The sequence below is a fragment of the Mesorhizobium sp. 128a genome, assembly GCF_053848025.1.
In genome coordinates, this window is record NZ_JBSPKY010000018.1 from 57672 (window position 1) to 115342 (window position 57671).

Sequence of the window (57671 nt, forward strand, 5' to 3'; positions counted from 1 at the left end):
CGTCATTTTCGAAAACTCCCCCATTTTCTATCGACTCCCGTCGCGGTCCAACAATAAGTTGCCAACCTCTCGTAGAAGGAAAGCCGAAAATGGAACAATGCTGGCGCTGGTATGGACCCGACGACCCGGTGACGCTCGATCATGTCAAGCAGGCGGGCGCCAGCGGCGTGGTCTCGGCACTGCACCACATCTATGACGGCAGGGCGTGGCCTGAAGCCGAAGTGCTGGAGCGCAAGCGCATTATCGAGGAAGCCGGACTGACCTGGTCGGTCGTCGAGAGCATCCCGGTCCACAATTCCTTCAAGATCGGCGCGCCGAAACGCGAGCGCTATGCCGGCTACTATCGCGACTCGATCCGCGTGCTGGCCAAGGCCGGCATCGCCACGGTCTGCTATAACTTCATGCCGGTGGTCGACTGGACCCGCACCGATCTTGCCTACCGCCTGCCGACGACAGGGTATGCCTTGCGTTTCGATGCGATCGATTTCGCTGCCTACGATCTGTTCGTGTTGAAGCGCAAGAACGGTGCGGCAAGCTATACGCCGGCACGTATTGCGCAGGCGGAAGCGCGGCTGAAGGAATTGCCGCCCGAGAAGATCGACCAGATCGAGCGCAATCTCATCGCCGGTCTGCCGGCGACAGAGCGCAAATATGACCGCGACAGTTTTCGCGAGGCGCTGGCGGACTATGAGGGGATCGGGCCGAAGGAACTGCGCGACAACCTCGCCTGGTTCCTGCGCGAGATCATTCCGGTGGCGGAAGAGGAGGGGGTGCGCATGTGCATCCATCCCGATGACCCGCCGTTTTCGCTTTATGGCCTGCCGCGCGTCGTTTCGACCGCCGAGGATGCGCGTTTCATTCTCAATGCCGTCGACAGCCAGGCCAATGGCCTGACGTTCTGCACCGGCTCCTACGGCACGCGCGCCGACAATAACATTGTCGCCATGGTCAAGGAATTCGCCGATCGCATCCATTTCGCCCATCTGCGCAACATCACCATCGAGAAGGACGGCTCGTTCTACGAGGCCGAGCATCTCGAGGGCGGCACCGATATGGCGCATGTCATCCTGGCGTTGATGCAGGAAGAGGCGCGTCGCCACAGAGAGGGCCGCGCCGACTGGCAAATCCCGATGCGGCCCGACCATGGCCATCTGCTCGCTGACGATATCGGCAAGACGAGGATCAACCCCGGCTACTCGCTGATCGGCCGCCTGAAAGGCCTCGCCGAACTGCGCGGCATCATGCGCGCCGTGGAGACGTTCGGGCTGGCTTGAGAAGCGCCAAGCAGCTTGCGTTTCAATGCCGGCGCCGGTTCAGTGTGCCGTCGCTGTAGATCATGCGGCCGGCACGGAATGTCGCCCGCACCCGCGCGACCGGCCGGCGATCGGCGATGACGAGATCGGCGAGAAGTCCAGGCTCGATGGCGCCACGATCGGTAAGGCCTAGTGCCGTCGCCGGGTTGGCGCTGGTCAGCGCCGCCGCCGTCACCAAGCCGCCGTTGCGCAGCTCAGCCAGCCCAAGCACGGCCGGCAGGATCGAGGCCGGGTGATAGTCGCTGGCCAGCATGTCGAGCAGTCCAGCCTCATAAGCCTGCCGCGCCGACAGATTGCCGGAATAGGACTGGCCGCGCAGCGCGTTGGGCGCTCCCATCACGGTATGCATTGCGAGCCTTCGGGCTTCCTGCGCCGCTTCCAGGGTCACCGGGAATTCGCTGAGCGTAGCGCCCAGGCCATGAACCAGTTCCACCTTCTCCAGCGTGTCGTCGTCATGCGAGGCAAGCGCGACGCCCTTGGCCTGCGCACGCGCCGACAGGTCCTGCAAAGCGTTGAGCACATCGCCCTGGCCTTCGCGGCCGGCCATGCGGTGACCGACGACCTCGGACGCCTGGGCAACCGACATGCCGCGCTCCTTGGCGATGCGGGCGATGTAGAGCTCGACATCACGATACTGGCCCTGTCCGGGCGTATGGTCCATCAGCGAGATCAGATGCAGCCTGCCGGCATCCATCAGCTTCTGCAGCATGGGAACCGCCGGGGTGAAGGTGACTTCGAAGCGGGCATGGATGCGGTGGTCGACCAGCAGATGGTCCTTCATCCCGGCAATTGTGTCGATGATCGCCGAGGTATGGTCTTCCGACCGCTGCACGCCGCTGGTGATGCTGGCGCCGATGAACGAGAGCGCGGCATAGGCCGTGGTGATGCCACACGAAGCCAGCTTCTTGTCGAGTTCGGCAATGCCGATCTGCATCGGCACATGCACGCCGAGGCGCGGCTCGACTTCCTTCTCGACCATGTCGCCATGCATGTCGATAAAGCCGGGGAGGAGCAGTCGGCCGCCGCCTGAGATGTCGGCATTTTCGACCGGCTCGTTACGGATCTCGGCAATCCGGCCGTTTTCGATGCGGATGGCGCCGCTCGGGATGATGCGGTCGCGCAGGACAATTTCGAATTCACTTAGCCACATACGATTTCTCTTCGGGGGACAGGCAGTTCAGGACGGGTTTTCGGTCGACAAGACCATGGGACAGCCGTCCCATAACAGCTGCTTGCCCCCGAAAAATGACAATCGGTGACGGGCCTTGTGATTGACGCGAAAAGTCACGGTCATGAAAGTTTACGCCGCTTTTCTTCTCAAGCCGGCTCAGGGCAGCGTACCGTTCGATTGCCAGCTTGACAGAAAGCTGACAATGTATCATATCCAAAAAGCTGACTATGTATCATATTATTCCGGTGCAGCGATCAAGACCGGTCAAGCCGGCCATTCCAGGGAGGCGATTGTGGGAGAGGCTGTCAGCCAGTGGAGCAATTGGTCGGGTTATGTCACGGCCAGGCCGCAGGCTTTTGCCGAACCGCAGACTCTCGATGAGCTATGCGTTGCTATTCGCAAGTCGCCCGGGCCGGTTCGCTTTGTCGGAACCGGACATTCCTTCACGCCGCTGGTCAGGAATGACGGTACCATCCTGTCGCTCGACCGATTCGTGGGGCTAAAGTCGCACGATCCGGCCAAGCTGACCGCGCGGGTCGGCGCCGGTACCAAGATCGGCGCGCTGGCAAAACTTCTGCATGGCGTCGGCCAGGCGCTGCCGAATATGGGTGACATTGACAAGCAGGCTTTCGGTGGGGCGCTCGGCACCGCCACGCATGGTTCGGGCATCACGCTAGGCGCCTATCACACCCAGCTCGAGGCGATGCAGATCGTCGATGGGCGCGGCGCTGTGAAGGAGTTCGACCGCGCCAAAAGCCCTGACATGATCGATGCCATGGGTGCCTCGCTCGGCGCTTTCGGCGCCGTCACCGAAGTGACGATCCGCAACATGGCGAGTTACCGGATGCGGCATCGCCGCTGGACGGCGCCGATTGCCGATGTGCTGTCGCAATTCGAGCGCACGATGACGGCGCACCGCTCGGCCGAGTTCTACTACGTGCCGTTTTCCGGTCAGGCGCTGCTGATCGCCAGCGATATCACCGATGCGCCGGCAACCGTGCGTCCGCCGACGGAGGACGACGATGCCGTTACCACACTCAGGAAGCTGCGCGACTATCTCAGCTGGTTCCCATGGCTGCGCCGCCGTCTCATCGGCTCCGCCTTCGCGAAAGTGCCGGCAGAGGACTATGTCGAGGACTGGCTGAAGGTCTTCACCTCGGAGCGCAACGTCAAGTTCAACGAGATGGAGTACCACCTGCCGTTCGAGGAAGGGGCTGGTGCACTCGGCGAACTCATTAGGCTGCTCGAGACGCGGTTTCCGGACGTCTATTTCCCGATAGAGGTTCGCGTCGTCGCGCCCGACAACATCTGGCTGAGCCCGTTCTACCAGCGCCCGACCTGTTCGATCGCCATCCATCACGGCGTCGAGCGCGATCCGATGGCGTACTTCAACGCCGCCGAGCCGATCTTCAGGAAGCGCGGCGGCCGCCCGCATTGGGGCAAGATGCACAGCCTGACATCAAAGGAATTGAGCGCGCTCTATCCGCGCTGGAACGATGCCATGGCGGTGCGTCGCGAGATGGACCCCGACAACCGCTTCGTGTCCCCCTACATGGCCAGGCTGCTTGGCGTCGCGACATGAGCCTGACCGACACTTATTTCGCCGACCTGTCTGGCGCGCTCAGGGCGGCCGGGATCTTTCAACCTTGCCTGGTGCTCGATCTCGACCGGCTCGATCACAACATTGCTGCGATCAAGGCGAAGTTCGCCACGGGCCTCGATCTGCGCCTCGTCGACAAGTCGCTGCCTTGCCTGCCGCTCATCGAACACATCCGTGCGGCGTTTTCGACCGAGAGGTTGATGACGTTCCATCTGCCGATCAGCGCCGAAATGCTGAAAGCCTTTCCCGATGTCGATCTCCTGCTCGGCAAGCCGATGCCGGTTGCCGGCGCGAGACACTCCCTCACCAAGGGAGTGCTCGCCGGGCTTGGCGAGGCGACCTCGCGCATCGTCTGGCTGATCGATACGGAGGAGCGGCTTGCCGCCTACGGCGCGCTTGCCACGGAGCTCGACCGCGAGCTTCGTATCTGCTTCGAGGTCGATGTCGGCCTGCATCGCGGCGGTATCAGCGACCCCGACGCGTTGGCGCGGGCGGTTGCCGCGCTGGCGAAATATCCACGGCTGAAATGCGAAGGCGTCATGGCCTATGAAGCGCATATCGGCCATATCCCCAAACTGCTCGGCGGACCGGCCAAAGCGCGCGCCAAGGCCGTCAGCCTGTTTCGCCAGTATGTCGGCTGCCTCGCGCCCGACCAGCGCAGGATCCTTAATCTTGGCGGCAGCAGCACCGCGTTGCTCTATGACAGCTGGGTCGGCGCCAATGAATTGTCCATCGGATCGGCTTTCATGCTGCCGACCGATTTCGACGTGCCCAGCCTCAGCCAATTGCAGCCTGCCGCTTTCATCTCGACGCCGATCCTGAAGGTTGTCGATGTCCGGTTGCCGGGCCTCGACGAGCGCTCCTGGCTGCTGCAGAAACTAGGGCTGTTGCCGCGGCGCGGTTGTTTTCTCTACGGCGGCAAATGGATGGCCAAGCCCGTCCATCCCGCCGGGATGAAGACCGACAAGACGTTCGGCTTTTCGACCAATCAGCAATTCATGGCGTTGCCCGACGACGTCAATGTCGGACCCGACGACTACGCCTTCCTGCGTCCGACGCAGAGCGAATTCGTGCTACAGCAGTTCGGTTCGATCCAGGTCTATTCCGGCGGGAAATTCGTCGAGCAATGGGCCGCGCTGCCGTTTTCGTAAATCGAAGTGGAGGAGGACACGATGGTCGCAAGGGCAGCCAAAACCCACCCCGTGCAGCCTGAATGGGCAGCCGAACTCGATCTGGCGCTCACCGATCTCGACAGCAAAAAGGTTGACTGGGCGCAGACCTCGAATGGCGAGCGGATCGGCTTGCTGCGGCAGGTCAAGGATCACATCCGCGAGGTCGCCGAAGCGTGGGTCAAGACGGCGACGCGCAAGAAGGGCATCCCGACCGGCTCGCCGCTGGAAGGCGAGGAATGGCTGGCCGGTCCGGCGGCTCTGATGGATGGCTGCAACCAGTTCATCCACACGCTGAGCCTGATGGAGGGCAAGAAATTCCTCGACAAGTTGCCGGTCCGCACCTTGCCCAACGGACAGGTGGCGGTGACGGTGGTTCCGAATTCGGTCTGGGACAAGGTGCTGTTCACCGGCCTCAAGGCCGAAATCTGGATGCAGCCCGGCGTGACCAAGGCGATCCTCGCCGCTAACACCGCCTCGGCCTATGACGCGCCGCGCACCAGCCGCAAGGGCAAGATCGGCCTCGTGCTCGGCGCCGGCAATGTCGCCTCGATCGCGCCGCTCGACTGCCTGCACAAGCTGCTCGTCGAACACCAGGTAGTTCTGCTCAAGATGAACCCGGTCAACGACTATCTCATCGATTTCCTCAAGCCGGCGTTGCGGCCGCTGATCGAGTTCGGCGCGCTGCGCATCGTGCGCGGCGGTGCCGATGTCGGCGCTTACCTGTGCAACCACGATCTCGTCGACGACATGCACATCACCGGTGCCGCCACCTCGCATGATGTGATCGTCTGGGGTCCCGGCGAGGAGGGCCGCAAGAACAAGGCGGCGGGCACGCCGAGGAACAGCAGGCGCATCACCTCGGAACTCGGCGGCGTGGCGCCTACCATCGTGGTTCCCGGCCCATGGTCGAATGCAGATATCGCCTATCATGCCGAACTGATCGCGACCCAGAAGCTCAACAATTCCGGCTTCAACTGCATCGCCTGCCAGATGCTGGTGCTGCCGGAGAACTGGGACAAATCCGAAGCGCTGCTGGCGGCACTGGAAAAGGTGATGCACAGGGCCCCGTCGCGGCCAGCCTATTATCCCGGTGCCACCGAGCGCCTCACCGCGTTCGAAGCGCATGCCGACAGCGTGCAGAAATTCGAGCGGCCCGGCGGGCCGGCCTGCGTGGTGGTGCCGTTCCGGCCGGGCACTGACGCCTATCTCGAAAACGCCGAGGTGTTTGCGCCGGCGCTCAGCGTCATGCGGCTGCCGGCGGGCAATGCCGAATCCTACCTGCGCGCTGCAGTCGCCTACGCCAATGAAAAGCTGCACGGCACACTCGCCGCCAACATTCTCATCCATCCCAAGACAATCGCCGAGATCGGGCGGCAGCGCTTCGAGGAGATCGTTGCTGAATTGCGCTATGGCGGAATCGGCATCAATTCCTGGAGCGGCGTTCTGTTCGCGCTGCTGCGGCCGACCTGGGGCGCTTTCCCCGGCCACACGCTCGACGACGTGCAGAGTGGCATCGGCGTCGTCCACAACACCTATTTGTTCGACAAGCCGGAACGCAGCGTGCTCGAAGCGCCGTTCCGCATCATGCCGAAGCCGGCCTGGTTCCTGACCCACAAAAGGGCTGATGTCGTCGGCCGTCTGATCACCGAGTTCAATTACCGGCCGAGCCTTCTGAAACTGCCGCGCATCATCTGGAACGCGCTGCGCGGCTAGCGCAAGCGGCGAAGACAACGACAGAAAGCCGAGACAGGAGTTGCGCCATGGCTGACGACGCGGATGCAATCATCGTTGGCGGCGGGCTGGCCGGTCTGGCCGCTGCCGCGGAACTCGGCGATGCCGGCAAGCGCGTGATCATCGTCGAGCAGGAGGGCGGCGGTTTTCTCGGCGGCCAGGCGTTCTGGTCGCTCGGCGGCCTGTTTCTGGTCGACACGCCCGAGCAGCGCCGCTTGCGCATCAAGGACAGCCGCGACCTCGCCTGGCAGGACTGGTTGGGTTCGGCCCAGTTCGACCGGCCTGAGGATCATTGGCCAAGGAAAGTGGCGGAAGCCTATGTCGATTTCGCCGCCGGCGAGATGCGGCCGTGGCTGCACGGCATGGGCATGCGTTGGTGGCCGGTGGTCGGCTGGGCCGAGCGCGGCGGCGCTCTGGCCAATGGCCATGGCAATTCGGTGCCGCGCTTCCACCTGACATGGGGCACTGGGCCGGGGGTGGTCGCGCCGTTCGAAAGGCGTGTGCGCGAGCACGTCGCCAAGGGGCTGATCACATTGAAATTCCGCCATCAGGTCAGCCGGCTGATCAAGGCCAATGGCGCGGTCACCGGCGTTGCTGGCGAAATCCTGGAGGCGTCCAGCGTCGAGCGCGGCAAGCAGTCGAACCGCACCGTCGTTGGTGATTTCGAACTCTCGGCCGGCGCCGTGATCGTCACCTCCGGCGGCATAGGCGGCAATCACGAGCTTGTCCGCAAGGTCTGGCCGGTCGAGCGGCTGGGGCCGGCGCCGAAGCGGATGGTCGCCGGTGTGCCGCACCATGTCGATGGCCGCATGGTGGCGATCACCCAGGACGCCGGCGGCGCGGTGATCAACGCCGACCGGATGTGGCACTATGTCGAGGGGATCAAGAACTGGAATCCGATCTGGCCGAACCACGGCATCCGCATCCTGTCGGCGCCGTCGCCGCTATGGTTCGATGCGCTCGGACAACGCATGGAGGCGCCGTTCTTCCCGAGCTTCGATTCGCTCGGCACGCTGAAGCGCATCCTGTCGACAGGGCATGACCATTCCTGGTTCGTGCTGACCAAGACGATCGCCTCGAAGGAGTTCGTGCTGTCCGGCTCGGAGCAGAACCTCGACTTTACGGCCAAGGATTGGCGGGCAGTGTTGAAGAACCGGCGCGGCGGCAAGGCGCCGCCATCGGTGGCGGCGTTTCTGGACAAGGGCGAGGACTTCGTCGTCCGCGAAAATCTGGCCGACCTGGTGGCGGGCATGAACGCGCTGTCTGGCGACAATCTGCTCGATTACGACTGGCTCAAGGCGCAGATCGTGGCGCGCGACCGCGAAGTCGAGCATGCCTACACAAAGGACGCGCAGGTCACGGCCATCCGCGGCGCCCGCAACTACATCGGCGACAAGATTTTTCGAGTGACTAAACCGCACAAGATACTCGACCCCAGGCACGGGCCGCTGATTGCGGTGCGCCTCAACATCCTGACGCGCAAGACGCTGGGCGGCCTGCACACCAACCTCAATTCACAGGTTCTGGACGGCGATGGCGAGCCCATTGCCGGGCTCTACGCGGCAGGCGAGGTGGCCGGCGGCGGTGGCGGTGGCTATCACGGCTACAATGCGCTGGAAGGGACGTTTCTCGGCAGCTGTATCTTCTCCGGCAGGAATGCAGGTCGGCACGCGGCGGGCAGGTGACGCCGCGAATCGAGCAACGCTGGCGTCGACCCAGGTCAGACCATCATCGGGTGCCATGGTCGGGGTATTTCTCGACGACAGAGGAGATTGTTAATCGTCCTGCGTTATCGAGAGTTTGGGGGTGAATGGATCTGGTAATTCGATCGTGTCACGGGTCGACTATGGTAGCACTTGGCACCCTTCCTCCCGATCTCACCTGCCGGCCAATTCGCCAGGGTGATTGGGACGGTGTAGCCGATTGCCTGTGTCGGGGCTTTCCAGAACGCAGCCGCAATTACTGGATGCGCGCGCTCGACCGTTTGTCGCAGCGGCCCATCGTCGCCGATTTTCCAAAATACGGCTTTGCCTTGGAGCATGCCGGCCGGATCGTTGGCGTCGTGCTGACGCTCTACGCCCGCTTCCCTGGCCGTGAAGGCGATGAAATCCGTTGCAACATTTCAAGCTGGACGGTGGACGAAGGGTACCGTCCCCAGGCCATGAAGCTGATTTGGGCGATCCTCAGGCGGAGGGACGTGACCTTCACGAACATTTCGCCGGCGCCCGCGACATTGAAGGCTAACAAGGCACTCGGCTTTCGGCTTTTTTCGCATGGACAGTTTGCGTTTCTGCCCGCCTTGAGTTCGGTGCACGGGTCGTGTCGGGTGCTTGAGGTTCGTCCCGATCTTGCCGAATTGGCGATGCTGTCCGACGGCGAAAGATACATCGTCCTGGAACACGCCACGCTGGGCTGCATCTCTCTGGTCTGCATTTGCGACGGGGTGGCGTTTCCTCTGGTTTTGATGCCGCGCCGAATACTGCATGGTCTCATCCCCTGCGCCCAGATCGTCTATTGCCGCTCTCTGGCGGATTTGAGCCGATGTGCCGGCGCCTTGGGGCGCTTTGCCTTGCGAAGGGCAATCTTGCTTTGCCTCGTCGACGGCAGGGAGCCCGTCCCTGGCCTGTTCGGCCGCTACTTCGCCAACCGGGGGATAAAATATTTCAAGGGTCCGAATCCGCCGGCGCCAGGCGACCTGACCTTCACCGAGCTTGTGGTGTTCGGGCCTTAATTGCTCTTTGCACCGCCAGCTCGCGCCAGCGCGTGCCCAGCGAGACACCGACGAGCAGCAGGCAGAAGGCGAGAGCGAGGGGTGAGTAGAATGCCTCTTCCTGCAGCACGGCATTGGCCGAGATGGTGACAATGCCGACGAAGCCGAACAGGAAATCCGGGTCGCCGGTTTCGATCAGCTGCCGACGTGCCGCCATGGCGAGCGCCGCCAGGAAGCCGAAGAAGACCAGGCTGCCAATTCCCATCTGGTAGAGCATGACGCCGACTGCGCTTTCGACGGGGACGGAGGCGGCACCTTCCGCTTGCGCGGTCGACCAGCTGAGATTGATGCTGGTGCTCGACAGATTGCCGCCCAGCCCCAGTCCTTGGCCGAGCGGGTTGGCAAGGAAGTCGCGTATGCCTGCCGCCAGGCCGAGCACGTGATAGTCGCCATGGGTGGCGCCATAGGCGATTGCCGCGGTCGTCCAGACCACGGCCAGGGCGATGACGCCGGCAAGCGTCAGGCCGGTGCGGGAAGGGCGGTGGAACAGCCGCACGCACAGCGCGACGAGCAGCATGAATGTCGCGCCCTTGGAGCCGATGACAGCCAGCAGCGGCAAGGCGGCGATGGGCAGCAGCCAACGGCCTCTGAAGAGCAGCCACGCCGATATGATGCTGAGCGCATAGGCATAGCTGATCGAATGAAAGTTCGGACCGCCGATGCGAAAGACAGTTGGCAGGATGTCGTTGAAGAACGGCGTGTTGAAGAAGGTCGTCGTCATCACGTCCTCGAGCCCACGGAAAACGAAGCCAGTCTCCTTGAGCGCCTTCTCCCACACGCCGGTCTCGATCTGCCGGGAGATGTTACGTTCGATGTAGAGGTCGCCATGAAAGAGGCCGAGGAAATTCATCGTGAAGGTCAGTTCGACATAGCCGTAGATGACCGCGCCGGCGCCGAGCCAGAGCATGCTCTTGCGCAGGTCGATGGGATAGAGGCTGGCGGCCAGGACCGCGATGTGGAAACAGGCGAGCGGCGTGATCGTGTTGCGGAAGTAGACGACCGCGTCCTTGGGGCCACCATGCACGGCGCCCAGGGCAAAATAGAAACAGATCGTCCCACACAGCACGATGCTCAGCAGCAGCCAGCCGCGCAATTCGGTCAGCGCGCGCACTCGGTGTTGAAACGACGCCGCCAGAAAAATGCAGAAGGCGGTCATCAGGATGATGAAGTTCGTACCGCGCAGCGCATCGAACGTATCGTTGTCGGGGATGTAAGGCGTGTACCACGCCACCATGAGGTTCTGGTAGAGAAAGGCGCAGATGATCACGACAGGAATGCCGGCAGGCACCGCATTCGAAACGATCAGCGTCACTATGAACGTTACGACAATCCCGAACGGCGTCCACACCGCAAAAGCCGAAACGCCGAGCGCCACGACGATGAACGCCATCGAGATATGCAGCAGGGCCTCGGCGCTCGATGCGCTCGGTTCGCCGAGCCCGACGCGGGGATATGCTCCGGTGACGCTCATAGCTGGCCCGCCTCGCCACCCAGGAGGGCAGCCATCATCGAGGCGTCGAACCCTTCCATGCTCTGCCTGTTGGCGATGAAGCCAAAGCCCTGGTCGAGCTCCCAATAGGTCCAACCGATATGATTGGCTTCGGCGGCCTCGCGCACGGCACGGACCCAGGCCGCGCGGCTTTGCGCATCGACGCAGAAATTGAGCACGCCGAACTCGTTCAGCATCACCGGGCAGTCATGAGCCGCCGACCAGCGTCCCGCCTCGGCAAAGTTCGAAGCAATCGCTTCCTCGGTCCACGGGTTCGAGAGTTCGTCCTCGAGCAGCGAAGCGGCCTCTTCGTCGCCGGCAGTGCGCAATCTTGCGATGAGATCGCGGACCGCAGGGGTCTCTCTTGTCGCGGGAAACGGCAAATTGGCCATGCGGGCGAGCGGCGACGTATCCCAGTTCTCGCATTGATGGGTGAAGGCCGTCGGTGCGTAGAAATGGATGGCGGCGATCTGGTTGTCGTCGGCCAGAGGCGGCGCATCCGCTATCTCCCAAATGCCCTGGAAGCGTGCCGGTCCCCAGACCAGCGTGTGCTGCGGACATGTTGCACGCAGCGTCTCGGCGAGCCTGTCGCGCAGCGCCAGCCAGACGGTGCGCTCCATCGGCGGCTCGTTCAGCAGCTCTGGATAGACCGAGGCCGCCGGCAGATCGGCGATGACAGGACGCAAGGCCGTCCACGCCTGAACGACCTGTTCGCTTGCAGCTGCCGGATCGCGCTCGAAAGCGGCGTGAAGGTCCGCGGACGGGTGCATGTCGACGAGGACGGCAAAGCCCAGCCTGACAAGGTCGGCGACGCCGTCATGGATGCGGCGGAGCCCAGCCCGGTCGCCGACCGAGATAAGATCGCTGTTCACCGGCAAGCGAATGGTTTCGAACCCCGACTGGCGCAGCTTTTCCAGCGTCGCAGTGGCGGGAGCTATACCTGCCTCGCGATCGAGCCATCCCGGAAGATTGAAGCCGCGCGACGGAACGCTATGCGCAGTCGTCGTGGCATGGCTCGGGAAGGGGAGGGCCGCAAGCACAGCCCCGCCAGCCAGCGCGAGCGCTTGCCGCCGTGACATCACCGGCAGCGATGTCACCACCGCCGGCACGGATCAGGTCCTCGCAGCCAAACTGCGGCGCCGATCGGCGGCGCCGGAAGGCTGCATTGGCGTGCGGGCGGCCGGCTGCGCGGTCTGCGGTGCGATTACCAGTGTGGCGCTGCGTCCGATCTGGGCGACGCCCAACCGTTGCGCCAACAGGGCGGCAGCGTCGGCTGCCTGCTCCGATGGGTTCAGCGCCAGCAGCGTCAGGTCAGCATGCGTGAAAAACTCCGGGGACCAGGCCTTTTCGCTGAAGGCCGGGGCGCTGACGAGGATGAAGTCGAAGGCGTTTCCGGCCTCAGTCAGGACGTCGCCCAAGGTCCGGCCATTTTTTTGCCCCTGCGGGCTGCAGATGGCAGTTCGCAGCCCGCTGGCGCTGTCGACAAATATACCGGGGCCGTGGCCCGCCAAAGCGGACGGCTGGCCTTCGATTTCAACGACCAGCACATTCTGATCGACCCGCTGCAGGCTGATCCCGATCAATGCGCCGGCAAGCCTTGCCTCGAGGCTGCTGCGCGTCGAGGACACGGCCAGCACAAAGGGCTTGGGATGGTCGTGCAGGCGCAGGATGATCTGCCGCATCAGCTTCAGCACGTCGCGCGAAAGCGCTTCGTCGCCGTCCTGGAACAGCGAGGCCCTGATCGCCTTGATGCCTGAAAGCGCCGTACCGGCGGCCGGCACGCGGTATTCGCCCAGACTGGCCGGAACCGGCTTCGGAGCCGGCTGGGCCACCGGACGCGATGCGTCCCGCCTCGGCTGGGCCACCGGCACCATTTCTTCCTTGGGCGCCTGCGGTTCGTCTTCGGGCCGGCGGACCGGGCCGAACGCCAGAGCGAGACCGCATCCGGCGAGAAGTCCAAGAACCGTGCCCACCGGCAGAAGCAGGGCAGGCTTTGGCCAGGTCGGCTGCAGCGGGGGCGAGGCCTTGGCGATCGTGCGCGCCTCGGAGGTCTGGACGCCCTCCATCTGCGAGGTTTCCTTGGCGCGCTTCAGATAGTCGTCGAGGACGCCGCGTGCGGCCTGGGCCTTGGAGTCCAGCTGCCGCAGTTGCACTTGGGCAAGGCTCGAGTCGGAAGACTGCTGGCGCAAAGCTTCGAGCTTGGCCTGCAACTTGCCGACGTTTTGCGCTGCAAGATCGTAGCTGGCCTTCAACTGCTGCCTGATGCGGTCGGCCTCGGCGCCCATGAGCCGGTTCATCCGTTCGAGCTCGGAGCGCAGCCGCGCGATCGCCGGATGGCGCGGCCCATACATGGTTTCGAGGTTCGCGAGCTCGGCGGCGCGCTGATTGTAGTCGTCGCGCAATTTGATGGCCGAGTTGGAGGACAGGATTTCCGCCAGCCTGGCCAGACCGGCCGACGAGCTGCCCACGGCAAGCGCCTGATTGTAGCGGTCCCTTGCCTGGTCGGCGTCGCCCTGGGCAGTGATCAGTTGCGTCGTCAGCTGGTCGAGCTGGAATTGCAACGTGCCGCCATCGGTCGGATCGACGATCCGGTGCGTCGTCTTGAAATCCTCAACCGCGCGTTCGGCGTCGCTGACGTCCTTCTGCAGACCCTTGATCCTTTCGTTGAGGAGGGAGTTGACATCGCTGTTGGCGCCTTCGCGTTCTCCTGCAAGGCCGGTCCGGTAGCGCTCGACGATGGCGTTGGCAATGCGCGCGGCCGTCTGCGGTGATTTCGAGGTGAAGCTGACATTGATGACATAGGTGAGCCCTTCGCGCTCCACCGACACCGCCTTTTGAAAACGCTTGAAGGTCGCGTCGCGCGTGGCCTTCTGATTCGATCCGAGTATCGAAAACAGCCGCGATACCAGGCCGCGGCCCGAGAATTCGGGGTCGCTCGCCACCTTTTGACCGTCGAACACGTCTCCCAACAGATCCTGCGATTCAATGACGAAGACCTGGCTGGCAATGGCGGCGCTGTCGGAGCCGATGCCGGGAAGAACGCTGTTGAAATTGGTGGAACGCGAATCGCGCGGGTCGATCAGGATCGAGGCCGTTGCCGTGTAGCTCGGGCTTGTCACGGCGAGATAGAGCACCGTCAGCAGCAGCACGGCACCTGTAATGACAAAAATCATCAGGCGACGGCCCCAAAGAATCGCCCACAACGCTGCGATATCAAACAGCGGTGGAAGCGTGCGATCGTCGATGTTGGCAGAACTCATCATTTTTCCTCTGCAGAGTAACTTCACTCTACACCTCGCACTATTTCCCATTATCGTTAGCCCTTCGTTAAGGTTACCAAAGCGTTTCACCTTTGTATGCGGGGGCGCCAGTAACCATTCGTCGCGTTCGGACTGGCGCTTGCGGGAGTTTTTGTTCTATTCAGGGACAGGTTTCAGGTCGGTTCGGCTGCCGCGGGGACCAGGCCATTGCCGGTCGTCACAGGAGCCGAACTTGGATGACAACATAAGCGACAACAAAGCCGCAATGGCTGGGAGCGGCAATCCGGCAGCCGACATGCGCATGTCCATCCCCGCGCTCGCCAGGAGCGGGGCGGTCGCTGGTGTGATCAAGCTCACCAGTGCCGGCCTGTCGTTCCTGATGTTCGTGGCCGTGGCGATGGTGATGGACGAGCGGCAGTTCGGCCTCTACAGCGCCACCTATGCCGGCGCCAGCCTGGTTTCCTTCTTTGCCTCGGTCGGCCAGCAGAGCACAGTGCTCAGATTCTGGCCGCAATATGTCGGCCTCGGCGACCTCAACTCGGCACATGGCATGATGGCACGCGCCATCGTGGTGGCCCTGATGGGGCTTGTCGCCTCCAGCCTGCTCATCCTGGTGGCGGGTTTTTTGCCGTTCGCCAGCAGCGGCACGCCGGAGTGGCTTTCGCTATGCCTGGCTGCCGCGGTGCTGTCGCTCTCGCTCGGCTGGTCGGAATTCACCTCCGGCGCTTTCCGCGCCAAGAATGCACTCATTTACGGCCTGCTGCCGCGCGACATCATTTGGCGGGCGGCGACCATTGCGGCCATGCTCGGCTGCCGCCTCCTGCATGTCGAGATGGGTGCGGTCGCAGCGACCTTTCTGACCGCCGGGCTGCTCATCGTTTCGGTCGTGCCGCAGACGATGCTTCTGCTGCGCGACACGTCGCGCGCCGAGCGTGGCCCGCTGACGGAAGACCAAAAAAGCGAATTCAAGACGGTGACGCTCGGCCTGTGGGGCGTCACCTCGCTGCCGCCGGCGCTCGGCCAGGTCAGCACCTTGCTGGTGGCCATGATCCTGGGGCCGGTGCCGGCCGGTGCCATCTTCGTCGCCGACCGCACCACGCGGTTCGTGGCCTTGGCGCTCAACGGCATCAACCAGGCGCTGGCGCCGCAGATTTCAAGCGCCTTCTACAGCGGCGACAGGGCGCATGTGCAGCGCATCACCAGCCTTGCGGCGCTTGGCAGCTTTGCCATTGCGCTCTGCGTGCTGGCGGCGTTCTGGCTTTTCGGCGGCTTCATCCTGTCCATTTTCAATTCGGCCTATGACACGCCGACCATGCGTACGACGCTCGTCATCTTCGGCATCGGCGCGACCTTCGCCACCGCTTGCGGTCCGATCGAGATACTGCTGCAACTGACCGGCCTGCAGCATGCGCTGTTCAAGGTGCTGATCGTCGTCAACGTGCTAGGGCTCGCCGCGACGGCTGCGACGACCTACTATTTCGGGCCGGTCGGCGCGGCGGTCACTATCGCCGGAACGGTGATTGCCTGGACTGCCATCGCAGTCTCGATCGCACGGCGTCGAATAGGCATAAACCCTTCCATCTTCGGCCTCGCGATGAGCAAGGCGGCAGCCGTTTCCCGCCCTGTGCTTAGAGACCGTACGTGAAGATCGTGCAGGTCCAGACGCAGGCAGAGGCGGCCGGCGCGCAACGCGTTTCCGACATGGTGGGTGAAGGATTGCGGGCGCGTGGTCATGATGTCCGCACCGTCTTCATGTACCGCAAGACCGACGCCTTCGACCACGACGCCAGCGCCGATTTCATCCTCACCGAGCCGCCAAAAGGCTTGCGGGGACAAATCCGGGCGACCATCGGACTGGTGAGATATCTGCGCAAGGCGCGGCCGGATGCCGTCATAACCTATCAGCACTATGGCAACATCTTCGGCACGATCGGCGCGCGACTGGCCGGGGTCAGGCACATCGTCGCCAACCAGAGCGGCGCACCGCACACCAGTGGCACCATGGGCCTGCTCTCGCAGATCGACAAGCTGATGGGCGTGACCGGCCTTTACCACGCAAACATCGTCAACTCGGCCTGGACCGAGGCGCAATTCGATCGCTATCCGCAGGCTTACCGGCGGCGTCTCCATCGCATCGATCATGGTGTTCCGGCACCGCGTGAGCAATTCGACAAGGCGGCGGCGCGTGTCCGCTTCGGCTTGCCAGGCAATGCATGGCTTGCCGTCTCGTCCGGGCGGCTGACACGGACGAAGAACCAGATCGCGCTAGTCGGGGCACTTGAACGGTTGTCCGACATCCACATAGCGCTTGCCGGCGTCGGACCGGAACTGGAGGCGCTCGTCACCTTTGCCAGGGAACGGGGCGTGGCGGACCGGTTGCATCTGGTCGGTGAAGTTCCGCCGGCACAGATTTTCGAATTCCTGGCGGCAGGCGATGTCTATGCGTTCCCGTCGACGAGCGAGACCTTCGGTCTTGCCTGTGTCGAAGCGGCGATTTCCGGGCTGCCGGTGGTGGCGAGCAATCTTGCCGTGATGCGCGAGGTGCTGACCGCGCAAGACGGCGAACCGGCTGCGATCTTCGTGGAGGCCGACGCCACCGGAATGGCCACGGGGCTTGCCGAGATGATCGCCAAGCCGGAGCTTATGGCCAGGCTTTCGGCGGCCGGGCGGCGGCTCAAGGACAAGTACTCGCCGGCCCAGATGTGTGCCGGCTACGAGGCGCTACTGCTGTCCTGAACGCTTCCGCACCGCCGCGATCCCGTCGATCACTTCCAGCCTGCCGGCGCGGTTGAGCGTGTGGATTTTCGGGTATGGCCAGTCGCCGTCGGCGATGATCGGCCGGGGTGCTGAAAGCCGCACCGTGTGCCGGTCTAGCTGCAACAGCTCGGACAGGCCGAGGCCGCCGCCATAGCCGACCGTTCCATCCTGGACGGGAAGGACGACGCGTCCGTTTGGGCCGCGAACGAAAGCGCCGCCCGGACGCGCCATGCGGTGGTCGATCAGGATCGGATTGCCGGCATGCGGCGTCCAGGGGCCGGTGAGGGCGGGGGCTGAAAATACCACCAGCGTATCGGAGGTGCTGCCGTAGCCGTCGCGATCGGTGGCGAACAGCCAGAGCAGCCCGTCATGCCCGAGCAGGGTTGCGTCGGAAATCTCGCCCTCGACCAGCACGGTCTCAGCGGTCCAGCGGTCCGGAAAGCGGGAAGCGCGATAGAGGGTGAGCTTGCCGCTGGTGCTGGCTTCGGGAAGCATCCAGATCACCCCGTCATGCTCGAACACCTGGGGATAGGAGAGGTGGTGCGGTTCCTCCAGCACCACCCGTGGCGCCTCGGGAACGCCGTTCGCACCAAAGGCAACGACCGAGATGACAGCCTTGCCGGTGGCATGAGGATAGTCCTCGACGAACAGGAACGACCGGCCCTGCCATTCGAAGGGGAACGGATCGGCGTAGAAATGGTCGCCGGGGTCGGGCAGCACCGACCAGCCGCTGCCCAGCCTGCCGGTTTCCGCGACGCCGGGGGCATCGGCAAAGCGGTAGCCGACCCGCCAATGCGCGTGGCGATAGCTGGCGCGCCGGATGATTTCACGGCCAAGCCGCGGCAGCGCCGAGCCGAGATAGTGGGGCAGGAATTGCGTCGCCGGACTGCTACCGGCTTCAGACGACGGTTCATTCTGCATGGGCCGACTCCCGGCAAAAGCCTTCGCGAGCGAGACGATCAGGGTGATGGCGCGTGCAAGCACATCTTCCGTACCGAGCGCCACCGATTCTCGCTTGTCGACCATCGGCCGTGCTTGGCCGACCACTTTTCCATCAAGGACGGCCTCGATCACAGGCAACTTTCCGCGCGCGATCGCTGTTGCCACTGCAAGATCGGACCGAGATCCGTCGAACAGGAGGCCAATGGTTGGAACATCGGATCGCGGCGCATTGCCGGCAAGGTCCAGCCTGAGCGCTACCGGCCGGCCGGCCGGCTGAACCGGGATCTCGTTCAGCGCTGCGGCCAGATTCGGACGGCGGCGCCGAAACAGGCGCTGTTCGAAAGCGAAAGCGGCTTTGGCCGACCCTGACCAGCCCGGCATTCCCGGTTGCTGCAGCACGGCAACATCGTGGCCGTCCGACTGAAGCCGCTCGACGACAATCTTCTGCCACAGGCGCGGTCCAGATTGCGGAACAATGACGTCGATTGCCAGCATGTCGTACCAGTTCGCGCTTGTATCGGGACCCGGCCTGGACATTTGAAAAGCTATGACCGGTACGTACAAATGACTGACCGAAAAAACTTACCTTGCCGTTACTTGGAGGTCTGGCCGTCCGCTTTATGGGAAGATCTTGACCAATCCTGCCGACCAGCCGCCGGATGCTGGATTGACCAGAGATATGCAACCAGCGCCTGAGGTCCTGTATATACCAAGTTTCCAACATTCCATGCGTCGACCTTGACGTGGAAGGCAAGACAGCGTCGATAGACCATGCCCAGCCGGTTCGGACCATAAATGTTTGAAGTCACTGTCGAGGATTCGTTCGATTTTCGTTCGAAGGAATATGCCGAGCTTTTCGCCAGCTCGGCTGCGACTGCTTTTCAGCACCCCATTTGGCTCGCCCTGCTGTACGAGAAGATCGTCGGGCAGGGTGCGGCCACGCCGCTGATCATCGTCGTGCGCATAAGCGGAAGACTGGCGATGGTCCTGCCGCTGGTCAGGCGTCGCTACACGCTCTTGAAAGTCGTGGAATTCGCCGACATGCGTGTTTCCGACTACATATCGCCGGTCGCCGACGAGGAGACGTTTTCGCGAATCGTGGCAGACGGCCCCACAGTGGCCGCCATCCGAAAACATCTGAAGCCCTATGATCTGCTGCGCATCGGCAAGCTGGCCGACCGCTCGCTGGCAATCGAGCGCCTGTTTGGCATCGACCAGCGTGAGAGCATGGGCATGAGCGCCTATTCCAGCAAGCTGGAAGCGACATTCGCGGCGTGGCGCGAACACCAGCTCGACAATTCCTATCGCAAGGAACTCGACAAGAAGTCGCGGCAGCTCGGCCGGATGGGCCAGGCGCGTTTTGAATGTTCCGATAGTATCGACGCCATCCGGACGACATTCGATGCGCTCAAATTGTACCGCGGCAAGCGCTTCGACGGCAGCGACGGCCCAGCCGACCTGTTGCAGTCGCCGTCCTACTTCGAGTTCTATACGGCTGTGGCGGCCGAGGGATGTGGCGGCTTTGCGCGCACCTACACGTTCTGGATGGATGATCGTGCGATCGCCGGCGCCCTCGGTCTCGCACATCGCGGCTCGCTGCTGGTCATTCTCGGCGGCTTCGACGAGGCGGGTTACAGGAAGCAGTCGATCGGCAGCCTCATGTTCGAGCAGATCGCCCGCGACTGCATCGAGCGCGGCGACCATTCGCTCGACTTCACGATTGGGGATGAGCCCTACAAGGTTACCTTCGGTGGCCGGCCATCGCCGATGTGGCAGATTTTCAGGGCCGGCAGCCCGCTCGGCTATGCCGCGCACGTGACCGTCGAGAAACTGCCGGCGGCCAAGGCTCTGGCGCGACGGTTGGTCGGTGCGCATGGCAAGAAGCCCAAGCCCGACCGTACCGTGGTGCCGCAGGCGCCCAGCGATGAGGCGGCTGGATCCTGAACGTCCGAATGCCTGCGATCAGGTCGCGGCTTCGATACCGGGCTTTCTGAAACCGCGCAGCCTAGCCGCGAAGGCGGGGCTGAGATTGGTGATCTTCTGCATCACGCGACGACGGCTGAAATGAAGCTGCCGGTGCGCGCGCCAGCGCAGATCGGTGTCGATGGTCAGGCTGCGGCGGAACTCAGCCATGTGCAGACCATGTTCATCCATCGCCAGCTTTGCGGGATCGTCGTAGAACGTCGCGATCTTGGCCGCCGTCATCCCGGGCGAAGCCATCCACCGCGGCACATGCACCGTGCACAACCGCTCGACATCGGTGAGCAGCCGACTGACGCCGGTACCTGCGGCCGGACAGGATGTCTGATAGGCATCGCCGATCAAAACGACCCCATCGCGCACGCATTTCTGCGCCACGGTGATGTCGGTGAGCCAGCTGTCGACCCGGTTGATGACTTCGAAATCGCCGAAGGCGTTGACCAGCCCCGGCAGCGTGTCGATGAGCGTTTCCCGCGGACGTTCGCGCAGCGCTTTCACCCAGGGATCACGGTGATCGCGAAAGACGAACAGATTGGCGCGCGTGACGTCGGCGGCGGGAAACAGGTTGAGGTAATCGATCCCGTCGGAGACCCCGCCGTAATAGGTGAGGGCCGGGTGCTTGAACGCGCTTGCTCCCACCGGGCGCAGATTGAATCCGAAGGTCAGCGACTGCTTCTGATGGACGAAATGGCGCTCGATGCCGAGGTCGCGTTTCAGAATGTCGCCCATGCCGGTGGCCAGCACGAGCAGCCGCGCCGTCACGTCGTGGTGGTCGAGGATCGACACACGCTGGCGGTCTGTTCCTGTCTCCAGCCCGTTGACGCGGCCGGAAATGAAGCGAACGCTTTCGGGCAGTTCGGCGCGCATGGCGGCAACGAGGTCATCGTAGAAAATTCCGTAGTGGCGCGCATGCGTGCGATCGAGAAAGCGTCCCCTGCGGATGTTGACGATCTCATCGAAGACCACGGCCGCCGTCGAAAGCTTGTCCAGAAGGCCGAGCCGACGCAGTTTTTCAATCTGGTCGCCGGCGACTTTCTCGACACGGAATTCCCTTGGGAAGACCGAATGGCGATCGATCAAGATGACGCTGTAACCGGCCCGTGCGAGCACATTCGCCGCAATGGTGCCGGAAAGTCCGGCGCCGACGATGGCGATCTCGGCATCGGTCCCTTCGGGCAGCGGAATGTGGCGATGCTCGGCCGTCATTTGGAGTACCTCAATATGGCATAGACGGCACGGGGACTGGTCGTGAAGTAGCGCCAGAAAAGCCGGCGTGGCTCCATCATCACACGCCAGAGCCACTCGAAGCCAGCCTTCTGCACCCATAACGGCGCGCGCCGGACCTTGCCGGCGATATGGTCGAAAAGCCCGCCCGACGTCTTGATCAGGCCGACATTGTGGAGCCGCGATGCATAATCGCGGATAAAGATCTGCTCGCGCGGCACGCCGAGGCCCAGCCACAATATGTCGGGCGCAAGCGCGTTGATCTCGTCGAGTTTCCTTTCGAGTGCCTGGCCGGTCAGAAAGCCGTGACAATTCCCGGCGATGCGCAGGCGGGGGAATTTGGCGCTGATGCGGGCGACAGCTTTGTTGTTCTCCGCCTCCGTCGAGCCCAGCAGGTAGAACGTCGCACCTTCCTGTTCGGCGAGCTTGGCCACATCGTGGAACAGGTCCGTGGTGGCGACCCGCTCTGGCAGGTGCAGGCTGCACAGCAGGCGCGAGGCAAAAACCAGCGGCTGGCCATCGGCGAAGATCTGGTCGGCCTGGCGAAATATCCGGGCGACTTCCTTGTCCTGCCCCACCTGGGCGATGACATCGCCATTGGCGGAGGTGAAATAATAGGGGCGGGTGTTGGGCAGGTGACCGCGCGCCGACGTGATCATCAGCCGGGCGGCGTCCTGCCGGTCGATCACGGTGATCGGCAGGCCGCCGAGCACAACCGTCGGCAAGGCGGGAAGCTGCGCGCCGGTTGTCACGCCTGCAGGTCCGATCTCGCCAAGCGAACGGGGATGGGAAGCCTCACCTGTTGCGGATGCCTGGGCGCGCGGCGAATCCGCTTCGCGGATCGCGCTCGTACCCCCTTGAGACTTTTTTGAAACGTCGCGCATCGTGTGGAAATAACCCATTTCGAAGTATTCTAAGTAAACGGAGGGGAAAGTTAAGCGATACGTTAATAGTTAGTTAACGCGTGAATTTTTCATAAAATATGTAGATAAATCAATGCATTGCTTTGCTGCTGCGAAGCGCTGTCCAAATCGCGAAGATCGAACCATTCCAGGCCAAGGTTGCTTTTTGGCCCTGCAGCATGAAAATCCAATGGGATCAACGCGCTCTTTGCGTTTTATCGGCCGACAGAATTCGATGGCGGTGTGGGGGAGTTTGGCGTTGCGACCGCTTGCGCAGCCGCAGGACGACATCGAAATGTCAACGCCGCCTGCGTCAAGAAAAGGCCGATGAGAGCCGCGTTTCCGTCGTGTTCCCTGGACAGCGATTGCTTTAGATTGGAGGTAAGAGGCGTTAACCGATCCGATGCTTGCAAGCAACCGCCGCTAGTAAACTATGTATTTCTGGTTGCATTTACTTGCAGGCATTATCCTCGTGCCATGCGTCGAGAATTCGACGCCGCTGCTTGTCGCAACCTGCTTCGCTCTGTTGGCCTGCCCGCGATACCGGTCGCCGAAGGGCAGGCGCGTCGTGAGGCAGGCGGGCCGAAAATCCTTCCGGCCTATCCCTGGGACGGATGCCCATTGCGGCGGGAATGCCTTATCGTCGAGTGCGGCGCAAGCGCCAAATCCTGTGGACCGGCTTGATTGAAATGCTGCTTGATTCAGGCACCGCGTCGGAGGATACCGAATGGATCAAGCATGGAGTCCAGTTTGCCAGCCGTCGTTTCGCAACCGGTCGCCGCCCTTTTGACGCGGGCAGCGATCTTTCTTGTCGTTACGCTCAAATCCGATCCCGAACACGACGCGACCGCACGCGGCTTGTGTGCCGATCTTTCCGCACTCAAGCGCGCGGTCGGCTTTCGTGACCTCGAGGGCGGGTTGTCCTGTGTCATGGCAATTGGCTCCAACGCATGGGACCGTTTGTTTGCAACCCCAAAGCCCAGAGATCTGCATCCGTTCCGCGAGATCCGAGGTCAGCATCACGCTGTTTCGACGCCCGGCGACATGCTGTTTCATATCCGTGCGGCGCGAATGGACCTCTGCTTCGAACTGGCGACGCAGATCATGGCGCGGCTTGGCGGCGCCGTCGCCACAACGGACGAGGTGCAGGGCTTCAACTATTTCGACAACCGCGATCTGATCGGTTTCGTCGACGGCACCGAGAACCCGGTGGATCAGGGCGCAATCGACGCCACGATCATCGGCGAGGAGGATCCCGGCTTTGCCGGCGGCAGCTACGTGATCGTGCAAAAATACCTGCACGATCTGGCGCGCTGGAACGAGGTGCCGGTGGCGGAGCAGGAAAAGATCATCGGCCGGACCAAGCTTTCCGACATCGAACTGGACGACGCGGTCAAACCGACATCGGCGCACAATGCGCTGACCTCGATCACCGAGGATGGCGAAGAGCTGGAAATCCTGCGCGACAACATGCCGTTCGGCGATGCGGGGAAGGGCGAGTTCGGCACCTACTTCATCGGCTATGCCCGCTCGCCGCGCCGCATCGAGCAGATGCTGGAGAACATGTTCATCGGCCGGCCGCCGGGCAATTACGACCGGCTGCTCGACTTCAGCCGCGCGGTGACCGGCTCGCTGTTTTTCGTGCCGTCGGCGACATTCCTCGACGATGTTGCGGCGGATGCGGCCGTTGCTCCGCTGTCCACCCAGCCCGAGACAACGGATCAACCCCAGCAGAGCCCGCGCGATGGCTCACTCGGTATCGGATCTCTCAAGGATGTGAGGCAGACATGAACACGCTTTATCGGGAACTCGCTCCCATCTCGGACGGTGCTTGGGCGCAGATCGAGGACGAGGCGTCGCGTACCCTCAAGCGCCATCTGGCGGCTCGGCGCGTGGTCGATGTCGTCGGCCCGAAGGGTTTTGAGCTTTCGTCCGTCGGCACCGGCCATCTCAAGCAGATCGCAGGCCCGGGCGAAGGGGTGGAATCGGCGCAGCGCGAGGTGCAGGCGCTGGTCGAATTGCGGGTCCCGTTCGAACTGACACGCCAAGCGATCGACGATGTCGAGCGGGGCGCCACGGATTCGGACTGGTCCGCGGTGAAGGAAGCGGCGCGCAAGATTGCCTTCGCCGAGGATCGCTCGGTGTTCGACGGCTACGCCGCCGCCGGCATCCAGGGCATTCGCGAAGGCACCAGCAATCCGGTGGTGGCATTGCCGGGCAATGTGATGGGCTATCCCGAAGCGGTCGCCCAGGCGGCCAGCCAGTTGCGGCTAGCCGGCGTCAATGGTCCCTACGCACTGGTGCTGGGTGCGGCGGCCTATACGGCTGTCAGCGGCGGTAGCGACGAGGGTTACCCGGTCTTCCACCATATCGAACGCATGGTCGATGGCGGCATCATCTGGGCGCCGGCCATCGAAGGCGGGTTTGTGCTCTCGACGCGCGGTGGCGATTTCGAGCTCGATATCGGCCAGGACCTGTCGATCGGCTACCTCTCGCATTCCAGCACGAGCGTCGAACTTTATCTGCAGGAGACGTTCACCTTCCGGCTGCTGACGTCAGAGGCCTGCGTGACCCTTGCCCCGCCGCGAGAGTGACCGCGAAGTCGCAATGGCCTGGCCGCAAGATCGGCCGGGGTATCACTCGGTGAAGGAACCGTCCTTGTGGCGCCATGCATCGAGAACCTGATCTGCCACGGCAAGCGGCTGTTCGGCGCCCGCTCCGGTGTGCCGATACACGACCGGGCGCCGGCGATGCGGCCCAATGAGGTCGGCCTTGCGATGGTGGAGCGTTTTGCTTCCCGACTCGGCAGATTGCCGGGATAGGGGCTCTGTCCCTACGGCGTCGACCGCCGCGTTGATGGCGCGAGCAATTGCGATCAGAAACGCTCGCGATAGGCGCGCGGGTTGGTGCCCAGGACGCGCAGAAAGCCGCGCCGCATCGTTTCTTCCGAGCCGAAGCCGCAGCGGCGTGCCGTCTGGTTGACGGGCTGGCCGCGCTCCAGCATCCGTCGCGCCGCCTCGATCCGGATCTCCTCGATCGCGCGGGCGGGTGTGCGGCCCGTCGCCTCGTGATAGCGCCGCGAGAAACTGCGCGGGCTCATATTGGCGTGGTCGGCCAGCTGCGTCAGCGACAGGTCGCCGGCAAGATTTTCGAGGATCCAGCCATGCAGCCGGTCGAAGCGCCCGTCGCCCTCCTGCAGCTTGAGTGTCTGGCTGAATTGCGCCTGGCCACCGGGACGTTTGAGGAAGACCACCAACTCGCGCGCCACTGCAAGCGCCGTGTGCCGGCCGAGGTCGGCCTCGACGAGGGATAGGGCGAGATCGATCCCTGCCGTTACGCCGGCCGACGTCCAGACATTGCCGTCACGAATGAAGATCGGATCGGGCTCGAGGCGGACCGCCGGAAAGCGCCGGGCGAACTCCGCGCAGCGTCCCCAATGGGTCACCGCGCGACGGCCCTCGAGCAGGCCCGCCTGCGCCAGCAGCATGGCGCCGCTGCAGACGGATGCGGTTCGCGTGGCATCGCGCGAGCGGCCAGCGATCCATTGGACCAGTTCGGCATCGTCGCAGGCCGCGTTGACGCCCCATCCGCCAGGCACGACCAGCGTGTCGATCTCGCCTCCCTGCGCCGGCAGCGCCGCTGCCTCCAGGACGAGGCCGGCCGATGTGCCGATGCGCGGCGAGGCCGCGACGACCGTGACCTCGTAGGGTGCTGGTTCGCCGGCCTGCCTCTTGAAGTCGTTGGCGCTGGCAAAGACTTGAAGCGGTCCGCTGACGTCGAGGAGCTGGACGTCGGGATAGGCAAGCACTTCGATGCGGCGCATTGGGTTTGGCCTGAAACGAGGGGTGAATGGCAATTACGCCAAAACATGATGGCCTAGATTGCCGGAAGTCAACCCACGGAGATTTTCCATGCCCCTTCGTTTCGGCATCCTCGTATTTCACAACGTCCAGCAGCTCGACCTCACCGGCCCCTATGAAGTCATGGCAACAGCCAAGGGCGCGGAAGTGGAATTGATCTGGAAGGATCGCAATCCGGTGATGTCCTCGACGCGGCTGTTGCTGACGCCGACGGCGACCTTCGACGATTGCCCGCCTCTCGATGTGCTGTGCATTCCAGGGGGAGGCGGCGTCAACCCGCTGCTGGAGGACCAGGCAGTCCTCGATTTCGTCTGGGAGCGCGCGGCGCAAGTGCGCTACATCACCTCGGTCTGCAGCGGCGCCTTGGTGCTCGGCGCGGCCGGGCTGTTGAAGGGCAAGCGAGCGACGACGCACTGGTATGCGCATGATTTCCTTGAAGAGTTCGAGGCGATCCCGGTCGATGCGCGCATCGTGGAGGACGGCAAGCTGATTACCGCCGGCGGCGTCACCTCCGGGATCGATTTCGGCCTGGCGCTGGTTGCACGGCTGCTTGGACAGGAGGAGGCCGAGATCGTGCAGCTCTCGCTCGAATATGCCCCGGCTCCTCCTTTCCAGTCGGGCACGCCTGCTGAGGCTTCGTCTGCCGTGCTGGCGCAGACAAAGGACCGGCTTTCGGCCTCGAGGCGGGTTCGGGAAGAAATGTTCGCCCGCTGGCGCGAGGCCCGCGCGGCCTCCGCACCGGCGCGCATATATGGCTGAGGCGGCAGGGCCGAAGGCGCATATCGCTGCCCTTCGGCCCTGCCGCGTTTCCCCTGTTGACACCTCCTGTCATTCATGCAGAAATTGGTTGGACCATTGAACCACTTGGATTTCTGCTGGCGTGACCGAATTCAGCCTTCCGCCGATCCAGACGACAGCCCGCGACGATGCGGTGCTGAAGGCGTTGGCTGGCTTTGTGATGCGCGAAAAACTGGAGCCCGGTGAGAGGCTGCCGACCGAGCGTATCCTCGCTGAGCGCCTGAAAGTCAGCCGCAACACGGTGCGCGAGGCGCTGACGCGCTGGGAAGGGCTTGGACTGGTCGAGCGCCGGCAGGGCTCCGGCACTTATCTCAAGGCTGCCGTCTCGCTCGACATGCTGCACCTGCCGCTGACGCTCGCGGGCGGCAATGATTTCACCGGCCTGATGCGCACGCTGGAGATCCGCCGGGCGCTCGAAGCGGAAGCCGCCGCCCTTTGCGCCATTCGCGCTGACAAGGACGATCTCGCCGAGATCGAGCGCAAGCTCGACATCATGGAGGAGGAGTTTCTCAACCGGGCCGGAATGTCGTCGGAAGAGGACTGGGAATTCCATCAGGCGATCTACCGCGCCTGCGGCAATCCCCTGTTCGAGCAGATCATCGCCGCCATGCATGAGCTGTTCCACCGCTTCTGGGAACATCCGCTCGGTGTGCGTGATTTCGGTCACGCCAGCTTTCCCTACCACCGCACCATGTTCGACTGCATCGCCGCGCACGACCCGGAAGGCGCCCGGGCCGAGGCGCTGAAGCTGATCGCCACCGTCGAGGACGATTTGAAGCGCGGCGCCGCCAACCTCAAACTTTCGGACCGCACATGAACGAACAGGGCTTCGACCCAGGCATTTCCGGCAGCGACTATCTCGCCGAGGCGGCGACGCTTCTGGCGCATGACGATCCGTTCCCCGGCAATGCCGTGGTGCCGCCGATCTACCAGACCTCGCTGTTCACCTTTGGCAGCTATGCCGAGATGGCCGACACCTTTGCCGGCCGCCGCAAACAGCCGATCTATTCGCGCGGCGACAATCCGACGGTGATGGAATTCGAGGCGCGCGTTGCAGCGCTCGAAGGCGCCGAGGCCGCGCGCGGATTCTCCAGCGGCATGGCGGCGATCAGCTCTACCGTGCTCGCCTTTGTCGGCGCCGGCGATCGTATCGTTGCGGTGCGCAACTGCTATGGCGACGCCTACAGGCTGTTCGAGCGGCTGTTCCCGCGCCTCAACATCAAGGTCGACTATGTCGACGGTTCCGATCCGGACGCGGTCGCTGCGGCACTGCCGGGCGCGAAACTGCTCTATCTGGAAAGCCCGACTTCGATGATGTTCGAGCTCCAGGACCTGGCGCACCTGACGCGGCTGGCGAAAGAGCAGGGCATCGTCACCACCATCGACAATTCCTGGGCGACGCCGGTGTTCCAGAAGCCGATCCTGCACGGCGTCGACCTCGTCTTGCACTCGGCCTCGAAATATCTCGGCGGCCACAGCGACACGGTTGCCGGCGTGGTGGCGGGCTCGGCCGCCCACGTCAAGCACATCAACGACCAGACCTATTCCCAGCTCGGCGCCAAGCTATCGCCCTTCGAGGGCTGGCTCTTGCTGCGCGGCCTGCGCACGCTGCCGCTGAGGCTGCCGCACCACATGAAGAGCGGGCTCACCATCGCCGAGCGGCTGAAGGCACATGACAAGGTCGAGCGGGTCAATCATCCCGCCTATTCCAACCATCCCGGCAAGAAGACGCTTGCCGGCTATGCCGGGCTGTTCTCCTTCGAGGTCACGGAGGATGTCGACATTCCCACCTTCGTCGATGCGCTGAAATTCTTCCGCATCGGCGTCAGCTGGGGCGGTCACGAAAGCCTGGTCGTTCCGGCAAAAGCCTCGCTCGAGCAGACGCCGGGTCTCAATTCGATGGCGCGCTTCGGCGTCAGCCCCCGAACCATCCGCTTCAATGTCGGATTGGAAAGTGTCGAAGACCTCTGGGCCGACATCGCCCAAGCCTTCGAAAAAGCAAAAAAATAACTGGGTTCAAAATGGGAGTTCTGAATATGAAGAGACTGAGCATCATGCTTGCCACAGCTGCCGGCCTGGCGATTTCCGCCAGCGGCGCGCTGGCCGACACCACACTCAAGCTGGTCGAGGTCATCACCAGCCCGCAGCGCACCGAATTCCTGAAGAAGCAGATCGCCGAATTCGAGGCAGCCAATGCGGGCGTCAAGGTCGAGGTGGTCTCGCTGCCCTGGGGCCAGGCGTTCGAGAAATTCCTCACCATGGTGCAGGCCGGCGATACCCCTGATATCGTCGAGATGCCTGAGCGCTGGATGGGCCTCTACGCCACCAACGGCCAGCTCGAGGATCTCGGGCCTTACATGGCCAAATGGGACGACGCCAAGACGCTCGGCGACCGCGCCAAGCAGTTCGGCTCGACCGTCAACAACACCCAGTTCATGATCCCTTACGGCTATTATGTGAACGCGCTGTTCTGGAACAAGAAGCTGTTCAAGGAGGCCGGCCTCGACGGCCCGCCGGCGACGCTCGACGACTTCATCGCCGATTCCAAGAAGATCTCCGCCATTCCGGGCAAGTACGGCTACTGCCTGCGCGGCGGGCCGGGCGCCTTCAACGGCATGCACATGTTCATGAACATCGCCCAGGGCAAGGGTGGCTACTTCAACGAGGACGGCACCTCGACCATCAATGAGGAAGGCTCGGTCAAGGGCCTGCAGATGCTGGCCGACATGTACAAGGACGGGCTGGCGCCGAAGGACGCGGTGAGCTGGGGCTTCAACGAGACCGTCACCGGCTTCTATTCCGGCACCTGCGCCATGCTCAACCAGGACCCTGACGCGCTGATCGGCATTGCCGACAAGATGAGCGCCGACGATTTTGCCGTGGCGCCGCTGCCGGTCGGACCGAGCGGCAAGTCCTATCCGACGCTGGGCTATGCCGGCTGGGCGATGTTCGCCAATTCGCAGCACAAGGACGATGCCTGGAAGCTGATGGCGACGCTGTTGTCGCCCAAGGACAATCTGGAATGGGCCAAGGAAGTCGGCGTCGTGCCGATCCACAATGGCGCCGACCAGGACGCCCATTTCAAGACCGAGCAGTTCAAGGGCTGGTTCACCGAGCTCAGCGACAGCTCGAAATATGAAATGGTGACGCCGCCGACGCATCTGGAAAACCTCGGCAACTTCGTCGACCAGGTGGCGATCAAGAATTTCCAGGAAGTGCTGCTCGGCCAGAAGTCGGCCAAGGACGTCGCCGATCAATGGGCTGCGTTCCTGACCAAGGAACAGCAGGACTGGATGGCCAAGAACAAGAAGTGATCTTCTTCCTTCTCCCCGTTTTACGGGGAGAAGGTGGCCCGGCAGGGCCGGATGAGGGGCAGCGCTAGCACCCCAAGGTTGGCGCTGCCCCTCATCTGCCTGCCCGTCCTCCGCGGCAGCTGCGCCGCTGCTACGGAGGGTGGACCGGCATCTTTCCCCGTGAGCGGGGAGGACGCTTGTCGCCAATCCCGGCGCTCCTCCAGGAGACGAATTAGCACCCGATGACCTACGCCGTGTCCGAAATACGATCCGCAGGCCGGCCGCGAAAGAAGCGGCTGACGCATGCCGCCATCGAGCCCTGGCTTTATCTCAGCCCGGCGATCGTTCTGCTGGTCGTGGTGCTGCTGGTGCCGCTGATCATCGGCATCAGCTATTCCTTCCGCAAATTCTCCGCCTTCAAATCCGAATATGTCGGCCTTGGCCAGTACGAGGCGATGCTGACCGACCAGGTGCTGGGGCAGGCGCTGGTCAACACGCTGTGGTGGACCGTCGCCAGCCTGTTCTTCCAGTTTTTCCTGGGCCTCGGCCTCGCGCTGCTGCTCGACAAGCCGTTCGTCGGCCGCAAGTTCGTGCAGGCGGTTGTCTTCCTGCCCTGGGCGGTGCCGTCTTTCCTGTCTGGCCTGACCTGGGCCTGGCTGTTCAACCCGATCATCGGACCGCTGCCGCATTGGCTGTTTGCGCTCGGGCTGAAGGCCGAACCGACCAATGTGCTGTCCGATCCGGCGACCGCCATGTGGGGGCCGATCGTCGCCAACATCTGGTTCGGCATTCCGTTCTTCGCTATCACGCTGCTGGCGGCGCTGAAGTCGATCCCGTCCGAATTGCACGAGGCCGCTGCCATCGATGGCGCCTCGCCTTGGCAGCGCTTCACCAAGGTGACGCTTCCCTTCCTGGCGCCGACCATTGTCATCACCGTCATGCTGCGCACGATCTGGATCGCCACTTTCGCCGATCTGATCTTCGTCATGACCGAAGGCGGGCCCGCGGGCTCGACCAGCACGGTGCCGGTCTACATCTATGTCAGCGCCTTCAAGTCGCTGGACAAGGGTTACGCGTCGGCGGTCGCGGTGCTGCTTCTGGTCCTGCTCATCGCCTATGCGATCGCGCTGATCGCCATTCGCCGCTTGCTGGTGAGGCACGTCTGATGATCGCCGGGCGCTCCACTTCCTCACGCATTTTCAGCGGCATCGGCCTTTACGGCGCGATTGCGGCGTACATGATCTTCGCGCTGTTCCCGATCTTTTGGACGCTGAAGATCTCGGTGACGCCGGAGCGGTTGCTCTATTCCGAGGGGATCACGCTGTGGCCGTCACAGACGACGTTCCGCAACTTCATCACGGTTCTCGAAGCATCTGATTTCCCGCGCTATTTCCTGAACAGCGTGATCGTCTCGGTGTCGACGGCGGCACTCGTCACCGTGATTGCCACGCTTGCCGGCTACGCGATGTCGCGCTTCACTTTCCGCGGTAAGGCGACGCTGGCGATCATGCTGCTGCTGACCCAGACCTTCCCGCTGGTGATGGTCATTCCGCCGATCTACCGCGTCATGGGTGAGCTTGGCCTGACCAACAGCCTGGTCGGGCTGATCATCATCTACACCGCCTTCAACACGGCGTTTGCCACCTTCCTGATGCAATCCTTCTTCGACGGTATTCCGAAGGATCTGGAGGAGGCGGCAATGATCGACGGCTGTACGCGGGCGCAGGCGATGCGCAAGGTGATCGTGCCGCTGACCTTGCCCGGCATGGGCGCGACGCTCGGCTTCGTCTTCACCGCGGCCTGGAGCGAATTGCTGTTCGCGCTGATGCTGATCTCCAGCGACGACCAGAAGACGTTCGCCGTCGGCCTGCTCACCTATATCGGCAAATTCGCCGTCGACTGGGGGCAGATGATGGCGGCGTCGATCCTGGCGCTGATCCCGGTCTGCATCTTCTTTGCCTTCCTGCAACGCTATCTCGTCACCGGCCTCACCGCCGGCGCGGTCAAAGGATAATCGATGGCTTCCGTCACGCTGCAAAACGTCGAGAAGGACTACGGTTCGCTGCGCATCCTGCACGGCGTCGATCTCGAGATCGCCGATGGCGAGTTCGTCGTGCTGGTCGGCCCGTCCGGCTGCGGCAAGTCGACCCTTTTGCGCATGATTGCCGGGCTGGAAGAAGTCTCCGGCGGCGAGATCCGCATCGGCGATCGGCTGGTCAACGATGTCGCGCCGAAGGACCGCGACATTGCCATGGTATTCCAGTCCTATGCGCTCTATCCGCATATGGATGTGTCGTCGAATATGGGCTTCAGCCTGCTTTTGAAGAAGGCGGAGAAGACGACGATCGACGGCAGGGTAGGGGCCGCCGCCAAGCGCCTTGGCCTCGACAGTTTTCTGGGACGCCTGCCGCGGCAATTGTCCGGTGGCCAGCGCCAGCGCGTCGCCATGGGCCGCGCCATCGTTCGCGATCCCAAGGTGTTTTTGTTCGACGAGCCGCTCAGCAATCTCGACGCCAAACTGCGCGTCCATATGCGCGCCGAGATCAAGGCGCTGCATCAGCAGCTCAAGACCACTTCGGTCTATGTTACGCACGACCAGATCGAAGCCATGACCATGGCCGACCGCATCGTCGTCATGCATGACGGCTACGTCCAACAGGTCGGCCATCCGCTCGAACTCTATGACCGGCCGATCAACACCTTTGTTGCCGGTTTCATCGGTTCGCCCGGCATGAATTTTTTTCCGGCGACGGTCGCGAAGGCTGGCAAGGTGGATGCGGTGCTGGCCGACGGCCAGAAGCTGCGGTTGCCTGATGGATTGCCCCTCACGGATGGTGGCAAGCTCACCGTCGGGCTGCGGCCGGAACACATCCAGCTCGCCGACGACGGAGGGCTCAAGGCAGAGGTCGAAGTGGTCGAGCCGCTCGGCCTGTCGACGCAGTTCTATGTCCGGCTCGCCGACCAGCTGGTTTGTGTCTTCGTCATGGGACGCAGCACTATCCGGCCGGGCGACACGGTAAGACTGTCAGCCGATCCGGCGGCGCTGCATCTGTTCGATCCCGCAAACGGCAACCGCATCGGGTAAGGGGCGCCTGAAGCCGGCAGCCAGAGGCAATCCGTTTTAGCGGTGGTTGCCTAGGCTGGCATACATGCCGGTGGTGCGGAACTGCGTCGGGTTGATGCCGTAGAGCCGGCGGAAGACTTTCGAAAAATAGTTGGCGTCCTCGAAGCCGCACAATATGGCGACCTCCTTGACCGGCAGGAAATCGGCCTTGGTCAAAAGTTTCGCCGCCCGCTGCAGCCGCTGCTGCAGCACGAATTCGGCCGGCGGCACGCCTTCGCTGTCGGCAAAGCAGCGTGAGAAATGTGCCCGGCTGAGGCCGCTGATTTGCACGAGATCAGCCACCGGCAGGGGCTTGTCGAGATTTGCGTTGATGTGATCGATTACCGGCTGCATGGCGCTCTGTTTTTCGGTGAAGGCGTGCGAGCCGAAGACATCGTCGTAAAGCGCCATCGCCGCTTCATAGGCGATTGCTGAAGCCGCCCCTGGCGAAGCGCCGCCCTTGATCAGGCGCAGGCTGCAATCGGCGAGATGATCGATCGTCTGAGGCTGGAGCCGCAACACCGGACCGGAGACACTCAGAATGGATTTGTGGATGCGCAGCGCCTCCTCGCCATTCATCGAGATCCAGAAATATTCCCAGCGGTCGCCCTTCTCCAGCCAGTAGCGATGGTTGTGCGGCACCAGCACCAGCAGCGTGTCGTTGGCCTGCAGGCGGTAGTTGCGGTTTTCGTAGCGCAGCTGGCCGGTGCCGCTGATTGTGTGCTGCAGTACGGTGAACGGTGTCTGGCCGCGCTTGCGCCCATCCCAGTCGTAAGTCACACCCTCGCGCACTTCATAGCCGGTGCTGGTCGGCATGGCATGCAGGCGCTGACGGCCGCGCGGCAGCGAAATGGTGCGCATCAACTGTCCGTTGGCGATCAGATCACGCAGCACAAAATTACCCTCGAAAGCATAAACGTTCTCTGGCCGTGCCCGCGAATAACGGCATAATCCAAATCCTGAGAACGCGAAAGACCCGCGGTCGAGGAGCGGGCGGGAGGAGAATGAGCCGGAAATTCCGGCTCCGAATGGCATGCGCGCCATGGCGCGTCGCCATGCGCTCCTCCTTTGCTCCTTGCCTGGCATTCGACCCGCATCGAGGTGAAGGTGATGAGTTTCAAAATCGCTATTATCGGCGCCGGCAGCGTCGGCTTCACCAAAAAACTGTTCACCGACATTCTGTGCGTTCCGGAATTCAGCGATATCGAATTCGCGCTGACCGATCTCAGCGAGCACAATCTCGGGATGATCAAGGCGATCCTCGACCGCATCGTCGAGGCCAACAAATTGCCGACAAAAGTCACCGCGACCACCGACCGCCGCAAGGCGTTGGAAGGCGCGCGCTACGTCATCAGCTGCGTGCGGGTCGGCGGGCTCGAAGCCTATGCCGACGATATCCGCATTCCCTTGAAATACGGCATCGACCAGTGCGTCGGCGACACGATCTGCGCCGGCGGCATCCTTTACGGCCAGCGCAACATCCCGGTCATCCTCGACTTCTGCAAAGACATCCGCGAACTCGCCGAGCCGGGCGCGAAATTCCTCAACTATGCCAATCCGATGGCGATGAACACCTGGGCGGCGATCGAATACGGCAAGGTCGATACGGTCGGCCTCTGCCACGGCGTCCAGCACGGCGCCGAACAGATCGCCGAAGTGCTCGGCTCCAAATCGCATGGCGAACTCGACTATGTCTGCTCCGGCATCAACCATCAGACCTGGTTCGTCGATCTGCGCCTCAACGGCCGCAAGATCGGCAAGGACGAGCTGGTCGCCGCGTTCGAGGCGCATCCGGTCTATTCGCAGCAGGAAAAGCTGCGCATCGATGTCCTGAAGCGCTTCGGCGTCTACTCGACCGAAAGCAACGGCCATCTCTCCGAATATCTGCCCTGGTACCGCAAGCGGCCGGACGAAATCACCCGCTGGATCGACATGTCCGACTGGATCCATGGCGAGACCGGCGGCTACCTCCGCTACTCCACCGAAACGCGCAATTGGTTCGAGACGGAATTCCCGCAGTTTCTCGAAGCGGCGTCGAAACCGATCGACCCGGCCAAGCGCTCCAACGAACATGCCAGCCACATTCTCGAAGCGCTGGAGACCAACCGCGTCTATCGCGGCCATTTCAACGTCAAGAACACCGGCATCATCACCAACCTGCCGCAGGACGCGATCATCGAATCGCCCGGCTTCGTCGATCGCTTCGGCATCAACATGGCCGCCGGCATCACGCTGCCGGAAGCCTGTGCCGCGACCTGCATCTCTTCGATCAATGTCCAGCGCATGTCGGTGCATGCGGCGATATCGGGCGACATCGATCTCTTGAAGCTTGCCGTGCTGCACGATCCGCTGGTCGGTGCCGTGTCGACACCGGAAGAGGTCTGGCAGATGGTCGACGAGATGGTCGTCGCCCAGGCCCGCTGGCTGCCGCAATATGCGGGTGCGGTGCCGGCGGCGAAAGAGCGGCTTTCGAAATCGAAGGTCAAGACCCGCGACTGGGCGGGTGCGGCGCGGCGCAAGGTGCGATCGATCGAGGAATTGCGCGCCGAAAAGACGGCGCTGAAACAGGCGGGCTGAGATGCTTGCAGGCGCGCCGCGGGAGGCCGGTCCGCCAATCAGCCGTCATGAATAGATGCGGGCAGCAGCAGACGTCGAAACATCTGGGAGGAACACAATGAGGAACTTTCGCAGAATTGGCATTCTCACTGGGCGAAGAATTGGCATTCGCGCCGGGCGAAGAATTGGCATTCTCGCCGGCTTGACGCTGAGCGTCTCGGTCTTGGCGCTCGGCGCATACGCCTCCGAGCCGACCACGCCGCCGGCGCCGGCACCGTTTCCCGCCGAGGGCAAGATCAAGTACGTCGCCCGCGATTCCATCCTGGAATTCAAGGCGCTGCCCGAATATCACGAGCCCGACTGGGTCACCGAGAAATACGTCAAGGCCGGCAAGCTGCCGCCGGTCAAGGACCGGCTGCCGAAGGAGCCGCTGGTGTTCAAGACCGGCAACATGCCGGACGGCATCGGCGTCTATGGCGACACAATGCGCCATGTCATCGGCGGCCGGCCGGAAGGCTGGAACTATGGCGCCGGCCAGACGCAAGGTTGGGGCGGCATCGACATCGGCCTGTCCGAATGCCTGACACGCACAGCGCCTTTGTTCCAGGTCGAGGCCAAGGACACTGAACCGCTGCCGAACCTGGCCAAAAGCTGGGACTGGTCGAAGGACGGCCACACGCTGACCATGCATCTGGTCGAAGGCGCGAAATGGTCGGACGGCGTCGCCTTCAACGCCGATGACGTCATGTTCTACTGGGACGACGAGGTCGTCGACCCCAACGTCTCGCCGCTTAACGGCGCCACCGAAGAAACCTTCGGCGTCGGCACGACGCTGAAGAAGATCGACGACTACACCGTCGAGTGGACATTCAAGGACGCCTTCCCAAAGCAGTATCTCTACGCCATGGCCTACGGCACCTTCTGCCCCGGCCCGGCTCATATTCTGAAGCCGCAGCATCCGAAATATTCAAAGAACACCTACGACCAGTTCAAGAATGCGTTCCCGCCGGAATATATGAACATGCCGGTGATGGGCGCCTGGGTGCCGGTGGAGTATCGCCCTGACGACATTGTCGTCATGCGGCGCAATCCCTACTACTGGAAGGTCGACGAGAAGGGCAACCAGCTGCCCTATCTCAATGAGCTGCACTACAAGCTGTCGACCTGGGCCGATCGCGACGTCCAGGCGGTGGCAGGCGCTGCCGACTTCTCCAATCTGGAGCAGCCGGAGAATTTCGTCGCCTCGCTGAAGCGGGCGGCGGAAAAGGACGCACCGGCCCGGCTCGCTTTCGGTCCGCGCCTGATCGGCTACAATCTGCGCATGAACTTTTCCGCCAATGGCTGGGGCAATCCCGACGAGCGCGGCCAGGCGATCCGCGAGCTGAACCGCAACGAGGACTTCCGCAAGGGCGTCACCATGGCGCTCGACCGCAAGGCACTCGGCGACTCGCTGGTCAAGGGGCCGTTCACCGCGATCTATCCGGGCGGGCTCTCCTCCGGCACCTCCTTCTATGACCGCAACTCGACGGTTTACTATCCTTTCGATCTCGAAGGCGCCAAGGCCGAACTCGCCAAGGCGGGTCTCAAGGACACCGATGGCGACGGCTTCGTCAACTTCCCGGCCGGCACGGCCGGCGGCAAGAATGTCGAGATCGTCATGCTGGTCAACAACGACTACACCACCGACAAGAGCCTGGCGGAAGGCGTCGTCGGCCAGATGGAGAAGCTCGGCCTGCGCGTCGTACTCAACGGCCTCAACGGCACCCAGCGCGACGCCTCGCAATATTCCGGCCGATTCGACTGGCTGGTTCGGCGCAACGAGCAGGAGCTGACTTCCGTCGTGCAGAACACGGTGCAACTCGCGCCCGTTGGCCCCAAGACCAGCTGGGATCACCGCGCGCCTGAAAGCGGTGTGGTCGACCTGATGCCGTTCGAAAAGGAGCTTGTCGACATCGTCAACAAGTTCGTCTCGAGCCAGGACAATGACGAACGCGCCAAGCTGATGCGAGAGTTCCAGAAGATCTCGACGGAAAATATCTACAATGTCGGGCTGACCGAATATCCCGGCGCCCTGATCGTCAACAAGCGCTTCTCCAACATTCCGCAGGGGACGCCGATCTTCATGTTCAACTGGGCTGAGGACTCGATCGTGCGCGAGCGGGTCTTCGTCGCCGCCGACAAGCAGCAGAAATACGAACTCTATCCCGAGCAACTGCCGGGCAAGCCCGGCGACAAGGGTCCGACGAACTGAGGGGCCCGACCGCCTGAGAGACCATGAGCTGAGTTTCCTCCCCTGGCTGACGCCCGGCCGCGCTGCGCGCGCGGCCGGGGCGGGATAAGGTCAGCGGCAACAAATTTGATCCAAGGAGGAGAAACGAACCGATGCTGCGATTCCTGGCCATGCGCATAGCATCCGCGGTGCCGGTTCTGGTCATCCTGAGCCTGGTCACTTTCGCCATCATCCAGGCACCGCCGGGCGACTATGCCGACTACATCCGCTCGCAGCTCATCAACCAGGGCGGTGCCTCGTTTGCCGAAGCCGACGCGCAGGCGCAGGCCTACCGGGTCGAGCATGGTCTCGATAAGCCGATGCCGGTCCAGTATCTCAACTGGATCGGCGGCATCGTCACTCGCGGCGATTTCGGCTACAGCCTCTACTACAACAAGCCGGTGGCCGATGTGGTCGGAGAGCGGCTGCCGCGCACGCTGCTCCTGGCGCTGGTCTGCCATCTGCTCGCTTCGGTGCTCGGCATCACCTTCGGTATCTGGGCGGCGACGCGGCAATACACCTGGATCGACTCGACGCTGTCGGCCATCTCCTTCCTCGGCATGACCGTTCCGCGCTTCCTGATGGCGCTAATCATCGTCTACCTGCTGGTCTTCCAGTTCAACGTCTCGGAGATCGGCTCGTTCTTCTCGGCGCAATATGGCGGCGCGCCGTGGTCTTGGGGCAAGTTCGTCGACCTCGTCAAGCATGTCTGGCCGGTAGTAGCGATCGCCACCTTTGGCGGGCTCGCCTACAACATGCGCGTCATGCGCGGTAATCTGCTCGACACGCTCAATGCTCAATATGTCGAAACAGCCCGTGCCAAGGGGCTGACCGGCAGCGCGGTGGTCATGCGCCACGCGGTGCCCAATGCGCTGCATCCGCTGGTCATGTACCAGGGCGTCGTGCTGCCTTATATGCTGACCGGCGAGATCGAGACGGCGATCATCTTTGCGCTGCCGACCGTCGGCCCGGCCATTGTCGGCTCGATGGCGGTTGGCGACGTCTATGTCACGGCGACCTTCATGATGGTGCTGTCGGCGACGCTGATCGTCGGCAATATCATCGCCGACATGCTGCTCGCTCTGCTTGACCCCCGCGTCCGCCAATATGCGGGGTCTTGAGATGCTTGCCCGCGACACCTCGCCGCCGCTGCTTCCAGATGAGCCAATGAAGACGGATCCAGTCAAGACGGAGCCCGTCAAGACGGGGCCGCGCGGCAATGAGAGCTACATCGCGCTGGTGTGGCGTCGGCTGAAGCGATCCTGGACCGGCATGGCCGGGCTGATCCTGGTCGTGCTTCTGGTGCTGATGGCGCTGTTTGCCGACTTCTTCGCGCCGATGGACCCCAAGGTCACAGATGTCGCTTTCGCCCCGCCGCAGACGATGAGTTTTTACGACAAGGACGGGAATTTCGTGCTGCAGCCGCGGGTTTATGCGCTGGCGGATTCCGCAGACCTCGACCCGGTCACCTTCCAGCCGGTCGTCGGGCCGGACTACGAGCATCCGCGGCTGCTCGGCTTCTTCGTCAAGGGCGCCGAGTACCGGCTGCTCGGGCTGATCCCCGCCAACCGGCATTTCTTCGCTTCGACCGACGGCCAGCCAGTGCATTTCCTCGGCACCGACAAGTTCGGCAGGGATGTGTTGTCGCGCGCCATCCAGGGCTCGCGCGTCTCGCTGATGATCGCGCTGACCGTGGTCTTCATCATCACCGTCATCGGCACCACCGTCGGCATGGTCTCCGGCTATTTCGGCGGCCGGTTCGACATCTGGGTGCAGCGCTTCGTCGAGCTGGTGCTCGCTTTCCCGCAGCTGCCGCTTTATCTGGCGCTGACGACGCTGATCCCGGTGACCGCGCCGACCAACGTCTTCCTCGGCTTCGTCATCATCGTCATGTCGGCGCTTGGTTGGGCGCAGATGTCGCGCGAGGTGCGCGGCAAGACGCTGGCGCTGGCGCGGATCGACTATGTGCGCGCCGCCATGGCGGTCGGCGCGACCGACATGCGCATCATCATGCAGCACATTTTCCCCAATGTGATGAGCCACGTGATTGTCGCAGTGACGATCGCGATCCCGACGGTGGTCCTGCTCGAAGCCTTTCTCGGCTTCCTCGGCTTCGCGGTGAAACCGCCGCTGATCTCATGGGGGCTGATGCTGCAGGACACCGCAACCTATTCGGTCATCGGCACCTATCCCTGGATACTGTCGCCGGTCGGCTTCGTGCTGATCACCGTCTTTGCCTTCAACGCGCTGGGCGACGGCCTGCGCGATGCCGTCGATCCCTATTGAGGTGGCCGGGATGACCGTAGCGCTCGCAACCACCTTCGCACCAGCCGTCCGTCTCGACCACGCCGGACGCCACGACCAGCCGATCATCGATGCCCGCAACATCGAGGTCGCCTTCAAGGTCGAGCACGGCGTCGTCGAGGCTGTGAAGGACATCTCGTTCCAGCTCTATCGCGGCGAGACGATCGCCATCGTCGGCGAGTCCGGTTCCGGCAAATCGGTAACGGCGCGCACCGTCATGGGGCTGCTTTCGAAGCGGGCCACCGTCTCTGCGAAATCAACCGTCGACTATTGCGGGCAGGACATACTGAAGTTCCCGGAGAGCGCCCGGCGCAAGCTGCGCGGCAACCGCATCTCGATGATCTTCCAGGAGCCGATGAGTTCGCTGAACCCGATCTATACGGTTGGCAGCCAGATCGTCGAGGCGATCCGAGTGCATCGCAAGGTGAGCCGCAAGCAAGCCTGGGCGCGGGCGCTCGAGCTTTTGCGGCATGTCCAGATCCCCGACCCGGAAGCACGCATCAAGCAGTATCCGCACCAATTGTCGGGCGGGCAGCGCCAGCGCGTGATGATCGCCATGGCGCTCGCCAACGACCCTGATGTGCTGATTGCCGACGAGCCGACGACCGCGCTCGACGTCACGGTGCAGGCGCAGATTCTCAACCTGATCCGCAACCTGCAAAAAGAGCTCAGGATGGCGGTCATCCTGATCACCCACGACCTTACCGTGGTGCGGAGATTCTCCGACTATGTCTATGTCATGCAATATGGCGAGATGTGCGAGCATAACGTCACCGAGCGGCTGTTTGCCGACCCGCAGCATCCCTACACCAAGCGGCTGCTCGCGTCCGAGCCGCACGGCAAGCCGCAGCCGCTGCCGCAGAACAGCGGCACTATCCTCGAGGCACGCGACATGCGCGTCTGCTTCATGCTGCGTCATGGCAGCTTCCTGAAGCCGGACTGGCGCGAACTGGTTGCCGTCGACGATCTCGGCCTGAAACTTTGCCGCCACGAAACGCTGGGGCTGGTTGGTGAATCCGGCTCCGGCAAGACCACGTTCGGTCTTGCTCTGCTCAAGCTCACCGATGCCAAGCGTGGCGAGATCAGCTTCGACGGCCAGCCGATCCAAGGCCTGTCGCGCGCCGAGATGCGGCCGCTGCGCTCGCGCATGCAGGTCGTCTTCCAGGATCCGTTCTCTTCGCTCAACCCGCGCATGACGATCGGCCAGATCATCGAGGAAGGGCTGGTCGTCAACAGGATCGGTTCAACACGGCGCGAGCGGGTTGAGCGGGTGCGAGACGCCCTGGTCAGCGCCGGCATGCCCGGCGATATCCTGTCACGGTTCCCGCACGAATTTTCCGGCGGCCAGCGGCAGCGCATCGCGATCGCGCGGGCCATTGCATTGGAACCCGAATTCATCCTGCTCGACGAACCGACCTCGGCGCTCGACCTCTCGGTGCAGGCGCAGATCATCGACCTGTTGCGCAAGCTGCAGGACGAGCGCGGGCTGAGCTATCTCTTCATTTCGCACGACCTCAAGGTGGTGCGCGCGCTCTGCCACCGCGTCATCGTCATGCAGAACGGCAAGATCGTCGAGCAGGGACCCGTCGACGAGGTCCTCACCAATCCCAAGACCGCCTACACCGAACGGCTCGTCAGGGCCGCCTTCGACGTGGCGTAGCAAAATGCCGGAGGTTTAAAAGTGGCAAGACACCCCAGGATCACCTTCATCGGCGCCGGTTCGACCGTGTTCATGAAGAACATTGTCGGCGACGTGCTGCAGCGGTCATCGCTGTCGGGCGCGACGATCGCGCTGATGGACATCAATCCGCAGCGGTTGGAAGAGAGCGCCATCGTCGTCAACAAGCTGATCGCGACGCTGGGCGTGAAGGCGAAGGCCGAGACCTACTCCGACCAGCGCAAGGCGCTGGCCGGCGCCGACTTCGTCGTCGTCGCCTTCCAGATCGGCGGCTACGAGCCGTGCACCGTCACCGATTTCGAAGTGCCGAAGAAGTACGGCCTGCGCCAGACAATCGCCGACACGCTCGGCGTCGGCGGCATCATGCGCGGCCTCAGAACCGTGCCGCATCTGTGGAAGATCTGCGAGGACATGCTGGCTGTCTGCCCGCAGGCGATCATGCTGCAGTACGTCAACCCGATGGCGATCAACACCTGGGCGATTTCGGAGAAATATCCTGAGATCAAACAGGTCGGCCTCTGCCATTCGGTGCAAGGCACAGCGATGGAGCTCGCGCAAGACCTCGACATTCCCTACGAGGAGATCCGCTATCGCTCGGCCGGCATCAACCACATGGCCTTCTATCTCAAGTTCGAGCATCGCCAGGCGGACGGCAGCTACCGCAACCTCTATCCGGACCTGGTCCGCGCCTATCGCGAGGGCAGGGCGCCCAAGCCGGGCTGGAACCCGCGCTGCCCCAACAAGGTGCGCTACGAGATGCTGACGAGGCTCGGCTATTTCGTCACCGAAAGCTCCGAGCATTTCGCCGAATACACCCCCTATTTCATCAAGGACGGGCGCGCCGACCTGATCGAGAAGTTCGGCATTCCGCTCGATGAATATCCCAAGCGCTGCATCGAGCAGATCGAGCGCTGGAAGGGGCAGGCCGAGGCCTATCGCTCGGCCGACCGCATCGAGGTCGAGCAGTCGAAGGAATACGCCTCCTCGATCATGAACTCGGTGTGGACCGGCGAGCCGTCGGTGATCTACGGCAATGTCCGCAACAATGGCTGCATCACCTCGCTGCCAGACAATTGCGCGGCCGAGGTGCCATGCCTGGTCGACGCCTCCGGCATTCAGCCGACCTTCATTGGCGAGCTGCCGCCGCAGCTCACTGCGCTGATCCGCACCAACATCAACGTGCAGGAGCTAACGGTGCAGGCACTGATGACCGAAAACCGCGAGCACATCTACCACGCGGCGATGATGGACCCGCATACGGCGGCCGAGCTCGATCTCGACCAGATCTGGTCGCTGGTCGATGAGCTGCTGGCGGCGCATGGCGACTGGCTGCCGGCCTGGGTGCGTGGGAGCGCCAAAGTTCGGGCCGCCTAGGCGTTGGAGCAATTCACCGTTTCACGGCGAATTGCTCCTATTTTCTTACGCAATTACAAGGGAAAGCGCTGCGCGCTTTTCCCGGGAAAACCGCTCACACTTTTCCTGGAATTGCTTAGGCCCCCGGTGGCGCCGGCAATCGGTGGCGCAGCTCCTCGACCAGGACGCGCTCGTTCTCCGAATAGTCGATCGGCACGACGACGAGATGGACGCCGCCGCCGGTGAAGGCCCGCTCGAGCGTCGATTGTATTTCCGAGACGGCGCTGACCCTGGTACCCTTGGCGCCATAGGCCTCGGCATATCTTACGAAATCGGGGTTGCCGAAGGTCATGCCGAAATCGGGAAACTGGTCGACCGCCTGCTTCCAGCGGATCATGCCGAAAGCATGGTCCTCGATGATCAGCACGACCAGGTTGAGTTTGAGCCTGACGGCGGTTTCCAGCTCCTGGCTGTTCATCATGAAGCCGCCATCGCCGCAGATCGCCATGACACGGCGGCCGGGGTAGAGCATCGCGGCCGTCATCGCCGACGGCAGGCCGGCGCCCATGGTGGCCAGCGCATTGTCGAGCAGCAGCGTGTTGGCTACGCGCGTGCGGTAGTTGCGCGCGAACCAGATCTTGTACATGCCGTTGTCGAGCGCCAGGATGCCGTCGGCCGGCATCACCGCGCGCACGTCGTGCACAAGGCGCTGCGGCGTAAAACGGTCCTCGGTGGCGCGCGCGGCAATGCGGCTCAGAATTCCTTCGCGCAGGGGCAGCAGCGCCTGTGCGTTGGGGATCTTGTCCTCGATGCGGTCGGCAAGCAGCCTGAGCGAGGCGCCGATGTCGCCGACCACTTCGGTCTGCGGGAAATAGACCTGCTCGACATTGGCCGGCTGGTAGCCGACATGGATCACCTTCGGTCCCTTGTCGCCCATGATGAAGGGCGGCTTCTCGATCGTGTCGTGGCCGATGGTGATGATGAGGTCGGCCTGCTCGATCGCCTCATGCACATAGTCGCGCTCGGAGAGTGCGGCCGTGCCCATGTAGAGCTCGGTCCCGCCGGGCACCGTGCCCTTGCCCATCTGCGTGGTGAAATAGGGAATGCCGGTTCGCAGCACGAACTGGGCGAGGTCCGAGGTCGAGCGCGGCCGTGAGGCGGCGGCGCCGAGCATCGCCAGCGGGCGCTGTGCCTTGATGATCATCTGCGCGGCACGGTCGAGCGCGAGCGGACTGGCCAGCGGAAGTTCGACCGGGTGCGGCGGGATCAGTGCCACCTCGTCGCATTCCTCGGCTGCGATGTCTTCGGGCAGTTCCAGATGCACCGGTCCCGGGCGTTCCTCCTCGGCAATCCGAAACGCTTCCCGCACCACGGCCGGTATTGTGCGTGGCGAGATGATCTGGCGAGACAGCTTGGTCAGCGGTTTCATCGCGGCAACGATGTCGACGATCTGGAAGCGCGCCTGGCGCGACGACCGGATGCCCTTCTGCCCGGTGATCATGATCATCGGCATGGCGCCGAGCAGCGCGTAGGCTGCACCCGTCGTCAGGTTCAGGGCGCCGGGCCCGAGCGTGGTGATGCAGACACCCGGCTTGCCGGTAAGCCTGCCATGTGTTGCGGCCATGAACGCCGCCGCCTGCTCATGGCGGGTCAGGATCAATTGGATCGACGATTTGCGGATGGATTCGACGACGTCGAGGTTTTCTTCGCCCGGAATGCCGAAGATGCGATCGACACCCTCATTCTCGAGGGCGGCTACAAGCAGATCTGAACCTTTGGGCACGAAGCATCTCCTGGGCGAAGCGGGGCCGTGAACACACGCAGACATGGCGGAACCGCACCGCGCAAACATAGTGCCGGCGAAGCCGTAGCGCGAGGTGCGGCCCGCCGTGGGGCGCTGCCGATGGAAAGAAAATTCGCTGTCCGCAGGATCGACAGGCGTACCATCCCTTCTTTCGGCAATTGGTAGCCGTTAAACCTGTGGCAGAGACAGTGGGTCCGCCCGTCGTAAGAGGTGCCAGAATATGCCCAATCCAACCGTCGTCGGCTTTTCCGGCAATTTCACCCGGCCTTCCAAGACGCGCGGCTTCGTCGACCAGGTCGTCAGGGATATTGCGCGCCAGCATGGCCTGTCGGCGAGCACCTACGACATCGAAGACCTCGGCCCCTCGTTTGGCGCTGCCAAATGGGCGCGCGATCTCGACGGCCAGGCGCGGGCGATTTTCGACAGTGTCGTCAATGCCGATGTCCTGGTTGTGGGGTCACCGACCTACAAGGGCAGCTACACCGGCCTGTTCAAACACTTCTTCGATCTGTTCGATCCGGCTTCCTTGCGCGGCAAGCCGGTGGTGCTGCTCGCCACCGGCGGCAACGATCGCCATGCGTTGATCGTCGAGCACCAGTTGCGGCCGCTGTTCGGCTTCTTCGAGGCGCTGACACTGCCGACAGGTGTCTATGCCACGGACAAGGATTTTTCCGACGGCGTGCTGAGGGCCGAACCCATCCTGAAGCGCGTCGAGCAGGTTGTCGGCGAGGTCGGGCTGGTGCTGGCCAATCGCGCGGCCGCCGGTGTTGCTGCCGGATAGGGAGCAACAGCAAGCTCACAGAAATAACGGCCCCTCGGGGCCGCTATTCCTTGGGAAGGCAGCTTACTTGCTGCCGCCATTGGCTTTCACATTGCTGCAGAATTCCGGGTGGCTGTTGGCGGCGTTGGCGTTCTTGGCCTCCTCGTCGCAGGCCGCCATCATCGCTGTCTGATCATCCGGCGACAGCGCCTTCCACGCCTTCACGAAGTCGTCATTGCCGACCATCGTCTTCATGGTGTTGTCGGTGTAGAAGGGCTGCATCTTTGCCGGGTCATCGAGGGCCGATGTTCCGGTCCCGCCGGCGGCAAGCGCCGAGCCGGCGACCATCGACAGCGTCATTGCGCCAAAACAGATCATCTTGATGTTCATTATGTTATCCTCCTGTTGCTTAGGGATCGTCAAAGCAACGATCATGGGACAAACGAGAGGTTTGGATCGAAGTTCCGGATTTCGTGCGAAAAATAGGTGAGTCTTTCTGAGATATAGTCATAGGTAGGTTGAAACTTTTTCGGCCTTCCTCGTCGGGTTTCGTTCTTCGTGCGAGCGTCAATAAAAAGGCCCGCCACCGACGCGAATCGTGACGGGCCTCCTTGGAGTACGCCGGGCTTCCCACCGCCCGACTGCTTTCAAAACCATCTGGCAGAAGGATGGTTCCGCAGAGCCCCGCAAGTCATCAATACCCGCCGGCGAGGCCGGAGCCTTCGATGTCCGGCAGGGGTCGCCGGAACCGTCGCGGCGCCTATCCATTATCCCTGAGATGGAGGAACTGCGAATGCCCAAATACATCACCATCGGCTATGGCGACCGGGCCGGATATGACCGGACGCCGCAGGACCTCAGGCAGGCAGCCCATGAACACGATGCGTCGCTCAAGCGGCGCGGGGTGGTGATGGGCATTGCCGAAACGCCGGTCCAGGTGCGAAATCCAGACGCCAGCGGCGTGCGCACCGAATCCGGGCCTTATCTCTCGTCGGATCTGCCGATCGCCGGCTTTTCCGTCATGGAAGCCAAAGACATGGACGAGGCAATCGCGCTCGCCTCGAAATCGCCCTGCGCCGTGGCGCATGGGGTGATCGAGATCTGGCCGCTCAACGAGCGATAACTAATTCCTGTCCGCCGGTTTCGACCTCATCCTTGACACAGTCTCGCGCTCGGCGCGCTTGGAGCGCAGCGGCGGCAGGCCGCGGTCGATCAGCTCCATGTCTTCCAGCACCATGTCGCCCATGCGCTTGAAAGCGATGTCGAGCGCACCGGCGCGGTGGGCGGAGCGCAGGAAGCCTGGGATTGTCCGGACCGGATGGTCCTGCGCCAAAGGCTCTTCGGGGAAGACATCGCTGGCGGCGACGATGTGGCCGCTCTTTACCGCTGCCATTAAAGCAGGGAAGTCAACGACGCCGGCGCGGCTGAGCAGGATGAAGGCAGCACCCTTGCGCATCGAGGCAAAGGCATCGGCGCCGAGGAACCCCTGGTTCTCTGATGTCACCGAAGCGACGACGAAGACGAAGTCGCTAGATGTCAACACATCGTCAAGCGAGGCCGGCTCGACGCCATTGTCGATGAGGATCGACGGCGGCAGCCAAGGGTCGAAGACTTTGGTTCGTGTGCGAAAACCCGACAGCAGCCGGTTCAGGGCGCGACCGAGATCGCCGAAGCCGATGATGCCGACATCGGCGCCCGACAGAAGCCGCGCAGTGAGGTTGCCGTCGCCGCCCCACAGCTCTTCACCTCTGCGGAAGGCGAGGTCGGCGTCGACGATGTTGCGGGCGAGGTTGAGCGCCATGGCAAGGCCGAGCTCGGCCACGGGCTCGGCGAAGACGAGGCCGGTGGTGACGACATGGATGCCGCGCGCGAAGAGCATCTCATAGGGCATGTTGTTGACGAGGTTGGTCTCGACATTGAAGACGCAGCGCAGCGCCGTCATGGCTTCAAGCGTCTCAGGCGAGATTGGTGGCTGGCCGATGATGTAGCGTGCTTCGGCCAGAACATCGGCGGGCAGTTTCGCCACGCCCTCGGCCGTCGTCTCGGCAATGCGGTAATGCGCCTTGAGCCGCGCCAGTTGCGGCGGCGTGAAGATCAGCTCGAGCGTGCGCGGTTCCGGCGCGCTGATGACCAGCGGCAAGGTCTTGTTCGGCATGACGGTTCCTCCCGGCGCGATCCGGATCGCGTATTTTTGCTTTGAACTTGCGGTTATCCCAAAACCGCTTCACACTTTAGGACGGCACGCACTCGTGGGTAAAATACTCACGATTAAACGATTTACAACTCCGAAAAATCGATTTACTCATTTCCCCAGCGGGCGGAAATACCTCGGTCCGCGCCTCGGGAGGACGACCAATGGCGCACAGGCAGGACCAGCAGCGGCGCGCGTCGATCCACGACGTGGCAAGCCGTGCCGGCGTGTCGGCCGCCACCGTCTCCAAGGTCATGGCCGGCGTCACCACGGTGAAACCGGAAAATGCGCAGCGCGTCTTCGATGCCGTCGAGCAACTGGGCTACCGCGTCGATCCGCTCGCCTCGGACATGCGCCGGGCCAAGCGCCGCATCATCGGTGCCATCATGCCCGAATTCGAAAGCGAATTTTTCGGCCAGATGGTCACCCAGCTCGAGAGCCTCGCCGAGCAGCGCGGATATACACTGGTGGCGGCGTCGAGCCGCGAATCCGAAGCGCGCGAAAAAGAAATCCTCGCCCGCATGCATGACTGGCGCGTCGCCGGCGTGGTGCTGGCGCCGGTGCGCAACGAGCATAGCCCGGCGGCCGACTTCATGAAGGCCAATGGCATGACCGGCGTGCTGATCGACCGTGTGCTGTCTGACGACGCTTTCGACACGGTGTCGGCCGACAGCGCCGCAGCCAGCGCCGAGGTGGCGCACGAGCTGATCGCCAAGGGCCATCGCCACATACTGGTCGTCGGCCTCGGCGAACAGGCGGCGACGGGGCGCGCACGCCTCAACGGGTTTCGCACCGCTGCGATCAAACTGGCGCCGGATGTGCGCATCGATGTCGTGCTGGCCGAAACCGATGTCGAGCCGCTGAGGGCGCAGTTGAGAGAGTATTTCGCGAAAGGCGAACGTCCGACGGCAGTCTATTCGCTGTTCCTCAAGGGTACGCTGGTGGCGTTGTTGGAATTCCGCCGTCGTGGCTGGCACTGCCCCAACGACATTTCGCTGGTCGGCTTCGACGATGCCGAATGGATGCAGGTGACATGGCCGGCGATCGCCGCCGTTGTACAGCCGGTGCGCCAGATCGCCGGCCACGCCATGGAGGCGCTGTTTGCCAGAATTGAGGGTGGGGAAGGGCCGCCGATCGCGCGGCTCGAGCCTTGCCGGGTTTTGATGCGGGAATCCGTTGGCTCGCCAGGTGTGGCGGCCGGTGGCGGAGAATCCCGATGATGTCATCAGCGTCGGACTGCCGTTCCTGCGCGCGGAAGCGAGGAAGGCAGGGCTGACGCTCGGCAGATAATCATCTGCCGAGGCGTCGTATCAATCAGAACGGATAGTGCTGTCCCGGATCCTCGATCGTCAGCCAGCGCAGGTCGGTGAACTCGGCGATCGAGGCTTTGCCGCCGAAGCGGCCGTAGCCTGAACCCTTGACGCCGCCGAACGGCATCTGCGCCTCGTCGCCGACGGTCGGGCCGTTGATGTGGCAGATGCCGGCTTCGATGCGCGCGGCAACGGCCATGGCACGGCGGATGTCGCGGCTGAAGACGGCCGAGGAGAGGCCATATTCGGTGTCGTTGGCGACACGTACGGCTTCGTCCTCGCCTTTGACGCGGATCACCGGCTTGACCGGTCCGAAGGATTCTTCGGCGTAGACGCGCATCGCCGGCGTGACGTGGTCGAGCAGCGTTGCCTCGACCACCGTGCCGGTGCGCTTGCCGCCGGCCACCAGTCTGGCGCCCTTGGCGACGGCGTCTGCAACCAGTTCTTCCATCTTGTCGGCGGCCTGGCTGCTGATCAGCGAGCCCAGGACGACATGGCCGCGCGGGTCGCCGGCCGGCAGTTGTGAAGCGCGGGCGGCGAGCTTGGAAACGAATTCGTCGGCGATTTTTTCATCGACGACCAACCTCTCCGTCGACATGCAGATCTGGCCCTGATGCATGAAGGCGCCGAAGGTCGCGGCATTGACTGCCGCGTCGATGTCGGCATCGTCGAGCACCAGCAGCGGCGCCTTGCCGCCGAGTTCGAGCAGCGCCGGCTTCAAATGCCTTCCGGCGAGTTCGGCGATGATCCGGCCGACCTTGGTCGAGCCGGTGAAGTTGACGCGCCTGACCGCGGGATGCGCGACCAGCGCCTCAACGATGGCGGCGGCGTCCCTGGGGTCGTTGGTGACGACATTGATGACGCCCTTGGGCAGGCCGGCCTCGACCAGCACCTGGCCGATCAGCCGGTGCGTGCCGGGGCACATTTCGGAGGCTTTCAGCACCACCGTGTTGCCGCAGGCGATAGGCGTGGCGATGGCGCGGGTGCCGAGAATGACCGGCGCATTCCAAGGCGCGATGCCGAGGCAGACACCTGCCGGCTGGCGGATTGCCATGGCCAGCGTGCCCGGCTTGTCAGAGGGGATGACCTCGCCCGAAATCTGCGTCGTCATGGCGGCTGCCTCGCGCAGCATCCTGGCGGCGAGCATGACGTTGAAGCCGGCCCATGGACCGGTGGCGCCGGTCTCTTCCATCATCAATCTGGTGAATTCGCCGACCTTGGAATCCATCACATCGGCGGCCCTGGCGAGCAAGGCGCGGCGCTCGGCCGGACCGGTCTTCGACCAGGTCTTGAAAGCGGCGGCGGCGGCTTCGACTGCGGCGTTGGCATCGGCAACGCTGGCTGCGGCGGCGCGCGTCGCCAGATTGCCGGTGAACGGGTCCATGCGCTCGTAGGAAGCGGAGCCCGCCGCATCCCTTTTGTCGCCGTCGATCAGAAGTCCGATGTCCATTGTTTTCTCCCTCGCTCGCCATCGAGCGTCTTTTCTACTTTGTTATTGACCATGATCTTATCCGAAAACCGGTTCCCACTTTTCGGGATCATGGTCTAGAAACCGAGCACCTCGGCGTTGATCGATGCTTCAAGGCCGCCGTCAACCGGTACGTTGGCGCCGTTGACCCAACGCGCGCCATCCGAGCACAGGAACAGCACGACAGGTGAGATGTCGCCCGAGGTGCCGGCGCGGCCGACCCTGGCGATATCGCTGTCGACGCGAGCATCGCCGAGTACATTGCGGAATTGTTTGAGGATCGGTGTCTCGACCGGGCCAGGGCTGACCGCATTGACGCGGATCCCGCGGCTCCTGAAGAGATCCTGGTGCGCGGCGCGCTGCGTCCACAGAAGCAGCAGTTCCTTTGACACCGGATAGCCTTCCTCGTTCTTCACCTGATGGTCGGCGACCACTGTGGCGATGTCGGGAAAACCCTCGATGCCAACCATCGACGCGGCGCGGTTGAGATTGGCGCGCCAGCCATAGCCGGCGATCGAGGCGACGTTGACGATGGCGCCGCCTTCGCGAAGCTTCGGTGCGAGGCCTTCCGAGAGAGCCCGCAGGCCGTAGAAGTTGACGGCGAGTGTCGACACCGCGCCGGTGTTGCCGGAGAGGCCGGCAACATTGCAGAGCGCATCGATGCGCTGCGGCAAGCTTGCGACGAGATCGTCGACGCCGGCCTTGGACGAGATGTCGGCCTTGACGAAGGCGCCGGCCGGGGCCGCGGGCTCGCGCATGTCGACGCCGATCACCTCGGCGCCGAGCTGGCCTGCAAGTTCTGCCGTGCGGGCGCCGATGCCGGAGGCAACGCCGGTGATGAGAATGGTCTTGCCGAAAAGCATGGTCAGGCTTTCTCCCGCTGTGCGGTGGTTTGTTGCGACGTCGTCGTGTCGTCGTCGGCGGCGTTTGCCGGAAGCCTGACGCGGTAGCCGACCGGCAGCAGGCGCAGACCGAAACGTTCTTCCAGCGTTCCCCACAGCCCGCGCGGCAGGAACAGCGAAAACAGCATAGCGGTGGCGCCGAGGCCGATGAGGTACCAGACGCCGGTGCCACCGAACCAGGTCTCGATGAGGAAGAACAGCAGCGCGCCAAGGATGGCGCCTTCGAAGGTGCCGATGCCGCCGACCAGCACCATGAAGATCATGTAGGCGGTCCACTGGACGTTGAAATAGGTTTTTGGCTGGAAGGTGATCGAGGTCGCCAGCCACAGCGCGCCGGCAATGCCGATGCCGAAAGCGGCGAGCACGAAAAGCAGCCGCTTGGTGCCGGTGACGCGCACGCCTACGGAAGCGGCCGCATCCTCATTGTCGCGGATGGCGCGGATAGCGGCACCCGTGCTGCCGCGCAGCAGGCTAAACAGGATGGCAAGCAGCGCCGTCATCGAGGCCAGCGCCAGCCAGTAGATCGTCGCGCGTCTGGCGCCGGCGTCATAGACGTTGAGCGAGATCAGCGACGTACCGGTTTCGCCTTGAACCAGCCGGTCGAGATTGACCAGAAGATGGGTGAGGGCCGCGATCACCCACATGCCGATGGCGAATTCGCCGTTCTTCAGCCGAAGCATGAACAGCGACATCGGCCACGAGATCGCGCCGACGATGATCGCTGAGACGAACAGCGAAGCGAACGGGTTGAGGCCGGCATCGGCCAGGCGAATGGCGAAATAGGCGCCGAGGCCGAAGAACACTTGTTGTCCTACCGAGACCAGGCCGCCGAAGCCGGCGAGCGCATTCCACATCGCCGCCAGGATCACATAGATGAACAAGGCTGTCATGCGGTCGACCGCGCCGGCCGACAGGAAATGCGGCGCAACAGCGAGCAGCGCGATGATGACAACGACCGCGATCGCCGAGATACGCGAAGCAGGGGTGCCGCGCTCGATGACGGGGGAGGTCGAAACTGCGCTCATGATGCTTTCCTCGCGGGCAGGCGCAGCAGGCCGCGCAAGCCGAGGCCGGACGTGGAAAGCCGGATGAACAGCACGATCAGGAAGGCGACATGGCCGCCTATGAGGAAGCCTTGCGGATGTATCTGCGCGCCGAGGGTCTGGGCGAGCGCCAGTACGATGCCGCCGACCAGCGTGCCCCACAGCGAGCCGGCGCCGCCGATCACTGCGGCCTCGAATGCGAACAGCAATTGCGGTGCACCGGTATAGGGATCGAAGGTGGCGCGCATGCCGAGGAACGCGCCGGCAAGACCGACGGTGACCATGGCGATGGAAGCGGCAAGGGCGTTGGCGCGGCGCGCATCGACGCCGACGAGACCAGCCGTATCAGGATCCTCCGAGGTGGCGCGGATCGAGCGGCCAAGCCTGGTGCGGGTGAGGAACAGCTGCAGCCCGCCAAGCAGGATCACGGCTGTGGCGAACATGATCACAGCAAGCTTGCCGACATAGATCGAGCCCGGCCATTCCCAGGAATCGTAGGACAGGCTGCCGATATAGGGCGCCAGCGAGCGCGTGTTGGCGCCGAACTGCTGGAAGAGCAGATTGTCGATGACGATGGCGAGGCCGAATGTGGTGAGGATCGGCAACAAATCGCCGCCACGCGCGCTGCGTTCGAGCAGGAACCGCTGCAACGCCCAGCCGATCGCCGCCATCAGCGGCAGCACGATGAGCAGGCCGATGAAGGGCGAGATGTGGAAGCGCGAGGCGAGCCACCACATTGTATAGGCCGAAAACACCGCCAGGCTGCCATGCGCAAGGTTGATGATGCGCATCACCGAAAACATGAAGGACAGCCCGCAGGCGATCAGCGCGTAATAGCCGCCGAGAAGGATGCCCTGGACGATCTGGTTCATCATGCCGGAACGCTCCCGGCATTTTTCCGGTGCAGACCGAAATAGGCCTTGGTCACCTCGTCCCGCGACATGCCTTTGCTCGGGCCTTCGAGCGCGACACGCCCTTCCAGCATGCAGATGACCTTGTCCGACACCGAGAGCGCGCGGTTGAGATCCTGTTCTACGAGGATGATTGTGGTGCCGGAACTGATCAGGCCCTGCAGCGACGCGTAGACGCGGTCGACCACCAGCGGCGAAAGGCCAAGCGAAACCTCGTCGAGCAGCAATACATCCGGATTGCTCATCAGCGCGCGGCCGATGGCGGTGGCCTGCTGCTCGCCGCCGGACAGGTGCCCGGTCTTGGCATGGCGGCGCGGTTTGAGGTTGGGGAACGTGTCGAGCACTCGTTCCACGCTCCAGTCGCCGGGACGGCCGGCGGTCTTGCCGAGCAGGAGGTTTTCCTCGACCGTCATCTGCACGAACAGTTTTCGTCCTTCCGGCACCAGCGCGATGCCCATGCCGACCCGCTTGTGCGACGGCACGCTGGTGATATCGGCGCCGTCCAGCAGCACGCGGCCGGCGGACGGCTGATGGGCGCCGGCAATCGCCCGCAGCAGCGTCGTCTTACCGGCGCCGTTGGCACCGACCAGCGCCAGCGTCTGGCCGCGCTCGATGCTGAAGCTGACGCCCCGCACCGCTTGCAAGAGGCCGTGCCGGACAACCAGGTTTTCGATGGCGAGCAGGCTCATTTCGGACCTCCGCCGAGATAGGCGCGCACGACTTCGGGGTCGGCCATGACAGCCTGCGGCTCGCCGTCGGCGATGATCTTTCCGGCATCCATGCAGATCAGCCGCTCGGCCACCTGCAGCAGGATGTGGACGATGTGCTCGATCCAGACGATGGCGATCTTGCGCCGGCGCAATTCCTTGATGGTGTCGACGAGTTCGCTCGCTTCGCCATCGGTCAGGCCGCCGCCGATTTCGTCGAGCAACAAAAGGTTCGGCCTTGCCGCAAGCGCACGCGCAAGCTCCAGCCGCTTGCGGTCGAGCAGGCCAAGCGTCTCGGCGCGCCGGTTGGCGACGCCCAGCATGCCGCAGAGTCCGAGCGACGCCAGCGCCTCCTCATAGGCCTCATCGCGGGCGAGACCCGCACCATGCGACGCCGCAACAAAAGCGTTCTCGAACGTGGTCATGCCGCTGAACGGTTTCGGCACCTGGTGCGTGCGCACCAGGCCGAGCCGGCAGCGCTGAGTGGCCGGCAGCGCCGTTACGTCGCCGCCTTTGAAGGCGACGGTGCCGGCGCTCGGCGGGAAGGCGCCTGAGAGCACGCTGAGCAGCGTCGTCTTACCGGCGCCGTTCGGGCCGACAATGCCGACGGCTTCGTCCGCGGTCATGGCGAAATCGATATTGTCCAGCACCACCAGCGCGCCGAAGCGTTTGTGGATGCCGGCGGCGCTGAGGATCGCAGCGTTGGGCGAGGCGTTCACGATGCGATCCCCTTAACCGTCGATTAGCCGTTGTACGGCTGGAGCTTGGCCTCGACCGGAACCTTCGGGTCGGTGGCGTTTTCCGTGACGACGTAGTCGAGCGGAAACTTGGACCCTTCCTTGGCGGGCACCCACTGCGTGCCGATGATCGGGCCGGGCGAGACGTTGGGTACCGGGCCGCTGGTGAAATCGACCTTGCCGATCATGGTCTCGGTGTTAAGTGTGCTCAGCGCCTTGGCGACCGCTGCCTTGTCCTTGGCGTTGCTGCTCGCCTTCAGTGCTTCAAAGCCGGCATCGAGCAGTGACATCGACGCGCCGAGCTGCTGCGTCCACTGCTTGCCGCTCGCTGTCTCATAGCCGTCGGCAAGCTCGGCACCCGAAACGCCGGTCAGCGGCGATTTGTAAGGGAAAGCCTTATGCCAGTAGGCGGCGCTCGAAATCTTGTTGCCGAGATCGCCAAGCGCCTCAATGTCGGACGGGAACAGCCCGGTCTTGGCGACCTGGCAGATCTTGATCTGCCGGGTCAGGCCCTGCTGCGCGGCCTGGCGCCAGAAGGCGGCGAAGTCAGGCGGGATCGGGAAGGAGTTGAAGATCTCGACACCTTCCTGCTTGAACAGCGCGATCTGCGAGGAATAATCGGTGGTGCCGGTCTCATAGGCGCCGGGATCGACGATGGTGAAACCTTCCTTGGCCAGCAGCGGTGCCAGATGCGCACGGATGGCGTTGCCGTCAGCGTCGTTGGGATACATGACGCCGACCTTCTTGTTGGTCTCGATCAGCTTCCACTGCGAGATATAGGCCTTGAAGAATTCCTCGACGCCGAAGCCGAAATGATAGGTCCATTTGAACGGCGAGGGCTCACCGGGCTTGGCACCGCGGCCGAAATACCAGGCCTCCCACGGCATGACGGTGGACAGGCAAGGCACGCCGGCAGCTTCGCAGGCGTCGGCGACCGGGTTGATCACCTCCGGCGTCGACACAGCCAGCATCAGGTCGACGGCCTGATTGTTGATGAGATCCTTGGCAAGCTGGCCGGCGCGGGACGGATCGGACTGGGTGTCCTGATCAATGATCTCGACGCTGTATTTCTTGCCGCCGAGTTCGATCCCGTTGGCCAGCGCCTTGCGGGCGAGGTCGAGCACATAGCCGTCGGTTTCGCCGAAGCCGGCGAGCGGTCCGGTGCGCGGGCTGACGAAACCGACCTTCAGCGTGTCGGCGGCCTGAGCGAAGGCCCTGCCGCGGGCGAGCGCAAGGGCTGCGCCGCCGGCGAGCGAGGTGGCGATGAACTGGCGCCGCGAGACGCCGCGAAGGATGGATTTCTCCGAGGTCATGCTGATATTTCCTCCCTTTCCTGACGGGCCTGCCGGAGGCGGCCGTCGGCCTGCTCAAAATCTTTGCCGCCCATTCCCCGTATCGGATATCGCCCCGGCAGGCTGGAGGCGGAGGCGGAAGGTCGGCAATGCCGACGATGGCATGATTTCGATCCTCCCATCACCACAGTGCCTTACGCCTTTGGTTTGGTAAAATGATATTTTGCGGTGTTTCGTTAACCCATGGGTTATCAAAAGTCGCGCAACTGCCCGACTTCGCGGTAATGGCAGAAAGATCATATCTCAAGCGCGCTGGCTGGCCGCCTCGCGAATGGTCTGCAGAAGGATGGTGAAAGCCGGCGAGGGGGCCGTGTCGGTCCGCATCGTCAACCCGACCGGTCCCTTGGTTTCCTCGGTGTTGACATTGAGGGCAACGAAGGCGCCGCTGCCCAATTCGTTGGCGACGACACCGGCCGAGATGATCCACACGGCGTTGCTCTGGCGCATGAAGGCGCGGCCGAAGGAATCCGAGACGGTCTCGATTTCGGTGGCCGGCGCGGTCATGCCATTGGTGATGAAAAGGCGGTCGACAAAGGGGCGGATGACCGATTCACGCGTCGGCATCAAAACCGGAAACTCGTCGAGGCGCGCGAAGATATCCTGGTCGGGCTGCAATAGCGGATGGCCGGCCCGCACCACAAACAGCACCTGTTCGGAATAGAGATGCTCGAAGAAGAAGCCGGTCATGTTTTCCGGCGCCGCAAGCCGGCCGACGACGAGGTCGAGTGCGCCGACGCGCAACTGTTCGAGCAGCACCGCATTCTCGCCGGTGACGATCTTGATGGCGGCGCCGGTGTTCTCGGCGAGGAACAGGCTCATGGCGAGCGGCATGACCTTCGCCGACACCGTCGGCAGTGCGCCGATGCGGATCGGGTGGCGATTGACGGCGCCGTCCTGGCGGACGGAATCGACGCCGCGCTTCAAGGCGGTGATCGCCGTGCCGGCATGGCCGAGGAAGATT

The 57671-nt window shown here is 63.2% G+C and carries 49 protein-coding genes (2 of these 49 cut by a window edge); 28 read left to right on the forward strand and 21 right to left on the reverse strand.

Translation table 11 applies throughout. The features are described from left to right. A protein-coding gene (locus tag ACWTU9_RS25640; RefSeq protein WP_455860741.1) for an SDR family NAD(P)-dependent oxidoreductase crosses the window boundary here: on the reverse strand, positions 1-6 show its beginning. Its footprint begins 780 nt before the window's first position; only the first 6 of its 786 coding nucleotides appear in the window; the start codon lies at positions 4-6; its stop codon lies beyond the left edge, outside the window. A gap of 83 nt (positions 7-89) precedes the next feature. Here ACWTU9_RS25640 and uxuA point away from each other — a divergent pair, with 83 nt between their 5' ends. Next, on the forward strand, positions 90-1274 hold the full coding sequence (gene uxuA, locus ACWTU9_RS25645; protein WP_455860742.1) for a mannonate dehydratase: 1185 nt from the start codon (positions 90-92) through the stop codon (positions 1272-1274). 22 nt (positions 1275-1296) lie between these two features. Here the strand turns inward: uxuA and ACWTU9_RS25650 are convergent, their stop codons facing one another. Further along, positions 1297-2463 (reverse strand): alpha-D-ribose 1-methylphosphonate 5-triphosphate diphosphatase, encoded by a 1167-nt coding sequence (locus ACWTU9_RS25650; RefSeq protein ID WP_455860743.1) that lies wholly within the window; start codon positions 2461-2463, stop codon positions 1297-1299. Positions 2464-2686: 223 nt separating this feature from the next. On the opposite strand from ACWTU9_RS25650, the gene ACWTU9_RS25655 reads away from it, so the two are divergent. The 5 genes from ACWTU9_RS25655 (at position 2687) to ACWTU9_RS25675 (ending at position 9718) form a co-directional block, all read left to right on the forward strand. Further along, positions 2687-4066 carry a D-arabinono-1,4-lactone oxidase gene (locus ACWTU9_RS25655; protein ID WP_455860744.1) on the forward strand — a complete coding sequence of 460 codons (1380 nt, stop codon included), beginning with the start codon at positions 2687-2689 and terminating at the stop codon, positions 4064-4066. Next, positions 4063-5235 (forward strand): alanine racemase, encoded by a 1173-nt coding sequence (locus tag ACWTU9_RS25660; RefSeq protein ID WP_455860745.1) that lies wholly within the window; start codon positions 4063-4065, stop codon positions 5233-5235. The genes ACWTU9_RS25655 and ACWTU9_RS25660 overlap by 4 nt, the downstream gene beginning before the upstream one ends. 21 nt (positions 5236-5256) lie before the next feature. Then, positions 5257-6969 carry an aldehyde dehydrogenase family protein gene (locus ACWTU9_RS25665; protein WP_455860746.1) on the forward strand — a complete coding sequence of 571 codons (1713 nt, stop codon included), beginning with the start codon at positions 5257-5259 and terminating at the stop codon, positions 6967-6969. A 47-nt stretch (positions 6970-7016) separates the two neighbouring features. Beyond that, entirely contained in the window at positions 7017-8672 is a 1656-nt protein-coding gene (locus ACWTU9_RS25670; protein ID WP_455860747.1) for an FAD-binding dehydrogenase, read from the forward strand. A gap of 377 nt (positions 8673-9049) precedes the next feature. Next, positions 9050-9718, forward strand: a complete 669-nt coding sequence (locus ACWTU9_RS25675; protein WP_455860748.1) for a hypothetical protein — start codon at positions 9050-9052, stop codon at positions 9716-9718. Here ACWTU9_RS25675 and ACWTU9_RS25680 read toward each other — a convergent pair. The 3 genes from ACWTU9_RS25680 to ACWTU9_RS25690 are packed head-to-tail and all read right to left on the reverse strand — an operon-like array spanning position 9690 to position 14506. Then, complete coding sequence (locus tag ACWTU9_RS25680; RefSeq protein ID WP_455860749.1) at positions 9690-11228, reverse strand: hypothetical protein; 1539 nt, start codon at positions 11226-11228, stop codon at positions 9690-9692. The genes ACWTU9_RS25675 and ACWTU9_RS25680 overlap by 29 nt on opposite strands. Next, entirely contained in the window at positions 11225-12355 is a 1131-nt protein-coding gene (locus tag ACWTU9_RS25685; RefSeq protein ID WP_455860750.1) for a glycoside hydrolase family 5 protein, read from the reverse strand. Before ACWTU9_RS25685 ends, ACWTU9_RS25680 begins: the two co-directional genes overlap by 4 nt. A gap of 3 nt (positions 12356-12358) precedes the next feature. Beyond that, entirely contained in the window at positions 12359-14506 is a 2148-nt protein-coding gene (locus ACWTU9_RS25690) for a GumC family protein (RefSeq protein ID WP_455860751.1), read from the reverse strand. Positions 14507-14738: 232 nt separating this feature from the next. Here ACWTU9_RS25690 and ACWTU9_RS25695 point away from each other — a divergent pair, with 232 nt between their 5' ends. Beyond that, the gene (locus ACWTU9_RS25695) at positions 14739-16151 is read left to right on the forward strand and encodes a lipopolysaccharide biosynthesis protein (RefSeq protein ID WP_455860752.1); all 1413 of its coding nucleotides are present in this window, start codon (positions 14739-14741) and stop codon (positions 16149-16151) included. After that, positions 16148-17242 (forward strand): glycosyltransferase family 4 protein, encoded by a 1095-nt coding sequence (locus tag ACWTU9_RS25700; protein ID WP_455860753.1) that lies wholly within the window; start codon positions 16148-16150, stop codon positions 17240-17242. Before ACWTU9_RS25695 ends, ACWTU9_RS25700 begins: the two co-directional genes overlap by 4 nt. Here the strand turns inward: ACWTU9_RS25700 and ACWTU9_RS25705 are convergent. Then, positions 17228-18742 (reverse strand): glucosamine inositolphosphorylceramide transferase family protein, encoded by a 1515-nt coding sequence (locus ACWTU9_RS25705; RefSeq protein ID WP_455860754.1) that lies wholly within the window; start codon positions 18740-18742, stop codon positions 17228-17230. The genes ACWTU9_RS25700 and ACWTU9_RS25705 overlap by 15 nt on opposite strands. A 258-nt stretch (positions 18743-19000) precedes the next feature. On the opposite strand from ACWTU9_RS25705, the gene ACWTU9_RS25710 reads away from it, so the two are divergent. Continuing rightward, complete coding sequence (locus ACWTU9_RS25710) at positions 19001-20149, forward strand: GNAT family N-acetyltransferase (protein ID WP_455860755.1); 1149 nt, start codon at positions 19001-19003, stop codon at positions 20147-20149. 18 nt (positions 20150-20167) lie between these two features. On the opposite strand, the gene ACWTU9_RS25715 is transcribed toward ACWTU9_RS25710, so the two are convergent. Continuing rightward, on the reverse strand, positions 20168-21391 hold the full coding sequence (locus ACWTU9_RS25715) for an FAD-dependent oxidoreductase (protein WP_455860756.1): 1224 nt from the start codon (positions 21389-21391) through the stop codon (positions 20168-20170). After that, positions 21388-22161: a WecB/TagA/CpsF family glycosyltransferase gene (locus ACWTU9_RS25720; protein ID WP_455860757.1), complete on the reverse strand. Its 774-nt coding sequence runs from the start codon at positions 22159-22161 to the stop codon at positions 21388-21390. Before ACWTU9_RS25720 ends, ACWTU9_RS25715 begins: the two co-directional genes overlap by 4 nt. Positions 22162-23049: 888 nt before the next feature. On the opposite strand from ACWTU9_RS25720, the gene ACWTU9_RS25725 reads away from it, so the two are divergent. The 3 genes from ACWTU9_RS25725 (at position 23050) to ACWTU9_RS25735 (ending at position 25133) form a co-directional block, all read left to right on the forward strand. Next, positions 23050-24102, forward strand: a complete 1053-nt coding sequence (locus ACWTU9_RS25725) for a Dyp-type peroxidase (protein WP_455860758.1) — start codon at positions 23050-23052, stop codon at positions 24100-24102. After that, entirely contained in the window at positions 24099-24905 is an 807-nt protein-coding gene (locus tag ACWTU9_RS25730; RefSeq protein ID WP_455860759.1) for a family 1 encapsulin nanocompartment shell protein, read from the forward strand. The genes ACWTU9_RS25725 and ACWTU9_RS25730 overlap by 4 nt, the downstream gene beginning before the upstream one ends. 66 nt (positions 24906-24971) lie before the next feature. Beyond that, entirely contained in the window at positions 24972-25133 is a 162-nt protein-coding gene (locus tag ACWTU9_RS25735) for a hypothetical protein (RefSeq protein WP_455860760.1), read from the forward strand. 53 nt (positions 25134-25186) lie between these two features. Here ACWTU9_RS25735 and ACWTU9_RS25740 read toward each other — a convergent pair whose 3' ends face one another. After that, positions 25187-26134, reverse strand: coding sequence for a GlxA family transcriptional regulator (locus tag ACWTU9_RS25740; RefSeq protein WP_455860761.1), 948 nt, complete (start codon positions 26132-26134; stop codon positions 25187-25189). Positions 26135-26222: 88 nt separating this feature from the next. Between ACWTU9_RS25740 and ACWTU9_RS25745 the strand changes: the two genes are divergently transcribed. The 7 genes from ACWTU9_RS25745 to ACWTU9_RS25775 all read left to right on the forward strand — a co-directional run bounded on the left by ACWTU9_RS25745 (position 26223) and on the right by ACWTU9_RS25775 (position 33347). Then, positions 26223-26930 carry a DJ-1/PfpI family protein gene (locus ACWTU9_RS25745; RefSeq protein ID WP_455860762.1) on the forward strand — a complete coding sequence of 236 codons (708 nt, stop codon included), beginning with the start codon at positions 26223-26225 and terminating at the stop codon, positions 26928-26930. A 121-nt stretch (positions 26931-27051) separates the two neighbouring features. Further along, on the forward strand, positions 27052-27786 hold the full coding sequence (locus ACWTU9_RS25750) for a FadR/GntR family transcriptional regulator (RefSeq protein WP_455860763.1): 735 nt from the start codon (positions 27052-27054) through the stop codon (positions 27784-27786). Continuing rightward, positions 27783-28979 (forward strand): PLP-dependent transferase, encoded by a 1197-nt coding sequence (locus tag ACWTU9_RS25755; RefSeq protein ID WP_455860764.1) that lies wholly within the window; start codon positions 27783-27785, stop codon positions 28977-28979. The genes ACWTU9_RS25750 and ACWTU9_RS25755 overlap by 4 nt, the downstream gene beginning before the upstream one ends. 26 nt (positions 28980-29005) lie before the next feature. Then, positions 29006-30283: an ABC transporter substrate-binding protein gene (locus ACWTU9_RS25760; protein WP_455860765.1), complete on the forward strand. Its 1278-nt coding sequence runs from the start codon at positions 29006-29008 to the stop codon at positions 30281-30283. A 221-nt stretch (positions 30284-30504) separates the two neighbouring features. Next, a complete protein-coding gene (locus tag ACWTU9_RS25765; protein WP_455860766.1) occupies positions 30505-31428 on the forward strand; it encodes a carbohydrate ABC transporter permease in 924 nt (307 codons plus the stop codon). After that, positions 31428-32276 (forward strand): carbohydrate ABC transporter permease, encoded by an 849-nt coding sequence (locus tag ACWTU9_RS25770; protein ID WP_455860767.1) that lies wholly within the window; start codon positions 31428-31430, stop codon positions 32274-32276. Before ACWTU9_RS25765 ends, ACWTU9_RS25770 begins: the two co-directional genes overlap by 1 nt. A gap of 3 nt (positions 32277-32279) precedes the next feature. After that, positions 32280-33347 carry an ABC transporter ATP-binding protein gene (locus tag ACWTU9_RS25775; RefSeq protein ID WP_455860768.1) on the forward strand — a complete coding sequence of 356 codons (1068 nt, stop codon included), beginning with the start codon at positions 32280-32282 and terminating at the stop codon, positions 33345-33347. A 36-nt stretch (positions 33348-33383) separates the two neighbouring features. Here the strand turns inward: ACWTU9_RS25775 and ACWTU9_RS25780 are convergent, their stop codons facing one another. Then, positions 33384-34400 (reverse strand): AraC family ligand binding domain-containing protein, encoded by a 1017-nt coding sequence (locus ACWTU9_RS25780; protein WP_455860811.1) that lies wholly within the window; start codon positions 34398-34400, stop codon positions 33384-33386. Between the two features lie 75 nt (positions 34401-34475). Between ACWTU9_RS25780 and melA (ACWTU9_RS25785) the strand changes: the two genes are divergently transcribed. The 6 genes from melA (ACWTU9_RS25785) (at position 34476) to melA (ACWTU9_RS25810) (ending at position 43546) form a co-directional block, all read left to right on the forward strand. Further along, positions 34476-35942 carry an alpha-galactosidase gene (melA, locus tag ACWTU9_RS25785; RefSeq protein ID WP_455860769.1) on the forward strand — a complete coding sequence of 489 codons (1467 nt, stop codon included), beginning with the start codon at positions 34476-34478 and terminating at the stop codon, positions 35940-35942. A 145-nt stretch (positions 35943-36087) separates the two neighbouring features. Beyond that, a complete protein-coding gene (locus ACWTU9_RS25790) occupies positions 36088-38172 on the forward strand; it encodes an ABC transporter substrate-binding protein (RefSeq protein ID WP_455860812.1) in 2085 nt (694 codons plus the stop codon). Positions 38173-38303: 131 nt separating this feature from the next. Continuing rightward, positions 38304-39311: an ABC transporter permease gene (locus ACWTU9_RS25795; RefSeq protein ID WP_455860770.1), complete on the forward strand. Its 1008-nt coding sequence runs from the start codon at positions 38304-38306 to the stop codon at positions 39309-39311. A 46-nt stretch (positions 39312-39357) separates the two neighbouring features. Beyond that, a complete protein-coding gene (locus tag ACWTU9_RS25800) occupies positions 39358-40476 on the forward strand; it encodes an ABC transporter permease (protein WP_455860771.1) in 1119 nt (372 codons plus the stop codon). Positions 40477-40486: 10 nt separating this feature from the next. Further along, positions 40487-42154, forward strand: coding sequence for an ABC transporter ATP-binding protein (locus tag ACWTU9_RS25805; RefSeq protein WP_455860772.1), 1668 nt, complete (start codon positions 40487-40489; stop codon positions 42152-42154). Positions 42155-42175: 21 nt separating this feature from the next. Then, on the forward strand, positions 42176-43546 hold the full coding sequence (gene melA / locus ACWTU9_RS25810) for an alpha-galactosidase (RefSeq protein WP_455860773.1): 1371 nt from the start codon (positions 42176-42178) through the stop codon (positions 43544-43546). 115 nt (positions 43547-43661) lie between these two features. On the opposite strand, the gene ACWTU9_RS25815 is transcribed toward melA (ACWTU9_RS25810), so the two are convergent. Then, positions 43662-45308 carry an acetolactate synthase large subunit gene (locus ACWTU9_RS25815; RefSeq protein WP_455860774.1) on the reverse strand — a complete coding sequence of 549 codons (1647 nt, stop codon included), beginning with the start codon at positions 45306-45308 and terminating at the stop codon, positions 43662-43664. Positions 45309-45549: 241 nt separating this feature from the next. Between ACWTU9_RS25815 and msuE the strand changes: the two genes are divergently transcribed. Then, the gene (gene msuE / locus ACWTU9_RS25820; RefSeq protein ID WP_455860775.1) at positions 45550-46110 is read left to right on the forward strand and encodes an FMN reductase; all 561 of its coding nucleotides are present in this window, start codon (positions 45550-45552) and stop codon (positions 46108-46110) included. 63 nt (positions 46111-46173) lie between these two features. Here the strand turns inward: msuE and ACWTU9_RS25825 are convergent, their stop codons facing one another. Next, on the reverse strand, positions 46174-46479 hold the full coding sequence (locus ACWTU9_RS25825) for a hypothetical protein (protein ID WP_454585333.1): 306 nt from the start codon (positions 46477-46479) through the stop codon (positions 46174-46176). A 403-nt stretch (positions 46480-46882) separates the two neighbouring features. On the opposite strand from ACWTU9_RS25825, the gene ACWTU9_RS25830 reads away from it, so the two are divergent. Beyond that, entirely contained in the window at positions 46883-47212 is a 330-nt protein-coding gene (locus tag ACWTU9_RS25830) for a YciI family protein (protein WP_454585332.1), read from the forward strand. On the opposite strand, the gene ACWTU9_RS25835 is transcribed toward ACWTU9_RS25830, so the two are convergent. Then, positions 47213-48244 (reverse strand): hydroxyacid dehydrogenase, encoded by a 1032-nt coding sequence (locus ACWTU9_RS25835; RefSeq protein ID WP_455860776.1) that lies wholly within the window; start codon positions 48242-48244, stop codon positions 47213-47215. A gap of 200 nt (positions 48245-48444) precedes the next feature. On the opposite strand from ACWTU9_RS25835, the gene ACWTU9_RS25840 reads away from it, so the two are divergent. Beyond that, complete coding sequence (locus ACWTU9_RS25840) at positions 48445-49500, forward strand: LacI family DNA-binding transcriptional regulator (protein ID WP_455860777.1); 1056 nt, start codon at positions 48445-48447, stop codon at positions 49498-49500. A 94-nt stretch (positions 49501-49594) separates the two neighbouring features. Here the strand turns inward: ACWTU9_RS25840 and ACWTU9_RS25845 are convergent, their stop codons facing one another. From ACWTU9_RS25845 to pcaQ, 8 genes are all read right to left on the reverse strand, one after another. Then, a complete protein-coding gene (locus ACWTU9_RS25845; RefSeq protein ID WP_455860778.1) occupies positions 49595-51040 on the reverse strand; it encodes an aldehyde dehydrogenase in 1446 nt (481 codons plus the stop codon). Positions 51041-51135: 95 nt separating this feature from the next. After that, positions 51136-51921: a coniferyl-alcohol dehydrogenase gene (locus ACWTU9_RS25850; RefSeq protein ID WP_455860779.1), complete on the reverse strand. Its 786-nt coding sequence runs from the start codon at positions 51919-51921 to the stop codon at positions 51136-51138. Between the two features lie 2 nt (positions 51922-51923). Further along, on the reverse strand, positions 51924-52985 hold the full coding sequence (locus ACWTU9_RS25855) for a branched-chain amino acid ABC transporter permease (protein WP_455860780.1): 1062 nt from the start codon (positions 52983-52985) through the stop codon (positions 51924-51926). Beyond that, complete coding sequence (locus ACWTU9_RS25860) at positions 52982-53878, reverse strand: branched-chain amino acid ABC transporter permease (protein WP_455860781.1); 897 nt, start codon at positions 53876-53878, stop codon at positions 52982-52984. The genes ACWTU9_RS25855 and ACWTU9_RS25860 overlap by 4 nt, the downstream gene beginning before the upstream one ends. Next, the gene (locus ACWTU9_RS25865) at positions 53875-54603 is read right to left on the reverse strand and encodes an ABC transporter ATP-binding protein (protein ID WP_455860782.1); all 729 of its coding nucleotides are present in this window, start codon (positions 54601-54603) and stop codon (positions 53875-53877) included. Before ACWTU9_RS25865 ends, ACWTU9_RS25860 begins: the two co-directional genes overlap by 4 nt. Further along, a complete protein-coding gene (locus tag ACWTU9_RS25870) occupies positions 54600-55274 on the reverse strand; it encodes an ABC transporter ATP-binding protein (protein WP_455860813.1) in 675 nt (224 codons plus the stop codon). Before ACWTU9_RS25870 ends, ACWTU9_RS25865 begins: the two co-directional genes overlap by 4 nt. 89 nt (positions 55275-55363) lie before the next feature. Beyond that, positions 55364-56671, reverse strand: coding sequence for an ABC transporter substrate-binding protein (locus ACWTU9_RS25875; protein WP_455860783.1), 1308 nt, complete (start codon positions 56669-56671; stop codon positions 55364-55366). Between the two features lie 282 nt (positions 56672-56953). After that, positions 56954-57671: the 3' portion of a pca operon transcription factor PcaQ gene (gene pcaQ, locus ACWTU9_RS25880; RefSeq protein WP_455860784.1), read on the reverse strand. The gene runs 200 nt beyond the window's last position; 718 of the gene's 918 nt are visible here — the last part of the coding sequence; the start codon falls outside the window, past its right edge; it ends in the stop codon at positions 56954-56956.

What these genes read in the sequence shown, in the direction of transcription:
- uxuA (WP_455860742.1), top strand. Translation starts at nt 90, where the DNA reads ATGGAACAATGCTGGCGCTGGTATGGACCCGACGACCCGGTGACGCTC.
- ACWTU9_RS25650 (WP_455860743.1), bottom strand. Translation starts at nt 2,463, where the DNA reads ATGTGGCTAAGTGAATTCGAAATTGTCCTGCGCGACCGCATCATCCCG.
- ACWTU9_RS25655 (WP_455860744.1), top strand. Translation starts at nt 2,687, where the DNA reads ATGTATCATATCCAAAAAGCTGACTATGTATCATATTATTCCGGTGCA.
- ACWTU9_RS25660 (WP_455860745.1), top strand. Translation starts at nt 4,063, where the DNA reads ATGAGCCTGACCGACACTTATTTCGCCGACCTGTCTGGCGCGCTCAGG.
- ACWTU9_RS25665 (WP_455860746.1), top strand. Translation starts at nt 5,257, where the DNA reads ATGGTCGCAAGGGCAGCCAAAACCCACCCCGTGCAGCCTGAATGGGCA.
- ACWTU9_RS25670 (WP_455860747.1), top strand. Translation starts at nt 7,017, where the DNA reads ATGGCTGACGACGCGGATGCAATCATCGTTGGCGGCGGGCTGGCCGGT.
- ACWTU9_RS25680 (WP_455860749.1), bottom strand. Translation starts at nt 11,228, where the DNA reads ATGAGCGTCACCGGAGCATATCCCCGCGTCGGGCTCGGCGAACCGAGC.
- ACWTU9_RS25690 (WP_455860751.1), bottom strand. Translation starts at nt 14,506, where the DNA reads ATGAGTTCTGCCAACATCGACGATCGCACGCTTCCACCGCTGTTTGAT.
- ACWTU9_RS25705 (WP_455860754.1), bottom strand. Translation starts at nt 18,742, where the DNA reads ATGTCCAGGCCGGGTCCCGATACAAGCGCGAACTGGTACGACATGCTG.
- ACWTU9_RS25710 (WP_455860755.1), top strand. Translation starts at nt 19,001, where the DNA reads ATGTTTGAAGTCACTGTCGAGGATTCGTTCGATTTTCGTTCGAAGGAA.
- ACWTU9_RS25715 (WP_455860756.1), bottom strand. Translation starts at nt 21,391, where the DNA reads ATGACGGCCGAGCATCGCCACATTCCGCTGCCCGAAGGGACCGATGCC.
- ACWTU9_RS25725 (WP_455860758.1), top strand. Translation starts at nt 23,050, where the DNA reads ATGGAGTCCAGTTTGCCAGCCGTCGTTTCGCAACCGGTCGCCGCCCTT.
- ACWTU9_RS25730 (WP_455860759.1), top strand. Translation starts at nt 24,099, where the DNA reads ATGAACACGCTTTATCGGGAACTCGCTCCCATCTCGGACGGTGCTTGG.
- ACWTU9_RS25740 (WP_455860761.1), bottom strand. Translation starts at nt 26,134, where the DNA reads ATGCGCCGCATCGAAGTGCTTGCCTATCCCGACGTCCAGCTCCTCGAC.
- ACWTU9_RS25745 (WP_455860762.1), top strand. Translation starts at nt 26,223, where the DNA reads ATGCCCCTTCGTTTCGGCATCCTCGTATTTCACAACGTCCAGCAGCTC.
- ACWTU9_RS25755 (WP_455860764.1), top strand. Translation starts at nt 27,783, where the DNA reads ATGAACGAACAGGGCTTCGACCCAGGCATTTCCGGCAGCGACTATCTC.
- ACWTU9_RS25760 (WP_455860765.1), top strand. Translation starts at nt 29,006, where the DNA reads ATGAAGAGACTGAGCATCATGCTTGCCACAGCTGCCGGCCTGGCGATT.
- ACWTU9_RS25765 (WP_455860766.1), top strand. Translation starts at nt 30,505, where the DNA reads ATGACCTACGCCGTGTCCGAAATACGATCCGCAGGCCGGCCGCGAAAG.
- ACWTU9_RS25770 (WP_455860767.1), top strand. Translation starts at nt 31,428, where the DNA reads ATGATCGCCGGGCGCTCCACTTCCTCACGCATTTTCAGCGGCATCGGC.
- ACWTU9_RS25775 (WP_455860768.1), top strand. Translation starts at nt 32,280, where the DNA reads ATGGCTTCCGTCACGCTGCAAAACGTCGAGAAGGACTACGGTTCGCTG.
- ACWTU9_RS25780 (WP_455860811.1), bottom strand. Translation starts at nt 34,400, where the DNA reads ATGCCATTCGGAGCCGGAATTTCCGGCTCATTCTCCTCCCGCCCGCTC.
- melA (WP_455860769.1), top strand. Translation starts at nt 34,476, where the DNA reads ATGAGTTTCAAAATCGCTATTATCGGCGCCGGCAGCGTCGGCTTCACC.
- ACWTU9_RS25795 (WP_455860770.1), top strand. Translation starts at nt 38,304, where the DNA reads ATGCTGCGATTCCTGGCCATGCGCATAGCATCCGCGGTGCCGGTTCTG.
- ACWTU9_RS25800 (WP_455860771.1), top strand. Translation starts at nt 39,358, where the DNA reads ATGAAGACGGATCCAGTCAAGACGGAGCCCGTCAAGACGGGGCCGCGC.
- ACWTU9_RS25805 (WP_455860772.1), top strand. Translation starts at nt 40,487, where the DNA reads ATGACCGTAGCGCTCGCAACCACCTTCGCACCAGCCGTCCGTCTCGAC.
- msuE (WP_455860775.1), top strand. Translation starts at nt 45,550, where the DNA reads ATGCCCAATCCAACCGTCGTCGGCTTTTCCGGCAATTTCACCCGGCCT.
- ACWTU9_RS25825 (WP_454585333.1), bottom strand. Translation starts at nt 46,479, where the DNA reads ATGAACATCAAGATGATCTGTTTTGGCGCAATGACGCTGTCGATGGTC.
- ACWTU9_RS25830 (WP_454585332.1), top strand. Translation starts at nt 46,883, where the DNA reads ATGCCCAAATACATCACCATCGGCTATGGCGACCGGGCCGGATATGAC.
- ACWTU9_RS25835 (WP_455860776.1), bottom strand. Translation starts at nt 48,244, where the DNA reads ATGCCGAACAAGACCTTGCCGCTGGTCATCAGCGCGCCGGAACCGCGC.
- ACWTU9_RS25840 (WP_455860777.1), top strand. Translation starts at nt 48,445, where the DNA reads ATGGCGCACAGGCAGGACCAGCAGCGGCGCGCGTCGATCCACGACGTG.
- ACWTU9_RS25845 (WP_455860778.1), bottom strand. Translation starts at nt 51,040, where the DNA reads ATGGACATCGGACTTCTGATCGACGGCGACAAAAGGGATGCGGCGGGC.
- ACWTU9_RS25850 (WP_455860779.1), bottom strand. Translation starts at nt 51,921, where the DNA reads ATGCTTTTCGGCAAGACCATTCTCATCACCGGCGTTGCCTCCGGCATC.
- ACWTU9_RS25855 (WP_455860780.1), bottom strand. Translation starts at nt 52,985, where the DNA reads ATGAGCGCAGTTTCGACCTCCCCCGTCATCGAGCGCGGCACCCCTGCT.
- ACWTU9_RS25860 (WP_455860781.1), bottom strand. Translation starts at nt 53,878, where the DNA reads ATGATGAACCAGATCGTCCAGGGCATCCTTCTCGGCGGCTATTACGCG.
- ACWTU9_RS25865 (WP_455860782.1), bottom strand. Translation starts at nt 54,603, where the DNA reads ATGAGCCTGCTCGCCATCGAAAACCTGGTTGTCCGGCACGGCCTCTTG.
- ACWTU9_RS25875 (WP_455860783.1), bottom strand. Translation starts at nt 56,671, where the DNA reads ATGACCTCGGAGAAATCCATCCTTCGCGGCGTCTCGCGGCGCCAGTTC.